At 68.7% G+C, this 51622-nt stretch carries 50 protein-coding genes; 30 read left to right on the forward strand and 20 right to left on the reverse strand.

From position 1 onward, the window contains the following. From IV088_RS02505 to IV088_RS02525, 5 genes are all read right to left on the reverse strand, one after another. The gene (locus IV088_RS02505) at positions 1–1164 is read right to left on the reverse strand and encodes an acyl-CoA dehydrogenase family protein (protein WP_291097333.1); all 1164 of its coding nucleotides are present in this window, start codon (positions 1162–1164) and stop codon (positions 1–3) included. Between the two features lie 223 nt (positions 1165–1387). After that, positions 1388–2194: a TIM barrel protein gene (locus IV088_RS02510; RefSeq protein WP_291097335.1), complete on the reverse strand. Its 807-nt coding sequence runs from the start codon at positions 2192–2194 to the stop codon at positions 1388–1390. Positions 2195–2201: 7 nt separating this feature from the next. Further along, positions 2202–2828, reverse strand: a complete 627-nt coding sequence (locus IV088_RS02515; protein ID WP_291097337.1) for an NIPSNAP family protein — start codon at positions 2826–2828, stop codon at positions 2202–2204. 38 nt (positions 2829–2866) lie between these two features. Further along, a complete protein-coding gene (locus tag IV088_RS02520) occupies positions 2867–4648 on the reverse strand; it encodes an FAD-dependent oxidoreductase (protein WP_291097339.1) in 1782 nt (593 codons plus the stop codon). Positions 4649–4762: 114 nt separating this feature from the next. Then, complete coding sequence (locus tag IV088_RS02525) at positions 4763–5596, reverse strand: IclR family transcriptional regulator (protein WP_291097341.1); 834 nt, start codon at positions 5594–5596, stop codon at positions 4763–4765. Positions 5597–5706: 110 nt separating this feature from the next. On the opposite strand from IV088_RS02525, the gene IV088_RS02530 reads away from it, so the two are divergent. The 5 genes from IV088_RS02530 to IV088_RS02550 all read left to right on the forward strand — a co-directional run bounded on the left by IV088_RS02530 (position 5707) and on the right by IV088_RS02550 (position 11663). Then, positions 5707–6549, forward strand: a complete 843-nt coding sequence (locus IV088_RS02530; protein WP_291097343.1) for a shikimate dehydrogenase — start codon at positions 5707–5709, stop codon at positions 6547–6549. Between the two features lie 2 nt (positions 6550–6551). After that, entirely contained in the window at positions 6552–8297 is a 1746-nt protein-coding gene (locus IV088_RS02535; RefSeq protein WP_291097345.1) for an FAD-dependent oxidoreductase, read from the forward strand. A 205-nt stretch (positions 8298–8502) separates the two neighbouring features. Continuing rightward, the gene (locus tag IV088_RS02540) at positions 8503–9516 is read left to right on the forward strand and encodes a tripartite tricarboxylate transporter substrate binding protein (RefSeq protein WP_291097347.1); all 1014 of its coding nucleotides are present in this window, start codon (positions 8503–8505) and stop codon (positions 9514–9516) included. A 150-nt stretch (positions 9517–9666) separates the two neighbouring features. Beyond that, positions 9667–10176 carry a tripartite tricarboxylate transporter TctB family protein gene (locus IV088_RS02545; RefSeq protein WP_291097349.1) on the forward strand — a complete coding sequence of 170 codons (510 nt, stop codon included), beginning with the start codon at positions 9667–9669 and terminating at the stop codon, positions 10174–10176. Beyond that, positions 10173–11663, forward strand: coding sequence for a tripartite tricarboxylate transporter permease (locus IV088_RS02550; protein WP_291097351.1), 1491 nt, complete (start codon positions 10173–10175; stop codon positions 11661–11663). The genes IV088_RS02545 and IV088_RS02550 overlap by 4 nt, the downstream gene beginning before the upstream one ends. A gap of 121 nt (positions 11664–11784) precedes the next feature. Here IV088_RS02550 and IV088_RS02555 read toward each other — a convergent pair whose 3' ends face one another. Beyond that, on the reverse strand, positions 11785–12684 hold the full coding sequence (locus IV088_RS02555) for an EamA family transporter (RefSeq protein WP_291097353.1): 900 nt from the start codon (positions 12682–12684) through the stop codon (positions 11785–11787). A gap of 158 nt (positions 12685–12842) precedes the next feature. Between IV088_RS02555 and IV088_RS02560 the strand changes: the two genes are divergently transcribed. Beyond that, positions 12843–13142, forward strand: coding sequence for a hypothetical protein (locus IV088_RS02560; protein ID WP_291097355.1), 300 nt, complete (start codon positions 12843–12845; stop codon positions 13140–13142). A gap of 160 nt (positions 13143–13302) precedes the next feature. Here the strand turns inward: IV088_RS02560 and IV088_RS02565 are convergent, their stop codons facing one another. The 7 genes from IV088_RS02565 to kdpF are packed head-to-tail and all read right to left on the reverse strand — an operon-like array spanning position 13303 to position 21469. After that, on the reverse strand, positions 13303–13995 hold the full coding sequence (locus IV088_RS02565) for a response regulator (protein WP_291097357.1): 693 nt from the start codon (positions 13993–13995) through the stop codon (positions 13303–13305). Further along, the gene (locus IV088_RS02570; protein ID WP_291097359.1) at positions 13992–16700 is read right to left on the reverse strand and encodes a DUF4118 domain-containing protein; all 2709 of its coding nucleotides are present in this window, start codon (positions 16698–16700) and stop codon (positions 13992–13994) included. Before IV088_RS02570 ends, IV088_RS02565 begins: the two co-directional genes overlap by 4 nt. 18 nt (positions 16701–16718) lie before the next feature. Further along, entirely contained in the window at positions 16719–16871 is a 153-nt protein-coding gene (locus IV088_RS02575; protein WP_291097361.1) for a hypothetical protein, read from the reverse strand. A gap of 17 nt (positions 16872–16888) precedes the next feature. Then, positions 16889–17509: a potassium-transporting ATPase subunit KdpC gene (gene kdpC, locus IV088_RS02580; protein ID WP_291097363.1), complete on the reverse strand. Its 621-nt coding sequence runs from the start codon at positions 17507–17509 to the stop codon at positions 16889–16891. Positions 17510–17528: 19 nt separating this feature from the next. After that, positions 17529–19595: a potassium-transporting ATPase subunit KdpB gene (gene kdpB, locus IV088_RS02585; protein WP_291097365.1), complete on the reverse strand. Its 2067-nt coding sequence runs from the start codon at positions 19593–19595 to the stop codon at positions 17529–17531. A 12-nt stretch (positions 19596–19607) separates the two neighbouring features. Next, on the reverse strand, positions 19608–21380 hold the full coding sequence (gene kdpA / locus IV088_RS02590) for a potassium-transporting ATPase subunit KdpA (RefSeq protein WP_291097367.1): 1773 nt from the start codon (positions 21378–21380) through the stop codon (positions 19608–19610). Further along, positions 21377–21469, reverse strand: a complete 93-nt coding sequence (gene kdpF, locus IV088_RS02595; protein WP_226465762.1) for a K(+)-transporting ATPase subunit F — start codon at positions 21467–21469, stop codon at positions 21377–21379. The genes kdpA and kdpF overlap by 4 nt, the downstream gene beginning before the upstream one ends. 327 nt (positions 21470–21796) lie before the next feature. On the opposite strand from kdpF, the gene IV088_RS02600 reads away from it, so the two are divergent. The 13 genes from IV088_RS02600 to IV088_RS02660 all read left to right on the forward strand — a co-directional run bounded on the left by IV088_RS02600 (position 21797) and on the right by IV088_RS02660 (position 34208). Continuing rightward, complete coding sequence (locus IV088_RS02600; protein ID WP_291097385.1) at positions 21797–23137, forward strand: TrkH family potassium uptake protein; 1341 nt, start codon at positions 21797–21799, stop codon at positions 23135–23137. Continuing rightward, the gene (locus tag IV088_RS02605) at positions 23130–23801 is read left to right on the forward strand and encodes a TrkA family potassium uptake protein (RefSeq protein WP_291097387.1); all 672 of its coding nucleotides are present in this window, start codon (positions 23130–23132) and stop codon (positions 23799–23801) included. The genes IV088_RS02600 and IV088_RS02605 overlap by 8 nt, the downstream gene beginning before the upstream one ends. 228 nt (positions 23802–24029) lie before the next feature. After that, positions 24030–24689 carry a glutathione S-transferase family protein gene (locus tag IV088_RS02610; protein WP_291097389.1) on the forward strand — a complete coding sequence of 220 codons (660 nt, stop codon included), beginning with the start codon at positions 24030–24032 and terminating at the stop codon, positions 24687–24689. A 222-nt stretch (positions 24690–24911) separates the two neighbouring features. Next, a complete protein-coding gene (locus IV088_RS02615; RefSeq protein ID WP_291097391.1) occupies positions 24912–26282 on the forward strand; it encodes an SLC13 family permease in 1371 nt (456 codons plus the stop codon). 48 nt (positions 26283–26330) lie between these two features. Continuing rightward, positions 26331–28013 carry a malonate decarboxylase subunit alpha gene (gene mdcA, locus IV088_RS02620; RefSeq protein WP_291097393.1) on the forward strand — a complete coding sequence of 561 codons (1683 nt, stop codon included), beginning with the start codon at positions 26331–26333 and terminating at the stop codon, positions 28011–28013. Positions 28014–28057: 44 nt separating this feature from the next. Continuing rightward, positions 28058–28399 carry a malonate decarboxylase acyl carrier protein gene (gene mdcC / locus IV088_RS02625; RefSeq protein ID WP_291097395.1) on the forward strand — a complete coding sequence of 114 codons (342 nt, stop codon included), beginning with the start codon at positions 28058–28060 and terminating at the stop codon, positions 28397–28399. Continuing rightward, positions 28396–29304, forward strand: a complete 909-nt coding sequence (locus IV088_RS02630; protein ID WP_291097397.1) for a biotin-independent malonate decarboxylase subunit beta — start codon at positions 28396–28398, stop codon at positions 29302–29304. Before mdcC ends, IV088_RS02630 begins: the two co-directional genes overlap by 4 nt. A gap of 17 nt (positions 29305–29321) precedes the next feature. After that, the gene (locus tag IV088_RS02635; RefSeq protein ID WP_291097399.1) at positions 29322–30023 is read left to right on the forward strand and encodes a biotin-independent malonate decarboxylase subunit gamma; all 702 of its coding nucleotides are present in this window, start codon (positions 29322–29324) and stop codon (positions 30021–30023) included. Further along, positions 30020–30715, forward strand: coding sequence for a malonate decarboxylase holo-[acyl-carrier-protein] synthase (mdcG, locus tag IV088_RS02640; protein WP_291097401.1), 696 nt, complete (start codon positions 30020–30022; stop codon positions 30713–30715). Before IV088_RS02635 ends, mdcG begins: the two co-directional genes overlap by 4 nt. After that, positions 30712–31608 (forward strand): triphosphoribosyl-dephospho-CoA synthase MdcB, encoded by an 897-nt coding sequence (mdcB, locus tag IV088_RS02645; protein ID WP_291097403.1) that lies wholly within the window; start codon positions 30712–30714, stop codon positions 31606–31608. The genes mdcG and mdcB overlap by 4 nt, the downstream gene beginning before the upstream one ends. Then, entirely contained in the window at positions 31605–32516 is a 912-nt protein-coding gene (locus IV088_RS02650) for an acyltransferase domain-containing protein (RefSeq protein ID WP_291097405.1), read from the forward strand. The genes mdcB and IV088_RS02650 overlap by 4 nt, the downstream gene beginning before the upstream one ends. A 37-nt stretch (positions 32517–32553) precedes the next feature. Then, positions 32554–33483 (forward strand): LysR family transcriptional regulator, encoded by a 930-nt coding sequence (locus IV088_RS02655; protein WP_291097407.1) that lies wholly within the window; start codon positions 32554–32556, stop codon positions 33481–33483. A gap of 338 nt (positions 33484–33821) precedes the next feature. Continuing rightward, entirely contained in the window at positions 33822–34208 is a 387-nt protein-coding gene (locus IV088_RS02660) for a hypothetical protein (RefSeq protein WP_291097409.1), read from the forward strand. A 159-nt stretch (positions 34209–34367) separates the two neighbouring features. Here the strand turns inward: IV088_RS02660 and IV088_RS02665 are convergent, their stop codons facing one another. From IV088_RS02665 to IV088_RS02675, 3 genes are read right to left on the reverse strand one after another with little or no spacing between them, the layout of a single operon-like run. After that, the gene (locus IV088_RS02665; protein ID WP_291097411.1) at positions 34368–34652 is read right to left on the reverse strand and encodes a hypothetical protein; all 285 of its coding nucleotides are present in this window, start codon (positions 34650–34652) and stop codon (positions 34368–34370) included. Next, positions 34643–34858 carry a hypothetical protein gene (locus IV088_RS02670; RefSeq protein WP_291097413.1) on the reverse strand — a complete coding sequence of 72 codons (216 nt, stop codon included), beginning with the start codon at positions 34856–34858 and terminating at the stop codon, positions 34643–34645. Before IV088_RS02670 ends, IV088_RS02665 begins: the two co-directional genes overlap by 10 nt. Before the next feature lie 50 nt (positions 34859–34908). After that, positions 34909–35214 (reverse strand): hypothetical protein, encoded by a 306-nt coding sequence (locus IV088_RS02675; RefSeq protein WP_291097415.1) that lies wholly within the window; start codon positions 35212–35214, stop codon positions 34909–34911. A 306-nt stretch (positions 35215–35520) separates the two neighbouring features. On the opposite strand from IV088_RS02675, the gene IV088_RS02680 reads away from it, so the two are divergent. Then, positions 35521–35721, forward strand: coding sequence for a hypothetical protein (locus IV088_RS02680; RefSeq protein ID WP_291097417.1), 201 nt, complete (start codon positions 35521–35523; stop codon positions 35719–35721). Between the two features lie 16 nt (positions 35722–35737). On the opposite strand, the gene IV088_RS02685 is transcribed toward IV088_RS02680, so the two are convergent. Continuing rightward, positions 35738–36253, reverse strand: a complete 516-nt coding sequence (locus IV088_RS02685; protein WP_291097418.1) for a pyridoxamine 5'-phosphate oxidase family protein — start codon at positions 36251–36253, stop codon at positions 35738–35740. Positions 36254–36638: 385 nt separating this feature from the next. Here IV088_RS02685 and IV088_RS02690 point away from each other — a divergent pair, with 385 nt between their 5' ends. From IV088_RS02690 to IV088_RS02700, 3 genes are all read left to right on the forward strand, one after another. Then, positions 36639–37652 carry a PHB depolymerase family esterase gene (locus tag IV088_RS02690; protein ID WP_291097420.1) on the forward strand — a complete coding sequence of 338 codons (1014 nt, stop codon included), beginning with the start codon at positions 36639–36641 and terminating at the stop codon, positions 37650–37652. A gap of 538 nt (positions 37653–38190) precedes the next feature. Further along, the gene (locus IV088_RS02695; protein WP_291097423.1) at positions 38191–40920 is read left to right on the forward strand and encodes a PAS domain-containing protein; all 2730 of its coding nucleotides are present in this window, start codon (positions 38191–38193) and stop codon (positions 40918–40920) included. Continuing rightward, positions 40917–41369 (forward strand): response regulator, encoded by a 453-nt coding sequence (locus IV088_RS02700; RefSeq protein WP_291097425.1) that lies wholly within the window; start codon positions 40917–40919, stop codon positions 41367–41369. The genes IV088_RS02695 and IV088_RS02700 overlap by 4 nt, the downstream gene beginning before the upstream one ends. A 148-nt stretch (positions 41370–41517) precedes the next feature. Here the strand turns inward: IV088_RS02700 and IV088_RS02705 are convergent, their stop codons facing one another. From IV088_RS02705 to IV088_RS02715, 3 genes are all read right to left on the reverse strand, one after another. Continuing rightward, on the reverse strand, positions 41518–42147 hold the full coding sequence (locus IV088_RS02705) for an FMN-binding negative transcriptional regulator (protein ID WP_291097427.1): 630 nt from the start codon (positions 42145–42147) through the stop codon (positions 41518–41520). Between the two features lie 79 nt (positions 42148–42226). Continuing rightward, positions 42227–42877: an FMN-binding negative transcriptional regulator gene (locus IV088_RS02710; RefSeq protein WP_291097429.1), complete on the reverse strand. Its 651-nt coding sequence runs from the start codon at positions 42875–42877 to the stop codon at positions 42227–42229. A gap of 10 nt (positions 42878–42887) precedes the next feature. After that, the gene (locus IV088_RS02715; RefSeq protein WP_291097431.1) at positions 42888–43586 is read right to left on the reverse strand and encodes a LysE family transporter; all 699 of its coding nucleotides are present in this window, start codon (positions 43584–43586) and stop codon (positions 42888–42890) included. Between the two features lie 73 nt (positions 43587–43659). Here IV088_RS02715 and IV088_RS02720 point away from each other — a divergent pair, with 73 nt between their 5' ends. The 7 genes from IV088_RS02720 to IV088_RS02750 form a co-directional block, all read left to right on the forward strand. Next, positions 43660–44556, forward strand: coding sequence for a LysR family transcriptional regulator ArgP (locus IV088_RS02720; RefSeq protein WP_291097433.1), 897 nt, complete (start codon positions 43660–43662; stop codon positions 44554–44556). 107 nt (positions 44557–44663) lie between these two features. Further along, a complete protein-coding gene (locus IV088_RS02725) occupies positions 44664–46646 on the forward strand; it encodes an acyltransferase family protein (protein ID WP_291097435.1) in 1983 nt (660 codons plus the stop codon). Positions 46647–46730: 84 nt separating this feature from the next. Continuing rightward, positions 46731–47576: an NYN domain-containing protein gene (locus IV088_RS02730; protein ID WP_291097437.1), complete on the forward strand. Its 846-nt coding sequence runs from the start codon at positions 46731–46733 to the stop codon at positions 47574–47576. Between the two features lie 206 nt (positions 47577–47782). Further along, positions 47783–49381 carry a M28 family metallopeptidase gene (locus IV088_RS02735; RefSeq protein WP_291097438.1) on the forward strand — a complete coding sequence of 533 codons (1599 nt, stop codon included), beginning with the start codon at positions 47783–47785 and terminating at the stop codon, positions 49379–49381. A 194-nt stretch (positions 49382–49575) separates the two neighbouring features. Further along, positions 49576–50181: a TetR/AcrR family transcriptional regulator gene (locus IV088_RS02740; RefSeq protein ID WP_291097440.1), complete on the forward strand. Its 606-nt coding sequence runs from the start codon at positions 49576–49578 to the stop codon at positions 50179–50181. A 105-nt stretch (positions 50182–50286) separates the two neighbouring features. After that, positions 50287–51288, forward strand: coding sequence for an NADP-dependent oxidoreductase (locus IV088_RS02745; RefSeq protein WP_291097442.1), 1002 nt, complete (start codon positions 50287–50289; stop codon positions 51286–51288). 135 nt (positions 51289–51423) lie between these two features. Beyond that, the coding region (locus tag IV088_RS02750) for an SDR family NAD(P)-dependent oxidoreductase (RefSeq protein WP_291097444.1) at positions 51424–51622 on the forward strand (199 nt) is incomplete at its 3' end.

Genomic DNA, 51622 nt, shown 5'->3' on the forward strand with positions numbered 1-51622 from the left:
TCAACGGTTCACATCGAAGAGCTGAGCACCCTTCTTGAGCGCCGACTTCGCGATCACCCCACGGTGGATTTCCGACGTGCCGTCGAAGATGCGGTAGATGCGCGCGTCGCGGTAGTAACGCTCGATAGCCAGTTCCTTGCAGAAGCCCATGCCGCCGAACACCTGCACCGCGCGGTCCACCACGCGGCCCAGCGTTTCCGCCGCGTGCACCTTGACCATGGCGATCTGCTCGCGAGCGTCCAGGCCCTGGTCCAGCATCCAGGCGGCGTGGTAGACCATCCAGCGCGCGGCGTTGATCTCGATCACGCTGTCGGCCAGCATCTGCTGGACCATCTGGAAATCGCCGATGCGGGTGTTGAACTGTTTGCGGTCGTTCGCGTAGGTCAGCATCAGCTCGCACACGTGCGTGGCCTTGCCCACGGCGCGCGCGCCCACCTGCGCCAGGCGCACCACATTGAGCGCGCCCATGGCCAGCTTGAAGCCCTGGCCCTGTTCGCCCAGCAGGGCGGCGTCTTCCAGCACCACGTTGTCGAAGAACAGTTCCAGGTGCGGCGTGCCGCGCAGACCCATCATGGCCTGGTCCTTGCCGACGGTGAAACCGGGCAGGCCCTTGTCGACCATGAACATGCTGATCTCTTTCTCACCCGTTTTTGCGGAGACCAGGAAGAAATCACTCCAGATGCCGTCGCTGATGAAGTGCTTGCTGCCGTTGAGCACCCACTGGCCTTGCTCGTTGCGTTTCGCGTGGGTTTTGATGCCCGCAGCGTCCGAGCCGGCGCCCGACTCGGTGATGGTGATGGCGCAGGTGCGCGTGCCTTCCACCGCCGGCTTGAGCCAGCGTTCGACCTGCTCGCCCTTGCAGTGCAGCAGCGGTTCGTAGACGTTGCCAAACGCGCGGCGGATCAGCATGTCGCTGGTGTGGCCGAACTGCTCTTCGCAGATGATGCGGTCCAGGTTCGACAGGCCGCCACCGCCGAGTTCGGCCGGCATGTTGAGCGCGTACAGACCCAGCGCTTTGGCTTTGGCGTGGATGCGGCGGGCGTCGGCCTCGGGCAGCGCGCCGGTGTTTTCCAGCGCATCTTCCAGCGGGTGCAGTTCTTCGGCGATGAAGCGACGGATGGTGTCGATCATCATTTTTTGTTCGTCGTTGAGGGCGAAATCCATGGGGTTCTTTCAGTTGAGCTTTGTGGAGTCAGCCAACCTCTGCAAGAGACGTGACTGAACCGAGGACACCGCCGGGCCGGCTTTGCCGGACGGCTGGTGTCGTCCCCTTGAGGGGGGCGCGCAGCGCCGCAGGGGTGGTCCATTTCAAGCACTGCTGAACCAGCGGGCGCCGAAGAAGAAGGGCAGACGCGAGATGCGGTCGAACGAGATCAGCATGGTGTTCTCAGCCGGTAAACGGCCGGCTCGCGGCCAGGCAGATGCCAGCCCATTGCACGGGGTCGGCGGTCTTCTCGCGCTCGAAGTTCACCACCTCCACGCTCACCGGCAGGTCGGCGGGCAGGGCGGCGAACAGACCTCGCACGTCAATGGTCCCGTCGCCGGGCAGCAGGCGCTCGCAGCGCGCGGTATGGATCATTTCTTCGGTCGTGAAGTGCGTGCCGGCGACCGCGTCGCAGATCTGCGCGTAATGCAGCAGTTTGCGCGGGATGGCGCGGATGTCGTCGAGCGTCGTGGTCGAGCGGCCGACGTGCAGCGCATCGACCAGGATGCCCGCGTTGGCCGGCGTGCCGGCGTTCTGCACGATGCGCAGGGCGCTCTTGGCGTCTTTCACGGCTGTCCAGGGCATGAACTCCAGGTCGGCCGTGAGGCCGTAGGGCGCCATCACTTCGCAGAGGCGGGCGTAGTGCTGCGTCAGGCGCGCTTCATCCGGATCGTCACCCGCCACCAGGATGGCCTTGGCCTTGAGCGCGGCGCAGGCGTCGTACAGCGCGTCCCAGGTGTGCGGGTCGAAGGTCTCGCCGATGCGGATGATCTCCACATCGAAGATGCCCACCCCTGTGTCGGCCATCGCCGCCTGGGTTTCTTTGAGCACGTCGGGCCGGTCCAGCAGGAACTGCTGCGGCGCACCCGGCGCGTTGGGCCACAGGCGCAGGCCGACGAACTGGTAGCCGTTGGCGGCCGCGATGCGGACTGCTTCCGGTGGTGTGCACCGATGCGAGCTGAGATACGCAAGGGAATAGACGCGGGCCATGTTCAGCTCACTTCAGTGGAGAGACGGCCGTGGGCAGCGCAATCGTCGAGACCATGTTGGTGGTCAGGTGCGCCGGCCCGCCCTTGGGTGGCCAGATGCCTTGCGCCACCGCATCGGCGCGGGCTTTGGATCGCGCGTCCAGCGAGGGGTAGGCCCAGATGTTGGTGAAGCGCAGCGGTCCGTCGAGCGCGACCATGGCGATGACGCAAGGTGACAGTTTTTCGCGCGGCGGCACGTACTGTTCCCACAGGTCGATGGTGGGCTGCACACCCCCGGGCTTGATGCCGTAGGTGCGGATCTCGTACACCGGGCCGGTGACGCCGCTCTCGGCACTCGGGCGCACTGGCTTCATCCACGGAAAGCCCTGGTAGCTGTGCTGTTCCAGTGTCTGGAAGATCTCACCGTTGCCGAAGGGGCTGGCACTGTTCTGCGTGCGATCGCGCTCGGCCTGCAGGTCAGCCAGCGACGCGAACCCGCGCAGCACGATCATCTGGTTGAGCGGGCCGATGTCGGTGAACCAGCAGGCCAGCAGCTCGCCCTTCGCTTCCGGCGCGGTGCAGAAGGCCTGCACGTTCTGGGCGGCCGTGCCGGCGGTGCCGAACGGCAGGGTCATGGTGGCGAGTTCGTAGTGCATGGTGGCTTTCTTCGAAGGATGTGGACGTGAGGGGCAGTTCAAACCGGGGACACCGCAGAACCGGCTTCGCCGGGCTGCAGGCGTCGCCCCCTTGAGGGGGGCGCGGCGTCCGCCGCGGCAGGGGTGGCCATGTGGTGCGCGGCAAGAAACCCGAAAACCATTGCCGGCCCCAGCGTGATGCCGCCGCTGGGGTAGTGGCCGGCCATCACCGAGTTCATGTCGTTGCCGCCCGCGTACAGGCCGGCAATGGGCTGGCCTTGTGCGTCGAGCACCTGGGCGTGGGCATTGGTCTTCAACCCGGCGAAGGTGCCCAGGCTGCCGGCGACCACGCGCACCGCGTAAAACGGGCCGCGTGCCAGTGGCGCCATGCAGGGGTTCGGCCAGCCCTTGTCGGCGGCGAAGGCCGCGTCGCCCTGCATGCGGTTGTAGGGGGTCTCGCCTTTGGCGAAGTGATCGTCCTGGCCCGCAAGGGCTTGCGCGTTGTAGCGCTGCACCGTCGCCTGCAGCGCATCGCTGTCGATGCCGCAGACCCGGGCCAGGTCGGCCAGCGTCTGGCCGCGCTGCACATAGCCGTTGGCGAGCATCGGGCCCAGTGGCATCGGGGCCGGCTTGGCGGCGCCCAGGCCGTAGTGGCGCATGAAGGCGTGGTCGCAGACCAGCCAGGCTTCCACCGGCTGACCCGCCGGCACGGCGGCCAGCAGGCCCCGCATGAAGTCGTGGTACGAGTCGGCTTCGTTGGTGAAGCGCTGCCCGCGGCGCGTGACAGCGATCAGGCCGGGCTTGCCGCGCTCGATCAGGTGCGGGAAGTGCGCGAACGAGCCGTCGGCCTGCGGCACCAGCGACACGGGTGCGAGGGCCGCGGCTTGCGCGCCGTCGGTGGCCACACAACCGCCGGCGGTTTCACCCAGGCGCAGGCCGTCGCCGGTGTTGCCGCGCGACGCGGCCGAGTGGTGTTCGCGGCCGGTCGGCGCGTGGGGCAGCAGGGCGGCCTTGCGCGAGGCGTCGTGGGGGAAGCCGCCGCAGGCCAGCACCACGCCACAGCGGGCGTGCACTTCGATGGCGCCTTCGGGCGTGCCGAGCACGGCGCCGGTGACGCGCGCTCCATCGCGCAGCAGTCGCCGCACCGGGCAGCGGGTGCGGATTTGAACGCCGGCCTCCAGTGCCGAGGTGGCCAAGGCCGCCACCAGCGCGTTGCCGTTCACCAGTCGCAGGCCTCGGCGGTGCAGCAGCAGGTCTTTCCCGTGCGCCAGCACGCGCTTCGCCACGTACCAGAACGAGGCCGGCGAACGCAGGGCGTTGAAGAAGTGGCGCAGCTCGGCACCCGAGGCGATGCCCATGCCCCAGAGCGTGGTCTCGGGCAGGGGCGGCTTGAGGTCGGCGAAACGCGCGCCCAGGCGGCGGCCGTCGAACGGCGCGGCGCAGAGTGAGCGGCCGCCGAGCGACGCGTGCGGCGTGCGGCCGTGGAAATCGGGAATCGCGTTGCCGTCGATGAAGCGCAGCGCGGTGTTCGAGCGGAAGAAATCCACCATGCGCGGCGCCGCCTCCAGGAAGGCGCGGGCGCGGGTCTCGTCAAAGCGTTCGCCGAGTTCGTGGCGCAGGTAGGCCAGCGGTTCTTCGATCGGTTCGACGATGCCGGCCTCGACCGCCAGCGGATTGCGCGGCAGCCACATCCAGCCGCCCGACCAGGCGGTGGTGCCACCGAACTGCGGGTCTTTCTCGGCCACGATGACCTTCAGTCCGAGGTGGGCCGCCGTCACCGCCGTCGACAGGCCGCCAGCCCCGGAGCCGATCACCAAAAGGTCGCAGTCCCACTCACGCATCGCAGCTCTCTTCGCTCGGGACACCGTGGAACTGGCTTTGCCAGGCCACTGGTGCCGCCCCCTGGAGGGGGGATGCGGCTACGCGCAGCGAGCAAGCGACGGGGGTGGTCATGGCTATACGGCGTAGATCGGCTTGCGGCCTTTGACGTCGCCTGGGGCGCCGGTCTCGGCCGTGAGCTGGAAGAAGGGCGAGGCCCCGCTGGCCGCGGCCAGCTGCGAGGCGATGGACAGCAGCTCGGGCGCCAGCGCTTCCATGCGCTCGGGCGTGAAACGCACCGTGGGGCCGGCGACGGTGATCACGCCCATGGCGGGTTGCCCTGCAAACCTCACCGGCGCGGACATGGCGGAGAGGCCCAGGCTGTAGGTGTCCACCGTCAGGCTGTAGCCGCGCTCGCGCGTGGCGTGCACGGCGGCCAACACGGCCTGCAGCGAGGTGGGTGCGGCCGGGCCGAACTGCTCGGGCAGGCCCAGGCCCTGCTTGGCCACCAGGGCCATGCCGGTGTTGTCGTCCAGTGTGGACAACAAAGCCCAGCCCGAGGACGAACACGACAGTCGGGCGTCCGATCCCATGTCGGGGTCGTAGCGCAGGCCCTGGCGTGCGCCCTGCGCGCGGGCCACCCAGGTCAGGCGTTCCCCGTCGACCACCGAGAGCCGCACCAGCTCGCCCGAGACCTCGGCCAGGCGGTTGAGCAGCGGCTGCGCGATGTCCACGATGCCGCTGTTGCTGAGGTACGAGAGGCCCATGCTCACCAGCTTGGTGGTCAGCAGGTAGTCCCCATGGCCGCGCGCCTGGCGCACATAGCCCAGCCGCACCAGGTCGGCCAGCAGACGGTGCACGGCGCTGCGCGGGATGTTGAGCTGGTCGGCCACGGCGGCCAGTTCCATGCCCTCGCCGTGTTGCGAGAGCAGTTCGAGGATGCCGAGGGTTCGTTCGAGGACGCCGTTCATGGGGTGGTCTCTGGAGGTGGGTGGTGTGGGCGGTTCAGACGCCCGACGGAACGAAGTCTATCCAAAAAAGGAACATTATTCAATTGTTGAACACAATTCCACTTTTGGATATGATCCGCTCGAAACCACTCACCGATCGACAGGCCGAGCGAGACAACATGACCGAATCCCTCAGCGGCGCCACGCGCCTGCACTACATCGTGGGCGACCCGATCGCCCAGGTGAAATCGCCGGCCGGCGTGACCCAGGCCTTTGCCGACCATGGCCGCGATGCGGTGTGTGTCCCGGCCCACGTTTCGCCCGCCCACCTGGCCGACTGGGTGCGCGGCGCCTCGCTGGCGCAGAACGTGGACGGCATCATCGTGACGGTGCCGCACAAGTTCGCCTGCACCGACCTGTGCGCCACCACCTCCGACCGCGCGGCCTTCCTGCACACGGTCAACACCCTGCGCCGCAACGCCGACGGCAGCTGGCACGGCGACATGTTCGATGGCCTCGGTTTTGTCGCGGCGATGCAGGACAAGGGCTGCCCGCCCGCTGGCAAGAAGGCCCTGCTCGTGGGCGCGGGCGGCGCCGGCTCGGCGATCGCGCACGCGCTGGTGATGGCCGGTGTGAGCGAGCTCGCGATCTTTGACCCGGACACGCAGCGCCGCGCTTCGCTGGTGGACCGCCTGGCCAGCTTGAAGCCATGCCCGGTCACCCACGGCAGCGCCGACCCGACGGGCTTCGACACCGTGGTCAACGCCACGCCGGTGGGCATGAAAGAGAGCGACCCGTATCCGCTGGACGTGACGAAGCTGGAGCCGCACATGTTCTGCGGCTGCGTGATCACCGCGCCGGCCATCACGCCGTTCATCGCGGCGGCGCGGGCCAAGGGTTGCAACACCATGACCGGCGCCGACATGTTTGCCCGTGTGCGCGACCTCATGGTCGATTTCCTCCTGGGGAAGTGAGCATGCAAGTCCTGAACACCCCGAGCAAGCTCCCCACAGAAGCCACCTTCGACCTGGTCGTGATCGGCGCCGGTGGCGCCGGCATGGCGGCCGCGCTGTTCGCGGCCCTCAAAGGGCAGCGGGTGCTGCTGGTCGAGCGCACGGAACACGTGGGTGGCACAACGGCCTGGTCGGCTGGCACCACCTGGGTGCCGGGCACGCACCATGCAGCCAGCGTGAACCCCTTCGACACGTTGGCCGACGCCGCGCGCTACCTCAACAACGCCATCGGCGAGCGCACGCCGCCGGCCTTGCGCCAGGCCTTTCTGGACCACGGCGCCGCCACGATCCGCCTGCTGGAAGACCGCACCGAGCTGAAGTTCCGGCCCTACGCCAAACACCCGGACTACATCTCCGACCTCGGCGGCTCCACGCTCAACGGCCGCGCGCTGGAGCCGCTGCCGTTCGACGGCCGGCTGCTTGGCGACCTGTTCCCGCTCGTGCGCCCGCCCATCCCCGAGTTCACGGTGCTCGGCGGCATGATGGTGGACCGCACCGACATCAACCACCTGCTCGCGCTCACGAAGTCCTTCGCTTCGTTCAGGCACGCGCTCAGGATCATTGCGCGCCACGGCATGGACCGCCTGCGCCACCCGCGCGGCACGCGCCTGGTGATGGGCAACGCGCTGGTGGCGCGGCTGTTGTATTCACTGTCGAAGCACGCTCACGTGACGCTCTTGCTCAACACCTCGGTGAAGCGCTTCGAGCGCAGCGCCGATGGTGTGAGCGGCGTCGTGCTCGAGGGGCAGGGCAAAGGACAGAGCGGATGGCGCGCCGTCACTGCCACGGGCGGCGTGGTGCTGGCCAGCGGCGGCTTCAACCGCCACCCCGATCTGCGCGCCCAGATGCTGCCCGGCGCCCAGATCGGCTGGTGCCCGGCCGCCCCCGGCCACACCGCCGAGGCGCATGCGTTGGCCAAAGACGCGGGCGCTGTGTACGGCAAGGGCGCCTTGAGCAACGCCTTCTGGGCGCCCGTGTCCTTGCGACAACGCGCCGACGGCAGCACCGCCGTGTTCCCGCACTTCGTGATGGACCGCGCCAAGCCCGGCATGCTCACCGTGAACCAGGCCGGCGAGCGTTTCGTCAACGAAAGCACCTCGTACCACCTGTTCGGCATGGCCATGCAGGCCTCCGGCAGCGTGCCGGCCTTCCTGGTCTGTGACGCCCAGGCGCTGCAGACCTACGGCCTCGGCATGGTGCGCCCCGGTGCCAGCGCCAAAGACAGGGCGCCGTTTCTCGCCGACGGTTACCTCACGCAGGGCGCGACGCTCGACGAGCTGGCGGACCGGCTGGGCATCGACGCCGCCAGCCTGAAGGCCAGCGTGCAGCAGATCAACGCCTACGCAGAAACCGGCGTGGACCCGGACTTCCAGCGCGGGGCCACGGCCTACCAGCAGAACATCGGCGACGCCGCGGCCGGTGGCAAGAACCCCAACCTCGGCCCGCTGGACACCGCGCCGTTCTATGCCTTGAAGCTCTACCCCGGCGACATCGGCGCGGCCACCGGCTTCGCCACCGATGGCGACGCACGGGTGCTCGACGCGGCGGGCCAGCCCATCGCCGGCCTGTACGCCGTGGGCAACGACATGCACTCCATCATGGGCGGCGTCTACACCGCGCCCGGCATCACCATCGGCCCGGGCATCGTGTTCGGTTTCCTGGCGGCGCGCCACGCGGCGGCACGCGCTCAGGGGAAACCCGGGTTGTGATCGATGATCGAACACCTGTGTGCACTGAACGATCGGCATCGGGTGCGTTCGCATGGACCGGCACCTGGTGCGGTCCTACATTCGAGGCCTTCGTCCCGGGGGACCGCCCAGCGGCGGACCCTGAGGCAGGGCTTCAACGTCGCGTGTGAAACCCATGAGTCCGGGTCCCAGGGCTTGATTTTTTCCAACAGAAGGAGACATGCAAATGCAATTCACCAAACGTCAATGGCTCGGCACCGCCGTCGCGGCCCTCACCGCCGTGACCTTCGCCGGTCAGGCCTCGGCACAGGCCTACCCTGAGCGCGACATCACCGCCGTGATCCAGTGGGGCGCTGGCGGCGGCACCGACGTCGCCATGCGCGGCTACGCGCCTTACGCCGAAGAAGCCCTGGGCAAGAAGATCGTGTTGCAGAACAAGCCCGGCGCGGCCGGAGCCATCGGCGCCAACTTCGTGCTGCAGCAGCCGTCCGACGGCTACACCCTCCTGATGGGTGCCGAGCCGCAGGCGCTGTTCCGCGTGATGAAGATGGCCGAGTTCGACTACGACCAGTTCTATCCCATCAACGTCGCGGCGATCGCCAACTCCATCCTGCTGGTGGCCAAGCCCGACGCGCCTTGGAACAACATGCAGGACTTGCTGAGCCATGTGCAGGCCAACCCCAAGAAGGTCAAGCAGTACATGGCCGGCCAGGGCACCGTGCCCTACACGGTCAACACCATGATCGGCAGCCTCACCAAGTTCGAGACCATCCAGGTGCCGTTTGATGGCGACGGCCCGGCCATCGCTGCGCTGCAGGGCGGCCACCTGGACATCGGTTTCATCGCTTCCGGCGCTGCCATCGAGCACGTCAAGGCCGGCCGCCTCAAGGCGCTGGGCGTGCTGGACAACAAGCCCTTCCAGGGCATCGCACCCATGACCGACGCACCGTCGCTCAAGGCCCTGCCGAAGTACCTGCCCTGGGGCGCGTGGTACGGCGTGTTCGTGAAGAAAGACACCCCCGAGCCGGTCAAGGCCAAGCTGGTGGCCGCCTTCAAGAAGGCCGGCGAGAACCCGCAGTACCGCAAGCTGATGGAGGGCCGTGGCACGACGATGTTGAACCTGGGCGGTGCCGACGCCGAGAAGTTCATCAAGAAGTGGCAGTCCACCACCGCCTGGCTGTACCAGAACGCCGGCACCGCCAAGGTGGACCCGGCCACGCTGGGCATCGCGAAGCCCTGACGACCCCCCCGCCGCGCTGCGCGCGACCCCCCAGGGGGCGGCACTGGCCGTCCGGCACAGCCGGCCCGGCGGTGCCCTGGGGGAACTCCCCCTCCTTCCCTCGCCCACGTCGGGGGGCGCATCTGCCTTTTCCGTTTGAGGAGACCTTCCATGCACACCAGTCACCCAAGACTGGCCGGCGAGCTGACCTTCATGGTGCTGCTTGTTCTGGTCAGTGTTTTTCTCCTGTGGACGTCGTACCAGATTTCCAGTTTTGACTCGCTGGCCGCGCCCGGCAGCTTTCCCATGGTGTGCGCCGCCGCCATGCTGTTCACCGGTCTGATCAACGTCGTGAAGACCGCCCGCGCCAAGCTCAACCTGGAAAACGGTGAGACCTGGGCACAGCAGTTCGTTCGCAAGGTCACGCCGCTGCAACTGATCGCCTTCGCTGTGCTGATCTTCATGTACATGCTGGGCATGGAGTACATCGGTTTCTTGATCGCCTCCTACATCTTCCTGGCCGCGTCCATGTACCTGCTGGGCAGCCGCCGCGTCGGGCTCAACCTGCTGATCAGCGTGCTGGTGCTGGCCGCCATCTTTGTTGTGTTCCGCACCGCCTTCTCGGTGGTGCTGCCCGCCGGCTCGCTCGTCGGTCCCCACCTGCCGGAGTTCCTGAAATGATGGAAGCCCTTGGTTATTTCCTGATGTCCTGGCTGGACTGGAAGATGCTCGCGCTCACCGCGCTGGGCACTTTCGCCGGCATCTACATCGGCGCCATCCCCGGCCTGTCGGTCACGATGGCGGTCTCCATCCTGATCTCGTTCACCTTCAAGTGGGACGTGAACCAGGCCTTGGCGCTCATTTCCGGTATCTACCTCGGTGGTGTGTATGGCGGTTCGCGCAGCGCGATCCTGCTGAACATTCCGGGCGCGCCTTCGGCCATTGCCACCGGCCTGGACGGCTACCCGCTGGCCAAGCGCGGTGAAGCGGGGCAGGCCATCGGCCTGACCACGGTGGTCTCGGTCTACGGCGGTTTCATCGGCATCCTGGCGCTCGCCATCGCGGCGCCCGCGGTCTCCAGCCTGGCGCTGAAGTTCGGCCCCCGCGAGTACCTGCTGCTGGCGATCTGGGGCATCCTGCTGGTGGGCAGCCTCTCGGGCGAATCGCTCTCCAAAGGCATCTTTGCCGGCGCACTCGGCGCGCTGATTTCCTGCGTCGGCCTGGACCCGATGACGGGCGAGCAGCGCCTCACCTTCGGCAGCCTGCAGATGTCGGCCGGTATCTCCTACATCGCCGCCATGATCGGTTTCTTCGGCGTGGCCGAGGTGATTGCCCAGTTGCACGAACTCAAGCTCACGGCGGTCAAACAGAACGTGAGCAAGATCATTCCGTCCTGGGGCCTGGTGCGCAAATACCTGCCGCTGGCCACCCGCACCTCCGCCATCGGCGTGGTGGTGGGGGCCCTGCCTGGCGCGGGTGGCGACATCGCCGCGCTCATGGCCTACGACCACGCCAAGCGCACGGTGAAGAACCCCTCGCGTCCGTTCGGCGAAGGTGCCTACGAAGGCCTGGTGGCGCCCGAGTCGGCCAACAACGCGGCGGTCGGGGGCGCCTACGTGCCCATGCTGACCCTGGGCATCCCGGGTGATGCGGTCACGGCCGTGATCATCGGCGCGCTCTACATCCACGGCCTGAAACCGGGTCCGATGCTGATGATCGAAACCCCGCACCTGTTCTGGTTCGTGGTGGGCTCGCTGACGCTGGCCAACCTCTTCCTGCTGGTGTTTGGCCTGACGGGCATCAAGATCTTCGCCAAGATCGTCGAGACACCCAAACCGGTGCTGTTGCCGCTGATCCTGGTGCTGTCGGCGGTGGGTGCCTACGCCATCAACAACAACCCGGTGGACGTGTACTGGATGCTGGGCTTCGGCCTCTTCGGGTACTTCCTGAAGATGTACGGCTTCCAGGTCGGTCCCGTCATTCTGGGCATGATCCTCGGCCCGATGATGGACCGCAGCTACCGCCAGGCGATGCTCTCGACCGGCGAAGACGTGGGCCTGTTCTTCACCGAGTTTTTCACCACGCCGTTGTCCGCCATCATCCTCGCGGCCTTGGCCTTCACCATCGTGAGCCAGACGGGCTGGTACAAGACCTGGAGAGGCCGGTAACCTCCTGCGCCGTTGCGCGGCTTTCCCCAGGGGGACGCGCTTGTGGCCGGGCAGAGCCCGTGCCGCGGCGTGTGTTCCGGCGTCAAACCCCCGGGACCGAAAGGTCCCGGGGGTTTTTCATTCAGGGGATGGGGTTTTCAACCACGGACCGGCGCAGCGGGTTGAACCCCGTCACCAGCGCGGTCGCCAGCAACACCAGCGCACCGCCGACGAAGATGCCCGAGGACACCGATTCGCCCAGAAAAAGGTGGCCCCAGGTGACGCCGAACACCGGGATCAGGAACGCCGGGCTGGTGGCCGCCACCGGCGACACGTGGCGGATGATGCGCAGGTTCAGCCAATAGGCCAGGCCCGAGGTGAACACGCCCATGATCAGCAGCGCGACCATGGCCGTGGGCGTGAAATTCGCTTGCGGCAGCGTCCACAGCGCCCCGGGCAGCAGCAACACCATGGCCGCCGCGCTGATGCCCGCAGCGATGGCCAGCGGCTGCATGTGCTCGGTGGCGCGCTTCATCAGCGGTGTGGAGATGCCGTAGCAGGCCGCCGCCACGATGCAGGCCAGTGCCGCGGTGATGGTGGTCGCGTCCGGTTTCACCGGTCCCAGCTGCAGGATCAGGCCCACACCCACGAAGCCGAGCGCGCAGCCCAGCAGTTTGCGGGCGTTCAGGGTGTCCTGGCCGAGCCAGGCCGACGCCAGCGTGCCGAACAGCACCACCGTCGTGTTGAGCAAGGCGCTGTAGCCTGCGGGCAGGCGCAGCGCGGCCCAGGCGTAGAGCAGGAACGGGGCGGCCAGCGAGAGCGTGCTCAGGCGCAGCAGCTCGCGCCAGTGGCGCCAGGGCCAGGGCTCGCGCAGCGCAGCCATCAGCACCGCCAGCGTGATGGTGGCCAGCAGCACACGGCCAAAGGCCATGACCTGCGGCCCGAGCAGCGGGCTCGCGATGCGCAGGAACAGGAAGGAGGCTCCCCACAGGGCAGACAGGCCCACGAGCTGGGCAAAGTGGCGGGTTTTCACGCGACCCATTGTGCGGGGCTTTGGGAGGCCGGCCTGTCCGGTTGGCGCAAGGGCTTCCCTCCGTTGGGGTGGGTGAGGGCAGGGCGGTGCCGCACCTCAGTAAAATCGCCCACCTCAACAGGCGGCCAACCGGCCCGCTTGCACATCGACCCCACCACTGGACACCCATGCGTTATTCCGTCTCTCACCACAAGCTCAACCAGATCCTCGCGGCCCACGGCCTCAAAACCGGCGACGCGGGCGGCATCGACAAGCTCTTTGGTGGCAATGACGGCTACTACTGGTTCGGCACCGTGCGCGACCTCTGCCCCCCCGGCAAGACCATCAGCTGGGACGACCAGTACAGCATGGTCAACGCCATCCAGGCCCACGAAAACGCCACCGCCGCCGAAGACGAGATGAAGCCGCAGGTGCCCAGCGCGGCCAACATCGCGGCGCTCTCCAAGGTGCTGGGCGACCCGATCTGAACAGCGTTTTCGGCCTGAGGCGAGCGCACCGCGATCTCCCGCTCTCTTCCAATCAGCGGACATTCAAAGAACCGCCGTCCTCATGAGTCCGACGGCCGGTTTCAGTCGCACAGCCAACGTCGGACACAGGTCCCATCGGCGTTTCCGGTTGAATGTCGGATCAGCACTTGAAACGGTAGCCGACCCCCGTTTCGGTGATCAGGTGCCTGGGCATTGACGGCTGGGATTCAACCTTCTTGCGCAGGTTGGCCATGTGCACCCGCACGTAGTGCATGTCCTCCTGGTGCCCGGGGCCCCACACGGCCTTGAGCAACTGGGCGTGGGTGATCACGCGGTCGGGTTGCGAGGCCAGGTGTGTCAGCAGCTTGTATTCGATGGGGGTGAGGTGCAGCACCTCGCCCGCGCGCTCCACCACGCGGCGCACGAGGTCGATGCGGATGTCGCCGAAGGTGATCTGCGGCTCGCCGGCCGGTGTCTGTTGCTGGTGGCGGCGCAACTGGGCACGCACGCGCGCCGTGAGTTCGCCCGAGCCGAAGGGCTTCACCAGGTAGTCGTCGGCGCCGGCGTCGAGCGCGGCGATCTTGCTCGCCTCGGCGCTGCGGGCCGAGAGCACGATCACCGGCATGGATGACCATTGCCGCAGTTCGAGGATGAGGTCCACACCGTCGCCGTCGGGCAGGCCCAGGTCGAGCACCACCAGGTCGGGGCGCCGCGTGCCGGCCTCGATGAGCCCACGCTGGTAGTTCTCGGCCTCGTGCACCGTGTGGCCCTCGGCCTCCAGCGTGAGGCGCACGAAGCGGCGGATGTGGGCCTCGTCTTCGACGATCAGGATCTGGCTGCCGGGTGGGGTCATGGCGCGGGGGGCTCCTCAGCGACGGGGTTGGTTCCGAGGTCGGACGGCGGCGTGCCGCAGGGCAGGGTGATGTCAAAGCGCGCGCCCTGCACGACACCCGCCACCTCGCGGTTGTGGCCCTCGATCGTGCCACCGTGGGCCTCCACGATGGCGCGGCAGATGGCCAGGCCCAGGCCAACGCCCGGCATGGCGCTTTCGCGCTGGCCACGCTCGAACTTCTCGAAGACCCGCTCTTCGCGCCCCCTGGGCAGACCCGGGCCGTGGTCGTCCACCGTGAGCACCACCGTGTCGCTGCGCGGGCGCGCAAAGAGGTGGATGGCGCTGCCCGCGGGTGTGTACTTGCTGGCGTTCTCCAGCAGGTTCACCAGCACGCGCTCGATCAGCACGGCGTCCAAGTGCAGCAGCGGGAGCCCGTCGGGCAGGTCCACGCGGATGTCGCGCCCGGCGAGCAGGCTGCCGCAGGCCGCCAGCGCACTGCCCACCACCTCTTCCAGCGGTTGCCAGGCGCGGTTGAGCTGCACGGCGCCGGCCTGCAGGCGGGCCATGTCCAGCAGGTTGTTCACCAGTGCGCCCATGCGCTGGGCCGACTGCCGCATGGCCCCAGCCACCTCGCGCTGCGCCTCGCTCAGACCCGGCGGTGTGAGCTCCAGCGCATCGGCCAGTCCCACCATCGAGGTCAATGGCGTGCGCAGGTCGTGCGAGATGGCCGAGAGCAGCGAGTTGCGCAGGCGTTCGGATTCGATCTGCACCGTGCTGCTTTGTGCCACTTCGATGTAGTGGATGCGTTCCAGTGAAATTGCCAGCAGCGAGGCGCAGGTCTGCAGCAGGCGGCGCTGTTCGGGACCCCAGGGTCGCTGCCCCGGCGGTTCGATCACGAGCACGCCGCGCACGCGCATGGGCGCCTTCAGCGGCAGCACCAGGCAGGTGCTGGCGGGCAGGGTGTCTGTGCCGCGACCGGCTTCCTCTCCACGGTCGAAAGACCATTGCGCCACGGCGGTGTCCACCGGCGCGGTGGCACCCATCATGGTCTGCAGCCGATCGTGTTCGTCGGTCACCAGCAGGGCCGAGCGCGCGCCGAACTCGCCGGTGAGGAACCGCGCACCGATCTCGGCCACCTGCGTGTTCATCAGCGCGGCGGACAGGTCGCGCGACATGTCGTAGAGGCTGCGCATGCGGTGTTCGCGCTGCGTGGCCGCCTCGGCCTGTTGCTTCAGGCCCGCGGTGAGCTGGCCGACCACCAGCGCCACCACCAGCATCACGCCGAAGGTGACGAGGTACTGCACGTCGCTCACCGCGAAGGTGAAGCGCGGCGGCACAAAAAAGAAATCGAACAGGCCCACGCCCAGGAACGCGGCCAGCACCGCCGGCCCGCGCCCGAAGGCCAGGCTCACGCCCACCACGGCCAGCAGGAACAGCATCACGATGTTGCTGAGTTCCAGCACCTCGATGAGCGGCGTCGCCAGCACGGCGGTGCCCACACAGACAGCGGCCGCCCACAGGTAGCCGCGCCAGTAGCCCTCGACGCGCTCAGCGGGCGTGGTGGCCTGCTGCGTTTCGGCGGTGGCCGGTTGTCCCACCTGCACCAGGTCGAGGTCGTCGGCCTGGGTGGCGATGCGGTCGGCCACGCCGCGTGACCAGGGCCAGCGGCGCGCTCGGCGCCCGAGCACCAGCCGCACCAGGTTGTGCTCGCGCGCATAGCGCACCAGGGCGGTGGCAGTGTCGGGGGCGGAGAGTGTGGCGGTGGTCGCGCCCAGCGATTCGGCGAGCTGCAGCGTGCGCTGCGCGACCTCGCCCAGGGGACGCCCCGGGGTTTCCACGTGCACCGCGTGCCAGGGCACGTCGAGCTGGGACGCCGTGCGCGCGGTGCTGCGCACCACCTTCTCACCATGCGCGTCGGCCCCCACGGCGGCCAGCAGGGCTTCGCGGTTGGGCCACACCGGTTTGTCGGCACTGCCCTGGCGGTAGGCGCGCATCTCGTCGTCCACCCGGTCGGCGGTGCGGCGCAAGGCCAGCTCGCGCAACGCCAGCAGGTTGCCCTTGCGGAAAAAGTTGGCGGCCGCGCGCTCGGCGCGGTTGTCGCCGTCGCGCGGCAGGTAGACCTTGCCGGCCTTCAGGCGCTCCAGCAGTTCGTCGGGCGGCAGATCGACCACCACCACCTCGTCGGCTTCATCGAAAAGGCGGTCGGGCACGGTCTCCCAGACGCGGATGCCCGTGATGCCGCTGACGATGTCGTTGAGGCTCTCCAGGTGCTGCACGTTCATGGTCGACCACACGTCGACGCCGGCGGCCAGCAACTCCTCGGCGTCCTGCCAGCGCTTGGGGTGGCGTGAGTCGGCCACGTTGCTGTGGGCCAGTTCGTCGAGCAGGACCAGCGCCTGTTCGTGTTGTGCGCCGAAGGCCAGCGCGGCGTCGAGATCGAACTCGTGCAGCTGGTGGCCCCGGTAGGGCACGGACCGCAGGGACAGGCGCGGCAGATCGCGCGCCAGCGCTTCGGTGTCGGGTCGACCGTGGGTTTCAACCACGCCGATGGTCACCGGCGTGCCTTGCGCGTGGGCTGCGCGGGCCGCGGCCAGCATGGCGTAGGTCTTGCCCACGCCGGCCGAGGCGCCAAAGAAAATCTTCAGGTTGCCGCGTCGCGCACGCGCTTCTTCCTGCTGCACCCGGGCAAGCAGGGCATCGGGGTCGGGTCGGGTGGGCTCGGTCATGGGTGGGAATCGGTCACATCAGCGGGATGAGCGCCGGGTGTGTTCATTGTCGCCCGGCCTGTGCTGGCTGCGGTGCGGGCGCTGCACCCCGCGCACCACCAGCCACCAGGCCAGCAGCAGCGGTAACACGATGGCCAACAACGCGACCAGCAATGCCCACACGTCAGACATGCCAGACCCGTCGTCGCTCACGGCCTGGCCTGGGCGTCCAGCGCCAGGTTCAGTGCCAGCACGTTCACGCGCGCCTCCCCCATGAAGCCGAGCCATGCGCCCTCGGTGTGCTGGTCCACCAGGGTATTCACCTGCTCGGCAGGGAGACCCCGCACGCGCGCCACCCGCGCCACCTGGTAACGCGCCGCGGCCAGGCTGATGTGCGGGTCCAGGCCACTGGCGGAGGCGGTGACCAGGTCCACCGGCACTGGCGCGGTGTTGCCGGGGTCGGCCGCGCGCAGCGCACCGATGCGCGCCTGCACCGCTTCGGCCAGTGCCGGGTGGCTGGGACCGAGGTTGGAGCCGCTGGAGGCACCACCGTTGTAGGCCATCGGCCCGGTCGCCGAGGGACGGCTCCAGAAGTGGCCGGGCTGGGAGAACGGCTGGCCGATCAGTTCGGAGCCCACGGCCTGGCCGTCGCGCTGAATCAGGCTGCCGTTGGCCTGGTGCGGAAAGACCGCCTGCGCCACGCCGGTGACCAGCAGCGGGTACAGCAGGCCGGTGAGCAGGCTCAGCACGACGAACAGCACGAGGGCCGGGCGCAGCACCGGGCTCTTGTCGTCGGGCTCGATGGGGGTGGTTTGAAGTGGGTGGTTCATGACGTTTCCTCGGGAGGGTTCAGGCAAAGCCGGCGGCAGAAATCAACAGGTCGATCGCCTTGATGCCGATGAAAGGCACGACCACACCGCCCAGGCCGTAGATGGCCAGGTTGCGGCGCAGCAGCACGGCGGCACTGACGGCGCGGTAACTCACACCCTTGAGCGCCAGCGGGATCAGGAACACGATGATCAGCGCGTTGAAGATCACGGCCGACAGGATGGCCGAGTTGGGGCTGGCGAGCTGCATCACGTTCAGCGCCGAGAGCTGCGGGTAGGTGGCGACGAAGGCCGCCGGCACGATGGCGAAGTACTTGGCCACGTCGTTGGCGATGCTGAAGGTGGTGAGCGAGCCGCGCGTCATCAGCATCTGCTTGCCGGTCTCGACGATCTCGATCAGCTTGGTCGGGTTGCTGTCCAGGTCGACCATGTTGCCGGCCTCCTTGGCCGCTTGCGTGCCGGTGTTCATGGCCACCGCCACGTCGGCCTGGGCCAGGGCGGGCGCGTCGTTGGTGCCGTCGCCCGTCATCGCCACCAGCCGGCCTTGCGCCTGGTGTTCGCGAATCAGCTTGAGCTTGGCCTCGGGCGTGGCCTCGGCCAGGAAGTCGTCCACACCCGCCTCGGCGGCGATGGCGGCGGCCGTCAGGCGGTTGTCGCCCGTCACCATCACGGTCTTGATGCCCATGCGGCGCAGCTCGGCAAAACGCTCCTTGATGCCGCCCTTGACGATGTCTTTCAGCTCGACCACGCCGAGCACCTTGGTGCCATCGGCCACCACCAGCGGCGTGCTGCCGCGGCGGGCCACGTCGCCCACCGACGTCTGCAGCGCTGCCGGGAAGTTGCCACCGAGCGTTTCGACATGGCGACGGATCGAATCTGTCGCGCCCTTGCGAATCGCCCGACCTTCAGGCAGATCGACACCGCTCATGCGGGTCTGCGCGGTGAAGTGCACGAATGTGGCGCCGAGTGCGGTCACGTCGCGCTCGCGCAGGTTGAACTTCTGCTTGGCCAGCACGACGATGCTGCGGCCTTCCGGCGTTTCATCGGCCAGCGAGGCGAGTTGCGCGGCATCGGCCAGGTCGGCCTCCTTCACCCCCGGCGCCGGGATGAAAGCGCTGGCCTGTCGGTTGCCCAGGGTGATGGTGCCGGTCTTGTCCAGCAGCAGCACATCCACGTCACCGGCGGCCTCCACCGCGCGGCCCGAGGTGGCGATCACGTTCGCCTGCATCAGTCGGCTCATGCCGGCCACGCCGATGGCGCTGAGCAGGCCGGCAATCGTCGTCGGAATCAGGCAGACCAGCAGGGCCACCAGCACCACCAGGCTCACCGGCTGGCCGGCGCCGCTGGCCGCCACCCCGAATGTGGAGAACGGCAGCAGCGTGACCACGACGCCCAGGAACACGATGGTCAGCGCCACCAGCAGGATGGTCAGCGCGATCTCGTTGGGTGTCTTCTGGCGCTTGGCGTTCTCCACCATCGCGATCATGCGGTCCACGAAGGTTTCGCCGGGGTTCACGGTGACGCGCACCACGACCCAGTCCGACAGCACGCGCGTGCCGCCGGTCACGGCCGAGAAGTCGCCGCCGGATTCGCGGATCACCGGGGCGGATTCGCCGGTGATGGCGCTCTCGTCCACCGAGGCCACGCCGTCGATCACCTCACCGTCGGCGGGCACGTTGTCGCCAGCCTCGATCAGCACCAGGTCGTTCTTGCGCAGGTTGTCGGCCTCCAGCGGATGCCAGTGCATGGCGGTGCGCGCCGCCCCACGCTCGTAGCTCGCTTCGAGCTTCTTGGCCCAGGTCTGTTTCTTGAGGCCGCGCAGGCTCGCGGCCTGCGCCTTGCTGCGCCCTTCGGCCATGGCTTCGGCGAAATTGGCGAACAGCACCGTGAACCACAACCACAGCGCCACCGCGATGGTGAAGCCCTCGGGCTGGGCGATGGCGAGCGCGGTGGTGAAGGCGCTGCCGACGTAGACCACGAACATCACCGGGTTGCGGCGCTGCACGCGGGGGTCGAGCTTGCGAAAGGCGTCGCTCAGGGCCGGACGCACCAGCGCCGGGTCGAACAGGGGCAATGTTTGTCGACTCATGTTTTTCTCCCTTTAGCGTGCCCACAGCATCAGGTGCTCGGCCACCGGGCCCAGCGCCAGCGCAGGCACATAGTTCAACAGGCCGATCAGCAACACAGTGCCGATCAGCAAGGCCACGAACAGCGGGCCGTGGGTGGGCAGGGTGCCGTCGGTGGCGCTGGCGCGCTGCTTGGCGGCGAGCGAGCCGGCCATGGCCAGCACCGGCACGATCACGCCGAAGCGACCGAACACCATCGCCAGGCCGAGCAGCACGTTGTAGAACGGCGTGTTGGCCGACAGACCGGCGAAGGCGCTGCCGTTGTTGTTGGCCGCCGAAGACAGCGCGTAGAGCACCTCGCTGAAGCCGTGGGCGCCCGGGTTCAGGATGCCGGCGCGACCGGCGTCGGTCATCACCGCCACGGCCGTGCCCACGAGCACCAGCAGGGGCGTGACCAGGATGGCGATGGAGACCATCTTCATCTCGTGCGCCTCGATCTTCTTGCCCAGGTAGGCCGGCGTGCGCCCGATCATCAGGCCGGCGATGAACACCGCCATGATGGCGAACACCAGCATGCCGTAGAGGCCCGCGCCGACACCGCCGAACACCACCTCGCCCAGTTGCATCAGCACCATCGGCACCATGCCGCCCAGCGGTGTGAAGCTGTCGTGCATGGCGTTCACGGCGCCGCAGCTCGCCGCGGTGGTGGTCACCGCGAACAGGCTCGACGCGTTGATGCCGAAGCGCACCTCTTTGCCCTCCATGTTGCCGCCGGCCTGCAGGGCGCTGGCGGCCTGGTCGGCACCGAGCGCGGCCAGCGCCGGGTTGCCCTGCTGCTCGAAGCTGGTGGCGGCGATCACGAAGGTCACGAACAGCAGCGTCATCGCAGCGAGCACCGCCCAGCCTTGGCGCTGGTCTCCCACCATGCGGCCGAACACGAAACACAGGGCGGCGGGGATCAGGAAGATGCTGAGCATCTGCACGAAGTTGGACAGCGGCGTGGGGTTCTCGTAGGGGTGCGCAGAGTTGGCGTTGAAAAATCCGCCCCCGTTGGTGCCCAGCATCTTGATGGCCAGCTGCGAGGCGACCGGGCCCATGGCCAGGGTCTGCGAGTGGCTGCTGTGCGCCTCGGTCTGCGCGGGTTGTCCTTCGGCCGCCGGGGTGCTGGTTGACCAGCTCACGGTCTCCAGCGTCTTCACCTCGGTGTAGGGCGAGAGGTTCTGGACCACGCCCTGGCCGGCAAAGAACAGCGCCAGCACCAGCGACAGCGGCAGCAGCACCCACAGCGTGGCGCGGGTCAGGTCGACCCACACGTTGCCGATGGACTTGACCGAGTGGCGCGAGAAGCCGCGCACCAGCGCGATCACCACCACGATGCCGGTGGCGGCCGAGAGGAAGTTCTGCACCGTCAGTCCCAGCATCTGCGTCAGGTGGCTCATGGTGGTCTCGCCGCCATAACCCTGCCAGTTGGTGTTGCTCATGAAGCTGATGGCGGTGTTGAAGGCCGAGTCGGGCGTGACCGCACCGAAGGCCTGCGGGTTCAGCGGGAGCATCGCCTGCAGGCGCTGCAGCGTGTACACCGCGAGCATGCCCAGGGCGTTGAACACCAGCAGGCCCAGCGCGTAACGCAGCCAGCCGGTTTCGCGCTCGGGCCGGACACCGGCCAGGCGCCACAGCGGCGCTTCGATGCGCTGACCCAGCGCGAAGCGGCCGGTCATCACCGCGGTGATCGCACGCGCCAGCGGCCAGGCCAGTGCGAGCAGCAGGGTGAGGAAGACCGCGAGTTGCAGCCATGCCTGGGTGTTCATGAGAAGTCCTCCGGCCGCAGCAGCACGGCCACCAGGTAGATCAGAAGGCCGCCCGCGAGCAGCGCGGCGAGCAAGGTCCAGCCGTTCATAGGAATACCTCCGCGCGATGCGCTGCGGTGCGAGCTGGCTTGGGGCGGCCCGGCGCGGCGCTCATGACCGCCTCCCTTCGGTGGGTTGCAGGCGATGGCAGACCAGTGCCAGCCCCCAGATGACCAGGCCGCATGCGGCAGCCAGGCCGAGATAGATGAAGTCCATGGATACCTCCGTTCAAGACATGCCACCGATGCTAAGAAACGGCATGTCAAGACGGGGGAAAGACTCCTTGTGCGGGTATCAAGAACGCATCAAGAACGCCCCGGTCAAGGCGTATGCGGTGGGTTGCTAGACTGGAACCTTCCCGAGCGTCCGCGCCATTGATGAAGAACCACCTGCCCACCCACCCCGCCGCCGTGCTAGCCCTGGCGTTTCTGGCCACCATTTCGCTGGGCACGGCGCTGCTGATGCTGCCCTGGGCCAGCGCCAGCGGAGAGAGCGCCCCGTGGCTCACAGCGCTGTTCACGGCCACCTCGGCGGTGTGCGTGACCGGGCTGGTGGTGGTGGACACGGGCACCTACTGGAGCCCGCTGGGCCAGGGCCTGGTGATGGCGCTGTTCCAGCTCGGCGGCTTCGGCATGATGACCTCGGCCACGCTGATGGGGCTGCTGATCGGCGGCCACATGAAGCTGCGCACGCGGCTGCTGCTGCAGTCGGAAACGCACGCGCTGTCGCTGGGCGATGTGCGCTCGGTGGCGCGCATGGTGCTGGTCGTGACGGTGGTGGTCGAAGGTCTTGTGGCCTTGTGGCTGGCGGCGCGCTTTGCCATGACGATGGGCCTGGGCTGGCGCGAGGCGCTGTGGCAGGGCGCGTTCCATTCGGTCTCGGCCTACAACAACGCGGGGTTTTCGACCTGGCCCGACAGCGTGATGCGTCATGTGACCGACGGCTGGGTGCTGGGGCCGCTGATGCTGGCCATCGTGGTGGGCGGGCTGGGGTTTCCAGTCATCACCGAGCTCTGGGCCAACCGGCGCAAGCGGCACGCGCGCTGGTCGATCCACACCACGCTCACGGTCTGGGGTTCGGCCGCGCTGGTGCTGCTGGGCACGCTGGCGCTGTGGCTGGTGGAACACAACAACCCCAAGACGCTGGGGCCGCTGGGTTTTGTGGACCAGTGGCTGGCGGCGCTGTTCACCTCGGTGTCGGCGCGCACGGCGGGCTTCAATGCGGTGGACATCGGCGCGCTGGGGCTGGAATCGCTGGTGCTGCACTGCGTGCTGATGTTCATTGGCGGTGGCAGCGCGGGCACGGCAGGTGGCGTGAAAGTGACCACGGTGTTTTTGCTGCTGCTGATCGTCTGGAGCGAGATCCGCGGCCGGGCCGATGTGGAGCTGCGCGGGCGGCGCATCGGCACCCAGGTGCAGCGCCAGGCGCTGTCGATCCTGGTGCTCAGCGGGGCGGCGGTGTCGCTGGGCCTGCTGCTCATCATCCCGCTGGCGGACCGTTTGCCGCTGGAGAAACTGATGTTTGAAGTGGTGTCGGCGTTTGCCACGGTGGGCCTGTCCACCGGCATCACGGCCGAGCTGCCGCCCGGCGCGCAGGGCGTGATCATTGCGCTGATGTACGCCGGTCGCGTGGGCGTGGTCACGCTGGCGCTGGCGCTGGCGATCAACCAGGTGCCCCGAGCCTACCGTTACCCAGAGGAGAAACCCATTGTTGGCTAAATCAGATTCAAAGCGGGGCGACAGCGTGGTCGTCATCGGGCTGGGGCGTTTTGGCGCCGCCGTGGCGCGCTCGCTGGTGGCCGCGGGCCACGAGGTGCTGGCCATCGATGCCAGCGAGGAGGTGGTCCAGGACCTGGCGCACGAGCTGCCCCACGTGGTAAGGGCCGATTCGACCGAATTGGTGGCGCTGCAGCAGCTCTCGGTGACCGAGTTCTCGCACGCGGTGGTGAGCATCGGCGCCAACCTGGAGTGCAGCGTGCTGACGGTGCTGAACCTGGCGCAGATGGGCATGAAGGACATCTGGGCCAAGGCCAACAGCCCGCAGCACGGGCGCATCGCCGAGCGGGTGGGCGCGCACCACGTGATCTACCCCGAGGCCGACATGGGCGAACGGGTGGCGCACCTGGTGACGGGCAAGATGATGGACTTCATCGAGTTCGACGACGGCTTTGCGATTGCCAAGACCCGCGCGCCGATGGAAACCCACAACAAGACGCTGGCGGTGTCGAACGTGCGCAAGAAGCACGGCATCACGGTGGTGGGCATCAAGCGCCGCCACCAGGATTTCATCTACGCCAAGCCCGAAACCGAGATCAAGCCGGGGGATCACCTGATCCTGGCGGGGCCGACCCCTCTGATCGAGCAGTTTGCCGCGCTGTACTGATTCCGGTGCGACCCAGACATCAGACGTTCTTCGCCAGGGCCGTCCACTGCACGCATCGCTGCCGCAGCCACCCCATTGGCTGATTGGCTGGTCGCCACCACGGCCGAGCCGAACTGCGCCTCCCTGCAGTGCGGCAATTCCACCCGCTGGGTGGTTCGCGCAGCAGCGCCCAACGCGCGTATAAAGAACCGGCTCCATCGTCAATCTGCTGCATCAGGATGCCCAGCCATGTCGCTCGCGCTCTACGGTCACCCCTTTTCCTCCTACACGCAAAAGGCGCTCATCGCGCTCTACGAGAACGGCACCCCCTTCGAGTTCCGCTGCATCGGGCCCGACACGCCGGAGCACGCGGCCGAGTGGCTGCGGCGCTGGCCCATCGCCCGGTTCCCGCTGCTGCTGGACGGCGAACGCCAGGTGGTCGAGACCAGCCTGATCATCGAGTACCTGCAGCTCGCCCACCCCGGCCCGGTGTGCCTGCTGCCCGCCGATCCGATGGCGGCGCTGGACGTGCGCTTTCTCGACCGCTATTTCGACCTGTACGTGATGAGCGCGATGCAGCTCGCGGTGGACACCGCGCTGCAGCGGTATCCGATGACGGTCGACAAAGGACGGGCCATCGCCGGCGAGCGGCTGGAGCGCGCCTACGGCTGGCTTGAAGGGCACCTGGCCGGCAAGACCTGGGCCGCAGGCGAACACTTCACGCTGGCCGACTGCGCGGCCGCGCCCTCGCTGTTCTACGCCGACTGGGTGCACCCGATTTCCGAGGCCCACCCGCTGCTGCGCGCCTACCGCTCGCGCCTGCTGGCCCGCCCGTCGTTTGCCCGCGCGGTCGAAGAGGCACGGCCGTTCCGCTCGTTCTTTCCGCTGGGCGCGCCGGAGCGGGACTGACACAGCGCGAGACGCACGTCGAGCGCTTCCCGGACCGATCGCGCCTCCCGCAGCGAGGAACGCTGGCGCCGCCTCATCCACCGCGGCGTGGTTCCGTGCACGGATCGTTCCGTGGAATGAAAGTGTTGCGCTCGCCGCTTGATTGATGGCCGGGCGCGGTCGACCTATCTTCGCTGCCAGAGCCCACCGATTCTGATGTGGGCCCACAACGGAGACAAGACCATGAATTCGCACTGGATATCCATCGGCGTGCTGGGGGCCATGTTTGTGATGGCCACCGCCTTGCCCATCAACATGGGGGTGATCGCGTTTGTCGGCGCCTTCCTCGTCGGGGTGCTGGTGGCCGGGCTCAATGCCAAGGCCATCATGGCGGGCTTCCCGGCCGACCTCTTTTTGACGCTCGTCGGCATCACCTACCTGTTCGCCCTGGCCCAGAACAACGGCACCATCGACTGGCTCGTGCGCATGGCCGTGCGGGCGGTCCGGGGGCGCATCGCGGCCATCCCCTGGATCATGTTCTTCATCGCGGCGGGCCTCACCGCTGTCGGCGCGGTGAGCCCGGCAGCGGTGGCGATCATCGCGCCGATTGCCCTGGGGTTTGCCGCGAAATACGGCATCAACCCGCTGATGATGGGGCTCTTCGTGATCCACGGCGCCCAGGGCGGCGGCTTCTCGCCCATCAGCATCTACGGCGGCATCACCAACAAGGTGGTGGCGTCCGCCAACCTGCCGCTGGACCCGATCGCCACCATGACGGCGAGCATGGTGATCAACCTGGGCGTCGCCGTCCTGCTGTTCGTGCTGATGGGGGGCATGAAGCTGATCCGCCGGCAGGCCGACGTGTCTGCCAGCGGCTTCGGGGTGGCGCAGGTGGCCCATGGCCAGGGCGGTGCGCAGGTGTATGGCGACGCGGAGGGCGAGTCGATGCAGGAGGGCCTGGATTCTGGCAAGGTGGGCCCTTCACTGCTGGACGCGGACGCCGGCGCCCAGCCAGTTGGCGGGCAGCGCTGGTACCAGTGGATGACCGTCATCGGTCTGCTGGCCCTGGCCGTGCTGACGCTGTTCTACAAGCAGGACATCGGCTTCGTGTCGATCACGATCGGCCTGCTGCTCACCCTCATGGCACCCGGCCTGCAGAAGCGGGCGCTGGGGCAGGTGTCGTGGCCCGAGATCATGTTGATCGTTGGGGTAAGCACCTACGTGGGGGTGCTGCAAAAAATGGGCACCATCGACTTCGTGGGCCACAGCGTGGCCGGCCTGACCTCACCGCTCATGGCCGCGCTGCTGTTGTGTTTCGTGGGCGCCGTGATCTCCGCTTTTGCCTCTTCCACCGCGGTCCTCGGTTCGCTCATTCCGCTGGCGGTGCCGTTCCTGCAGGGGGACACGGGCGTCGGGGCGGTGGGGTTCATCGCGGCCATGGCCGTGTCCTCCACCATCGTGGACGTCAGTCCCTTCTCCACGAACGGTGCGCTGGTGCTGGCCAATGCCAGGGGGATCGACCGTGACACGTTCTTCCGGCAGCTGATGGTGTACGGTGCCATCGTGACCGTGGTGGCCCCCGTGCTGGTGTGGCTGCTCTTCGTGGTGCTCTGATGGCTTGAAGGACGTCTGCTTTTTTCCATGACCAGGACCCAGACCGATATGCACACCCCCACTTGGAACACCCGGGCCCTGCGGCGGCAGGCGCTGCTCACCCAGGCAGAGAACGCCCTCGGCGCCCACCTGAAGGGCAAGTGCGTGGACGCCGCCGCCATCGCCACGCTGCTGGAGGTGGTGCTCCAGCCCGGCGACAGGGTCTGCCTGGAGGGCAACAACCAGAAGCAGGCGGACTTCCTGGCCAAGGCGCTGGTCGGGCTGAACCCGGAGAAGGTCCACGACTTGCACATGGTGCAGTCGGTGCTGGCCTTGCCCGAGCACCTCGACGTGTTCGAGAACGGCATCGCCAGCCGGCTCGACTTCAGCTTCTCCGGCCCCCAGGGCGCGCGCCTGGCGAAGCTGGCCTCGGCCGGGCAGATCCAGATCGGCGCCATCCACACCTACCTGGAGCTCTTTGCGCGCTACTTCGTCGACCTGACGCCCCATGTGGCGCTGGTGGCGGCCCAGGCCGCCGACGCCGCCGGCAACCTGTACACCGGCCCCAACACCGAAGACACCCCGGCGATCGTGGAGGCCACGGCCTTCTCGGGCGGCATCGTGATCGCGCAGGTCAACGAGCTGGTGGACGGGGCGACGACCACGCTGCCGCGCATCGACATCCCGGCGGACTGGGTGACCTTCGTCGTGCCCGCGCCGACCCCGCACTTCATCGAGCCGCTGTTCACGCGGGACCCGGCGCAGATCAGCGAGGTGCAGGTGCTGATGGCCATGATGGCGATCAAGGGCATCTACGCCGGCTACGGCGTTCAGCGCCTCAACCACGGCATCGGCTTCGACACCGCCGCCATCGAGCTGCTGCTCCCGACCTACGCCGAATCGCTGGGTCTGAAGGGCCAGATCGGCCAGCACTGGGCGCTGAACCCGCACCCGGCCATGATCCCCGCCATCGAGGCCGGCTGGGTGAAGTCCATCCACTCGTTCGGCTCGGAGCTGGGCATGGAGAACTACATCCGCGCGCGTTCGGACGTGTTCTTCACCGGCCCGGACGGCAGCCTGCGAAGCAACCGCGCGATGTGCCAGGCGGCGGGGCACTACGCCTGCGACCTCTTCATCGGCTCGACGCTGCAGATGGACCTGGACGGCAACAGCTCGACGGCCACGCTGGGCCGCATCGCCGGCTTCGGCGGGGCGCCCAACATGGGGGCCGATGCGCGGGGGCGGCGGCACGCGAGCCCGGCCTGGCTGAAGGCCGGCGCGGAGGCGCGGGCGGGCAAAACCGGCGCCGCCGGCACGCCCCGGGGGCAGAAGCTGGTGGTGCAGATGGTCGAGACCTTCCGGGAACACATGCAGCCGGCTTTTGTCGAGCGCCTCGACGCCTGGAGCCTGCAGGAGCAGACGGGCATGGCCCTGCCGCCCATCATGGTCTATGGGGACGACGTTTCGCACGTGCTGACCGAAGAGGGCATCGCCAACCTGCTCCTGTGCCGCACGGACGAGGAGCGCGAACAGGCCATCCGCGGTGTGGCGGGCTACACGGCGGTCGGCCTGGCCAGGGACCGGCGCATGGTGGAGAACCTGCGCGACCGTGGCGTGATCCGCCGGCCCCAGGACCTGGGCATCGACCCGCGCGATGCGACGCGCAACCTGCTCGCCGCCCGCAGCATGCGGGACCTGGTGCGGGCCTCGGGCGGTCTCTACCAGCCGCCCCGGCGCTTCAGGAACTGGTGAGCCACGGCACACCCACCCGACATTGACAAGAGAAGGACAACACCATGGCCATCGAACCCGGATTGGAAACCCTCGAGTTCAGCTCGGGGAACGCCGCGCAGGCGACCGCTGTGCCCCCCGTGTCCCACGCGGTGCTGGTCGGCGTGGTCGGCTCCGGCAACCTGGAGGTGCTGATCGAGCCCAGCGACAACCCCGGCTGCACGGTCCACGTCTCCACCTCGGCGCGCGGGTTTGCGCCGATCTGGACGGCGGTCGTGGCCGACTTTTTCGCGCGGCATCCGCTCACGGGCGTCAAGGTGTCGGTCAACGACATGGGGGCCACCCCGGCGGTCGTGAGCCTGCGGCTGGACCAGGCCGTGGCCGAACTGAAAGAGAGGACCGCATGAACGCGCCGCAAGACACCCTGCCGTCCATCAGCTGCGCCGAGTGTTCGGCGCGCGAGCGCATCCAGCACCTCTTCGATGAGGGCAGCTTTCACGAATGGCTGCCACCGGTCGAGAAGCACATGAGCCCCCACCTCGCGCAGCTGGGGGTGCCGTCGGCCTTCGACGACGGTGTGATCATCGGCCGGGCGCTGCTGGGCGGTGAGCGCGTGTTCGTCGCCGCGCAGGAGGGCGGCTTCATGGGCGGCGGCGTGGGCGAGGTGCACGGCGCCAAGCTTGTGGGCCTGCTGAAGCGCGCACAGCTCGAACGCCCCAGGGCCGTGGTCTTCCTGGCCGAATCGGGCGGCGTCCGGCTGCACGAGGCCAATGCCGGGCTGATCGCGGTCTCCGAGGTCATGCGCGCCGTGCTGGACGTGCGGGCGGCCGGCGTGCCCGTGCTGTTCCTCATCGGCGGGCTCAACGGCTGCTTTGGTGGCATGGGCATCGTCGCGCGCTGCGCCGACCGGGTGATCATGAGCGACATGGGCCGCCTCGCGATGTCGGGCCCCGAGGTCATCGAGGCCAGCCACGGTGTCGACGAGTTCGACTCGCGGGACCGGGCGCTGGTGTGGCGCACCACGGGCGGCAAGCACCGCTGGCTGAGCGGCGACTGCGACGAGCTGGTGGAAGACGACATGGCGGCCTTTCGCGCGGCGGCCCTGCGCCACCTGAACGCCAGCGACCCCGTGAGCCTGGACAGCCTGGAGCGTGAGCACGCGCTGCTGGCGGCGCGGCTCACCCTGATGCCCGAAGACGCCTGGCCGTCCGACGGCGGCGAGGCGGTGACGCTGTGGTCCCGGCTTGGGGTGCCCCACAGCGAGCGGGTGCCCGACATGGACGTCGCCCAGCTGCTCGCCCTTCGCCACTGACCACCAGGAGAGACCGCATGCAATGGCGTGACCTTGCCGCTGGCCTGTTTGGCCCGGCGCACACGATTCAACAGACCGGCAGCTTCCTGTCCGGCGAAGCGACTTTCCAGGGCCAGACGCTGACCGTGGTCGGCACCACCGACCACGCGCCCATCGGCGTGGCGCTGGCGCTGGCCCAGGCCCGCGTGGTGCTGGACACCGTGGCCACCCACCCGGGCCGGCCCATCCTGCTGTTCATCGACACCCAGGGGCAGCAGCTGCGCCGCCGGGACGAGCTGCTCGGCATCAACCGGGCCATGGCCCACCTGGGCATGTGCATCGACCTGGCCCGCCGCCAGGGGCATGCCGTGCTGGGCCTGGTGTACGACCAGGCGCTGTCGGGCGGCTTCATCACCTCGGGCCTGATCGCGAACGCCTGCGACGCCTTGCCCGAGGCGGAGATCCGCGTCATGCGCATTCCCGCCATGGCCCGCGTGACCAAGCTCTCTGAAGCGCTGCTGGAGGATCTGTCGAAGACCAACCCGGTGTTCGCGCCCGGGGTGGGCAACTACGAGGCCATGGGCGGTGTGCGCCGCATCTGGGGGCCGGACCTCCAGGCCGAACTCGCCCAGGCGCTCAACGGCTTGTCGACGGTGGACACCCGCGCCGCGCTGGGTGCGCAGCGCGGCGGGCGCCAGCTGGCGGCGTCGGTGATCCAGCGGGTCATGGACGCGCCATGATCGCTCGTCACCAGCTGATCCGCCTGAACGCGGCCGGCTGGGCCAGGGCCGCCGGGCAGGCCGCCTCGGCGGAGGCGTCGCTCTGCCTGCGGCACTGGGCGGACCAGGGCTTGCCGGTCGTGGTGACCCGGCAAGCCTGCCAGGCGGTGCCTGGCGACGGCGGCGTGTCGGTGGGCATCGCCGCGCCGCTGCAGTGGGGCCGGGTGCGTGTGCCGCTCCTGGTCAGGCAAAGCGACATCGCGTATTTCGATGGATTTCCCGAGGCGAAGCTGGCCTGCAGGCTGATGCCGCGGGAGGACCGGTCGGCATGGCAGGCGCTCTTTCAGGCGCTCTCGTCGGCGGGCCTTCGCTGCCGCGTGTATGGCAGCTTCGGCTGGCAACTGCTCACCGATCTGGCCTACCTCCACCCGGGCTCCGATGTGGACCTGCTGGTGTTCGTGGGCGGGCCTGAAGAGGCCGATGTGGCCGCCGGTCTGCTGGGCCAGCACGGGCGGCTGGGCCTGGCGCCCCGGGTGGACGGCGAGCTGGTGTTTGGCAACGGGTCGGCGGTGTCGTGGCGCGAATGGCTGTCGTGGCGGGCTGGGACGACCGCGTCGATCCTCGTGAAGTCGGCCCACGGGGTGGCGCTGGCGGACTCGCTGGTGTTCACGCAGCGCCGGTGGGTCGAATCGCCCGAGTTGAGCGTGGCATGAGGGCCCGACGCGCCGCCACTCCGCCCTCGGCCGTGCCGGCCGAGGGGCCGCGCGCGCGCGGCGCGCTGGCCCGCATGGCCCCGCTGGCGGTGACCGCCCTGTACGACGAGGTGGCGCTCTTTCCCAAGCCCGGGCTGGTGTCGTTCGTCGATGCGGGCAGCCACCGGGACATGGACGGCCAGACGTTCATGCGCAGCCTGTTTGCCTTGCGCCACTACTTCCCGCAGATGGCGGTGCTCGGTGCGCAGCGGCAGGGGTTCCCGGCGCTGGAGGCCTGTGGGCTGGCCGCCGAGCGGCGCATGCTCGCGGCCACCCAGGGCGTGAACACCCACCGGGGCGCGATTTTCAGCATGGGGCTGCTCTGTGCCGCGGCCGGGGCCATGCTGGCCAGGGACGCGGCGGTGAGCGCCGACGCCTTGAGGCAGGCGCTGCTGGACACCTGGGGCGACGCCCTGACGGCGCGATGCGCCCGGCGGTCCGGGTTGCCGGGCGGCGTGGCCGCGCACCGGCACGGGCTGCGCAGCGCGTCCGAGGAGGCTGCGCTGGGGTTCCCCGTGCTGTTCACCACGACCGTTCCCACGCTGAGCACCTGGCTGGACCGGGGGGCGTCCCCGGAGACCGCGCGCCTGCAGGCGTTGATGGCGACCATGGCCGTGCTCGACGACTGCAACCTGGCGCACCGGGGCGGTCGGGAAGGCCTGGCCCACGCGCGCAACGGGGCGACCGCCTTCCTGGCGGCGGGCGGCATGGCCCACCCGGCCGCCATGGACACGTTGCGGTCCATGCACACGGGTTTTGTGGCCCGCCGGCTCTCCCCGGGCGGGTCGGCCGACATGCTGGCCGCCGCCTGCTTCGTGGTCCGCCTGGTCCGTGGCGCGGGAACCGGGCCATGACGCTGGCCCTGGTGTTCCCGGGCCAGGGCATGCAGCACCCGGACATGCTGCCCTGGCTGGACGCCGACGACCCACTGTTGGTGTCGGCCGCCTCGCGGCTCGATGTGCATGACTGGCGGCGCTCGCTCGCCGACCCCGCCTGGGCGACGGACAACCGGCACGCGCAGCACCTGCTTTCGGCGTGCGGCATCGCGGCCTGGCAACAGCTGCGCCCGAGCCTGCCGCGGCCGGTGGCGGTGGCGGGCTACAGCGTCGGCGAAATCGCGGCGCACACGGTGGCGGGGGTGATGTCGCCCACGGTCGCGCTGGACTTCGCTGACGTCCGCTCCCGGGCCATGGACGCCTGTGGCGCGGACGAGCGGGGCGCGCTGCTGGGCGTGACCGGGCTGCTGCTGGCGCCGGTTCAGGCGGTCTGCGAGCGCGAGGGCGTTTTCGTGGCCATCCACAACGGGACGGACAGCGTCGTGCTCGGCGGCACGGCCCGCCGGATCGAAGCGGCAGAAGACGCCTTGTCGCGCCTGGGGGCCAAGTGCACACGCTTGAACGTGGCCGTGGCGTCGCACACCCCGCTGATGCGGGAGGCCTCGGTCGTGGTCCGGTCGTGGTTGACGGGCCAGGGGCTGCAGCGGCCCGACCTGGCGTTGTTGGCCAACCTCACCGCGACCCGGGTGCGGTCCGCGCAGGACGCGTGCGATGCGCTCTCGGGCCAGATCAGTCACACGGTCCAATGGAGCGGGTGCATGGATGCGATTCACGCCCAGGGGCCCCGCTGCGTGCTGGAGCTCGGGCCGGGGCAGTCGCTGGCGTCGCTCTGGAACCGGCGCTTTGCCGACGTGCCGGCGCGAAGCGCCGACGAGTTTCGCAGCGTGGGCGCCCTGGTCCGGTGGGTGCTGTCGCACCAGGATTGAGCCGTTAGCATCGCCACATTGCCCGGTGCCCCTCGCCATGACCCTCACTCCTCAGCCCTCGCGCTTCAACGAAGAGATCACGCTTCGCCGCCTGGAGGTCTTGCTGGTCTTCATCGAGACCGGGAACCTGGCGCGCACCGCGGAGCGCCTGGAGACCAGCGCCGTCAGCGTGCACCGCGCGCTCCATGGGCTGGAGGAGGGCACCCGCTGCGCCCTGTTTCGACACGAAGGCCGCAACCTGCTCCCCACCGACGCGGCCCACGTGCTGGCCGACGTGGCCCGCGACCTCCTGATGCGGCTGGAGCGCGGCATCGGCGAGACGCGCCAGGCGGCCGGCTTCGGCGCCGACACGATCCGGATCGGCTCGCTCTACTCGCTGACCAGCCGCGCGGTGCCGGCGATCTTTTTCGGGCTCAGGCAGCGCCTTCCGTCGCTGAACACGGAGCTGGTCCTCGGGTCAAACGCGGACCTGGTCCAGAAGCTGCACCAGGGCGCCATCGATGCCGCGGTCATGGGCATTCCCGAATCCACCCTGGGCATCGAGCACGAGCCGCTGTTCGAGGACGACATCTTTTTCGCCGCCCCGGTGGACTCGGTGTACGCGACCATGGAGTCGGTCGACCTGGGCGCTTGCCAGGACGTGAACTTCGTGAGCCTGTCGGACGGTTTCGTGACCCAGAACGCGTTTGTCGAGGCCTTCAAGGTGGCGGATTTCAGCCCCAAGGTCGTCATGAAAACGGGAGACATCTTTTCGCTCATGAACCTGGTGGGCGGCGGGGTGGGGTGCACGCTGCTGCCCGGGCGCATCCGGAGCGTGCTTCCGCACGAGGTCCGGCTGATTCCCCTGCAGCGTAAATACCTGGTTCGCCAGTCCATCGCGCTCACTTTCCTCAAGAGCCGCGAGCGCGACCCCAACCTGCTGGCGCTGCTCGCCGTGTGCCGAACGGTGAAAGGCGCCATGCAGTAGGCGGAGCGGGCGGGTGCTGCACCCTCGGCGGGTCGCGCGCGTCGCGTGGCGTGGCGGTCCCTGCGGGAGCGGCGTGTGGTTCGGGCCTCAGCGCAAACCGAAGAAGGACAAGGCGGCCAGAACGATGACCACCAGGCCGACGATGTAAATGATGCTGTTCATGACGTGCCCCATGTGCTGAAGTTGAAAGTTTCCCAAGCGGGCCCGTAACCGGAGTCACAGAACCCGAAGCCTCATTTCACCGCGCACGGGCCGGTCTGTCGGTGTGCCGGCGCACAGACAGACCGGCCGGTACCGCGCTTCATTGAAGCCACCTTTCCATGAAGCAGGAGCCGCACATGAACGCCTTGAACAACCCGCCGTCCCACCCCGTGCAAGTGGACGAAGACATGGCCTTGCAGGCAAACCCCGGTCAAGGCATCCCGTCGCAGGACCCGGATGCCGAAGCGCAGACGCTGCTGGAACCCCATGAAGCCGTGCGAGAGGGCAAGTCGGTGCTCGTGGGTGGTGGCATGGTGGCCGGGGCGGCCACGGGCGCCGCCATCGGTGTCGTGGTGGCCGGCCCCGTGGGCATCCTGGCGGGGGCCACGCTGGGGGCCGTGGCCGGCGCGCTCGGCGGCGCCGCCGCGGGCGCCGCGGCCAGCCCTGAGGGCACGGACAGCCCCGACGCCCAGCCCGCCGAATCTGTGCGCGTGCCCGTCAAGGGCCGCGACGGCGGCCGATGACCCCTTCGTCGCGGATCCGTCACTGAACGCCGGGGATGGCCTGCATCCCAGCGATGCCGGGTACCGGGTCTGGTTCGGCGCGCTTGACCTGGGTGGGCTTTGTGGGGACCACGTGAGGGGCGTTGAAAGAACGTGCAGGCGGGTGGCCGGCGGGAGGCATCAGCTGCCCGAGGGCGGCTGGCCGCCGGGGCCGGGCACCAGGCGGGCGCGGCGTTTCGCGTCCAGGCCGGGGGTGGCCCGCATGTCGGTGTCGACCAGGCCGGCGTCGAGGTCGCGTTTGGCCTGCACCATCTTGGGATCGGGCGCCTCGGCCGTGTCGTTGACGGTTTCGTCGCGTTCGTGGGGCAGCGGCAATCCGGTTCCTGAGAGAGGCGCTTTCGCGCCACGCGGTGGTGTCGCCACCTGGCGCCCGATGGGCCGCCGGCTGTTGGGTGTCATGGACATGTGGCTTCCTCCGTTGGGGCATGGCGGGGCCGGGCCCGCATACCGGGCTTGACCGCGGGGTCGATGGTCCGGTCGTGCTCGGGGTTGTCCGGGATGGCCGGGGGCACCGGCCCCTCGTCGGGCTCGACGGGCGGCGCGCCCGGTTCGAACTCATCCGGCACGTCGTTGTCGGGCAGGTGGGGTTTGTGGGCGTGGGCACGGGACATGGTGGGGACCTCCTGGGTCATGGGGTTGGACTGGCGTGGTGGCTGCCGGCTCATTTGGCCGGGCTGAGCGGTGCCGAGTGGTCGTTGTTCTGCCCCGGCATGGGCTTGGTGTCGGATTCCTGTGCCGGTTTCCGGGTGCCGTCGGTGGCGCCCAGCGCGGGGTCGGTGGTCCCGGGTGGAAACACCGATGCAGCGGGCGGCAGCGAAGGGTCGGTGGACGGCCCTGTCGTGGCGCCGGACACGGACGGCACCGGCAGGGAGAGCGTTGGCGTCGGGGGGGTGGTCGGTTTTTTGTCGCAGGCGCTCAGGGAGATCACACAGGCGCAGAGCGCGATCAAGGCAGACGGTGTGTTCATGGCGGTTCCTTGTGGGTGGGCCGGCTGGTGGCCAGCGGGGTGGCGAGCACTTCGTGCACAGGGCTTGAGCGCGCGGTGGGCCTGAAGCGGTGCACGAAGGTGACCATGCTGTCTGGCCTCGTCGGCTGTGTCTGTGCGCCATCGAACGCCGCAGGGGCCGGCGATCCGGTCAATGGGGCCTGGTGTCAAACCGTGTCGCCGGGCGCGGTGCGGCCGTTGCAATTCGTTTCGCGGGAATGTGCGCCAGCGCACGGTGTTCCGGGCGACAGGCACCTAAATTGGCCCATCCATCAACAAGGGTCAGTCATGAACGCACCTGTCGCCTGGGACGACGCCGTGAACCTGCTGGAGCAGCGGGTCATGAAAGTGAGCCACGTCGGTTACGACGCCGCGGCCAGGCAACTGCGCCTGTTGTCCGGCCAGCGTGAAGATCGGGAACAGATGGTCCTGAGAGCGGGCCAGGCCGCCCTGGGCCTGCGCGGCATGGCGCTGCCGCTCTGGCGCTGAGCTCAGCGGCCTGCCGCTAGGCGACCGACGCCGCCGAAGACAGGCCGGTGTGCGAGCCATGTTCCCCCATCGCGATGGGCTTGCCCGCCACCATCGACGCGAGCACACCGAAGCCCCGCACCATCTTGCTGTTCGGCGCGTCCCAGTAGTCCGCCGCGTCGGGCACGAACTTCAGCAGCGCCAGGTTCGGTGAGCCCGGACCGTCCGGGAACCAGGGTTTGGCGAAGGGCGTCCACAGCGCTTCGATGCAGCTGCGGTCGGTGAGAATTTCGCCCCGGCCCGACAGCGACACATAGGTGCCCCTCGACGCGTCGGAGAAGCTGAGGTTGACCACACCCAGGTGCTCCACCTTCGACGACCGCAGGTCGGTGAAGAACCACAAAGCGCCTTGGGCGTCCATCTGCAGCGCGGCCATCGGCCGGCTGGCCAGCGTGCCGTCGCCTTCCACCGTGGTGAGCATGGCCACGGGAATGTCTTGCATCAAATGGGCGATGTGGGCGAGCGCGTCGTTGGTCTGGGGGACTGTTTTCATCGTTGAACCTCGTGTTAAAAAAAAGAGCGGCACCTGTTCAAAGGCCAAAGGCGCCTCCAGGCGGGCTTTCATGCCTGTCGGGCCAGGAGGGCGTGACCCTGGCGCCGTCCATCGCGCTCAGGGCCGTCTGGCCGGCCTTCCGCAGGGCGATGGCGTCTTCCGGTGCGGTGTCTTGTCGTTATGCAGACCGTAAAACGACCCACGAGGCGGGTCTGTTCGCTGTCGCACGTTGATCGCAACGTCCGGAGGGCTGACGGGCCTGGGCCGGCCACAGGTCAACGCCCGGTTTCCAGCTGTCGTTGAGGTTTTCCTATTCTTTTTTGGTGATTCATGCAATCAGGTCAAACCATGACAGGATCGGCCATTCCAGCGCAGAATGGCCCGCATGAAGAAACGACCTCGCGCGTCCACCTGGGCCAAAAGCTTCGAGCGCAGCCTCAACGCGATGACACGGTTGGTCACCGCCTCCGGGTCCCGGGCGCTCAAGAAGACCCTGAAGCCCGCCGTGGCCAGGCGCACGCCGCCTCCCGGTGCCGGGGCGTGGATTCCCGGCGTGGTCATGGGCGCGACGGGTGCCCGGCGCTTTCGGCTCTACCGCCCGCCAGACGTCAAGTTCGGCGAGCGCCTGCCGCTGATGGTGATGCTGCATGGCTGCGGTCAGGACGCCAACGGCTTTGCGGCCAGCACGCGCATGAACCGCATCGCGATGCGCGAGCGCTTCATGGTGCTCTACCCGGAGCAGGACCGTCTTGCCAACGCACAGGGCTGCTGGAACTGGTTCGACACCGGCAGCGGCCGGGCCTACGGCGAAGCCGCGTTGATCATGAAGGCGGTCGATCAGGTCTGCCAGCTGTATCCGGTGGACAAGGCGCGCGTGGCCATCGCCGGCCTGTCGGCCGGCGCGAGCATGGCCGCCCTGGTGGTCACCCGGCACCCGGGGCGTTTCAAGGCCGTGGTCATGCACTCGGGCGTTCCGCCGGGCACCGCGCACTCCACCCTGTCGGCGCTGGGCGCCATGCACGGCCATCGCGCCACGAACCCCCTGGTGGCCACCCCGGGCACGATGGAAGCCCACTGGCCGCCCTTGCTGGTGATCCACGGCGACGCCGACGGGGTGGTTTCGCCCAAAAACGGCCTGGCCGCGACGCAGGCCTGGGCCCAGGCCGCAGGGGCGAAGGCGGGCCCGGCGCGCAGCGTGCAGCGGGGCAAGCGCTACCCGATGTCGGTCACCGATTTCAAGCGCAAGGGCAGCACCGTGGCCACGCTGGTCGCCGTGAGTGGCCTGGCCCACGCCTGGAGCGGCGGCGCCGCGAGCCAGGCGTTCAGCGACGGGCAAGGGCCGGATGCCTCGCGCATGGCCTGGGCGTTTGCGGCCAAGCAGTTTCCGGCAGAGGCGTGAGGGTCGAAGGGGGCGGTTGACGGGCGGCGGCGGCATGCCGATGTGCATCGGCATATCCCGAAAGGCGAGAGGGACCGCGCACGCGGTGTGGTGTCGGGGCGTGGCCTGATCGCAGTGGGCGAGCTGGCGTGTTCAAACGCACCTCTGCTCGCGGATGCCAGCCGCTTCGATGGTCCCATTTCGACGCACTGCAGCCAGCGGCCATCGCCCAGTCAACGCCTGGTGTGCGGCGACGGCAGCCCGGACCGCCCTATACTGGGTCCATCGATTTGCAGTCGCACAACCTCACTCCGTTGCCCGTGGATTGGGACAGCCAAAAGTGGTTCGACGACTTGGTGGTAGGTCTCCGCGCTGTTCAGCCGCGCGCACAGTGCAATACATGACTTCATACGCATGACATGCTGCCCCAACACCTTAGCGGAAGCATCTTGACGCCCAAGTCAGGTCGATTCGTCGCGGCATCGCTCGTGCGTGGCCGAGAGAGGGCCGCATGCGCTTGAGTGGCCACTGTCGCGCAGCCCTTGTTTTCCTCGCCGTGATGGCCGCAAGTGCCGTGCAGGCTGCGCCGCGCGTGGTCCGGGTGGGCGTCTACGAGAACCCGCCCAAGCTGCTGGCCGGGCCACAAGGGCAGCCCAGCGGCATTCTCGGCGACTTGCTGCACGAAGTGGCCCAGGTCGAGGATTGGACGCTGAAAGCGGTGTCTTGTGAGTGGGAGCGCTGTCTGCGGCTGCTGGAGGAGGGCGCCATCGACCTGATGCCGGACGTGGCCTACAACGAATCGCGGGCGCAGCGCTTTGACTTCCACCGCGTGCCCGCGCTGTCCAGCTGGTCGCAGGTGTATCGGGGGCCTGGCGTGAAGCTTCAGTCGGTGCTCGACCTGGAGGGCAAGCGCGTGGTCGTGCTTGACGGCTCGGTCCAGCAGGAGCATCTGGCGAGCCTGCTGGCCAGCTTCGGGCTGCGTGCCGAGCTGGTGCCGGTGAAGTCCTTCGAGGAGGCCTTCAGCATGGTGGCCGCCGGCGAGGCCGACGCGGTGGCCGCGAACCACTTTTCTGGCGGAGGTGCGGCGAGCCGCCACGGACTCTCGGCCACGAGCCTGGTGTTCCTGCCCAGCAAGCTGTACTTTGCCGCGGCCAAGGGGCGCAACGGCGACCTGCTGGCCGCCATCGATGCCCGGCTGGACGCCTGGCAGGCGGACACGGGTTCGGTCTACTTTCAGGCGCTGGCGCGCTGGGGGATGCAGAGCGCGCCATCCCGGGTGCCGGTCGCCTTCTGGTGGGGGTTGGCGGTGCTGCTGGGGTTGCTGGCGCTGGCGCTGGGTTTCCTGGCCCTGCTGCGGCGCGAAGTGGCGCGGCAGACGCTCGCCCTGCGCGACAGCGAGGAACGGTTCCGCAACCTGGCCGAAAACTCCGTTGACTGGATCTGGGCGCTCGACCTGAACGGCCGCCACACCTACAGCAACCCCGGTGCCGCCGAGATCCTGGGTTGCCGACCCGAAGACTTCCTGGCGCTTGACCCTGCGACGCTGGTGCACCCCGATGACTTGGCGTTGTTTGGCGCCACCCTGGAGGCGGCACGCGCGCATCGGACCGGCTGGCGCAACGTCGTCATCCGCTGGCGCCACCAGGACGGCACCTATCGGGTGCTGGAGTCCAGCGCAGAACCCGTCCTGGATGCCAAGGGTGCACTGCAGGGGTTCCAGGGGGTCGACCGCGACATCACCGAGCGCGTGCAGGCCGAGCAGGAACGCCAGCGACTGGCCTCCATCCTGGAGGCCACCAGCGACATCGTCAGCATGGCGGATCCCGAGGGCCATCCCATCTACCTGAATGGACCGGGGCGCGCGTTGCTGGGCATTGCCCCAGAGGGTCCCTTGTCGGAGGTGATCGCCGATGCGCATCCCCGGTGGGCGGCCGACATCATCCTGAACGAGGGCCTGCAAACGGCGATCCGGGAAGGCCGCTGGTCGGGCGAGACGGCGGTTCTCGGACCGGGCGGAGAGGAGATCCCGGTGTCGCAGCTCATCCTCAGTCACAAGGACCCACAGGGCAAGCTGCTGTTCCTGTCCACCATCATGCGCGACATCCGCGCGAGCCGTGCGGCCGAGCTGGCGCTGCGCGAGAGCGAAGAGCGCCTGCGCCTCGCGCTGACCGCCGCCAACCAGGGCCTGTACGACCTGGACCTGACCACGGGCGATGCCAAGGTGAGCCCCGAGTACGCGACCATGCTGGGTCACGACCCGGCCACCTTCCGGGAGACCAGCGCGGCGTGGCGCGATCGCGTGCACCCGGACGACCTGCCCGCGGTGTATCGGGCCTATGAGGATTGCGTGGCGGGCCGCCTGCCGGAAATCCGGGTCGAGTTCCGCCAGCGCACGCGGGCGGGCGGCTGGAAGTGGGTCCTCTCGCTGGGCAGGATTCAGGAGCGCGCGGCCGACGGGCGCCCGCTGCGCATGCGGGGCACCCACACCGACATCGACGCCATCAAGGCCGCCGAGGCTGCCCTGCGGGAACTCAACGCCACCCTCGAAGCCCGGGTCGCCGAACGCACCGCCGAGCTCACGGCGGCCAACCACGAACTGGAGACGTTTGCCTACGCCGTCTCGCACGACCTGCGTGCGCCACTGCGCGCGATGAGCGGTTTCTCCAGCGCCCTGCAGGAAGACCACGCCGCCTCCTTGCCCAGCGAGGCCAAGATCTATCTTGAGCAGATCGTCCTGGCCGGTCGCAAGATGAGCGATCTGGTCGAGGGCTTGCTGACGCTTGCGCGCAGCACGCGCGGCGATTTGCGGATGGACTGTGTCGATGTGTCGGAACTGGCCCAACGCCATCTGGCCGAACTGGCGGCGGCCGAGCCGGCGCGTCGCGTGTCGGTCGAGGTCGAGCAAGGACTGACGGTGACGGGCGATGAGCGCATGATGGCCAGCGTGCTGGACAACCTGCTCGACAACGCCTGGAAGTACACCGGCGCCACGGCAGAGCCGAAGATCCGGGTGCACGCCTGCGCGGTCGACGGGCGGTCCGGTTTCTGTGTCTCGGACAATGGCGCCGGTTTCGACATGGCCCACGCGGCGCGTCTGTTCAAGGCCTTTCAACGCCTGCACCGTCAGGACGAGTTTCCAGGCATCGGGATCGGTCTGGCCACGGTGCAGCGCATCGTGCAGCGTCACGGTGGCCAGATCAGCGCGCGCGGTGTGCCCGGCCAGGGCGCAACGTTTTCAGTGGTGTTGCCGGCCAAGGCGGGCCAGCGGGAAGAGGAGTCAACGACATGAACATGAAGACCATCCTGCTTGTCGAAGACAACCCGCAGGACGAGATGCTCACCTTGCGCGCCCTGAAGAAGGCCCATCTCGCCAACCGCATCGACGTGGTGCGCGACGGCCAGCAAGCGCTGGACTACCTGTTCCGTGCCGGTGAGTTCGCCGACCGCGACGGCCCCGACCTGCCCACGGTGGTGCTGCTGGACATCAGCCTGCCGCGGCTGTCGGGCCTGGAGGTGCTCGAACGCCTGCGCGCCGACACCCGCACCGAGCTGCTGCCGGTGGTGATCCTGACTTCGTCCGACGAGCAGAAGGACCGCCTGAAGAGTTACGAGAACGGTTGCAACAGCTTTGTGCAGAAGCCGGTGGACTTCGCGGACTTCGCCGAGACCGTGGCCCGCCTCGGCGTCTACTGGCTTGCAACCAATGAGCCGCCACCTGAGCGGCCAATACCGCGCTGATGCTGCGTTGATGCCGCGTTGATACCGAGGTGGCCGTTTCTCCTGGCAGGCCGTGGCGCCGCGAAACGCGTCCGCCTGGCCAGAACCCGTCGGTCAATGGTCGACGCTGAGGGGCTGCCCTTGGCAAGCCGCCGCCGGCCTCACTCCCTCACACCCCACGCATCGCCTGCGCCGCGTCCGCATTCCCCAAGCCCGCCACCCCGGCCGCCGCGCCCAGCCGGTCGCGGTCTTCGCGGTTCTGGCCGAGCTTCGATTTGCCCACCAGGCGGGTGATTTCAACCTCGATGCCGACGATGGCCTGCAGCAGGCCGGTGATGAACTCGGGGGCCGAGTCGCCCATCTTCCAGGGATTTGCTTGCTGCGAGCGCTGCTCGTGCTCGCGCGTGAGGCGCGCCACCAGGCCACGCACGAAACGCTCATCGTCCACCACGCGCAGGCGGCCGTGGGCGTGCACGACCTGGTAGTTCCAGGTGGGCACGTGGCGGTGGTGTTCGGGTTTGCTGGGGTACCAGTTGGGCGAGATGTAGGCCTGGCTGGCCTGGAAGACCACGAGCACGTCGGCACCGTCGGCCGGCACCTCGCGCCAGACCGGGTTGGCGCGTGCGACGTGGGCGTGCAGTGTGCCGTGCGGGCCGCTGGTCTCGTCCAGTTCAAACGGAATGTGGTTGGCGTCCAGGCCGTGGGGGCCTTGCGTGATGAGCGCGCCCAGCGGGTGTTCGCGCATCACGCGCTGCATTTCGCCGGGGCGGGTTTCTTCGAAGTGGCTGGGGAGGTACATGGCGTGGACGGTGGGGGCTGGGGTTCGGTGGAGGTTTTATAACGCGATGGGACACGGGATGGCACGGGCCCGGCGGGCGTCAGGTCGGGGCGTCGGTGTCCAGGGCCTTCTGGACCAGATCGGCCATGGCCTGGGCGGTGTGATCGGGGCACGCGCGCAATCCGCTCACCGTGCCCAGCCGGTCGGCCCGGGCTTCGTCCTGGCTGGCCTTGAGCTTGCCTTCCAGGCGGTCGATGGGGATCTGGATGCCGACGATGGCGCGCATCAGCCGGTCCACGAAATCGGCGGGCGCATCGGCCACGCGCCAGGGTGCGGGACGCCCGGTCTCCTGGGCGTCGGTCAGCCGGTTCAGCAGGTCGAGCAAGGCATCTCGGTCGTCCACCACCCGCGCCACGCCGTGCGCGTGGGCGACGGTGTGGTTCCAGGTGGGCACGACGCGGCCGTGTTCGGCCTTGCCCGGGTACCAGCCCGGTGTGATGTAGGCCTGCGGGCCATGGAACGCCACGACACACGGCGTGTCCGCGGCCCACTCGCGCCACACGCTGTTGGCCCGGGCCACGTGGCCCAGCAGCGTACCGTGCGGGCCCCGGCGGCGGTCCAGCACGAAAGGGGTGTGGTTCACGGTCAGGCCGCCCGATCCCTGGCACACCCAGGTGCCGAGCGGGTGCGTGTCGATCAGCGAGAAGAGGGCGTCCCGGTCCGTGAGCTGGTGATAGGGCGGCAGGTACATGGTGGTGGCCTCAGGCGCTCTGCAGCGCGTGGCGCACCAGCAGCGCGGAGAGCACCCACATCGTCAGGCCGATCAGCGCGTCCAGCACCTGCCAGGCGCGGGGCCGGGCAAACAGCGGCGCCAGCCAGCGCGCGCCGAAACCCAGCGCGCTGAACCAGGCCAGGCTGGCGATGCTCGCGCCCGCGACGAACCAGCCCTGCAGCCCGGCGGGTTGCTGGGCGCCGATGCTGCCCACCAGCAGCACGGTGTCGAGGTACACGTGCGGGTTGAGCAGGGTGAAGGCGGCGGCCTGCGCCAGCGCGGCGCCGCGGCTCAGGCGATCCGGCGCCGGGCCGCCCCAAGCCGGATCAGCCCCCTCGGGGGGCAGCGACCCGCGCAGCGGTGGAGCGTGGGGGCCTATCAGCCGCGCGCGCTGCAGCGCCCGCCAGCCGTACACCGCCAGAAACACCGCGCCGGCCAGCGCCAGCGCGCGGGCCAGACCCGGGCTGCTGCCCAGCGCCTGCGCCATGCCCAGCACGCCGGCGGTGATCAGCGCCGCGTCGGTCAGCGCGCAGAACAGCACCACGCTGCCCACGTGTTCGCGCCGCAGGCCCTGGCGCAGCACGAAGGCGTTCTGTGCGCCGATGGCGACGATGAGGCCCAGGCTCAGGACCAGGCCCTGGGCGAAGACGGGAAACACCAGCGAGGCGGACACAGGAACAGCAGTCATGCACCGAGATTGCCTGCGTTGCGTGATGAAGGCAAACTGTCTTTCCTTCACCCGATTAAGTCAAACTGCATCCATGCTGGACTATGCCGCCCTCAACGCTCTGGCCGCCGTGGTGCGCGAGGGCAGTTTCGACCGCGCGGCCCGCGCGCTGCACGTGACGCCTTCGGCCATCTCGCAGCGCGTGCGCCTGCTGGAGGAGCGCGTGGGGTGTGCGCTGGTGGTGCGCGGCCAGCCCTGCCTGCCGACCGACACCGGCCGGCGCATGTGCCAGCACATGGACCGCGTGCGGCTGCTGGAGCACGAGCTGCACGACGCGCTGCCGGCCCTCGCGCCCGAAGGCGCGGCGCGCGTGAACCTGCCGGTGGCCGTCAATGCCGACAGCCTGGCCACCTGGTTCGCGCCCGCCGTGGCCGCGTTCGCCGCGCAGGCCCCGGTGCTGATGAGCGTGAGCGTGGACGACCAGGACCACACCGCCGAGTGGCTGCGCACCGGGGCCGTGCTCGCGGCCGTGACCGGCCACGCCCGGCCAGCGACCGGTTGCAACAGCCAGCCGCTGGGCGCCATGCGTTACCTCGCCGCGGCGACCCCGGCCTTCGTGGCGCGCTTCTTCCCCGACGGGGTGGGCGCGGGCAGCCTGGCGCACGCGCCCAGCCTGGTGTTCAACACCAAGGACGAGCTGCAGGCGCGCTGGGTGCGGCGCCTGTGCCACCGCCATGTGGAACTGCCCCGCCACACCTTGCCGTCGTCCCAGGCCTTCGTCACGGCCGCGCTGGCCGGCATGGGCTGGGGGCTGCAGCCCGAGGCCCTGATCGCGCCGCACCTGGCCGACGGCTCGCTGGTGGAACTGGTGCCCGGGCAGGCGCTGGACGTGCCGCTGCACTGGCAGACGGCGCGGGCTACCTCGGGCCTGCTCGATGGGCTGACGCGGCAGATGCTGGCGGCGGCGCGCGACCACCTGCGGCCGCTGTGAGCTCCTCAGCACGCCGTCAATGACCCTGGCGGGCCGCTGGTACCCACGAGCGTGCCCGGGTCGTTTGCTAGGATGCGCCGCTGCCTTTCGCCATTCCTCCCCGATTCATGTCGCATCCCCCCCACCCAGACCACTACCGCCCCGACATTGATGGCCTGCGCGCCATTGCCGTATCCGCTGTGGTGATCCACCACGCTTTTCCCGAATGGTTTCCGGGTGGTTTCATCGGGGTGGACATCTTCTTCGTGATCTCGGGCTACCTGATCAGCTCGATCATCATGGACCAGCTGGCGCGCCGCCGGTTCAGCTTCGCGGACTTCTACGCCCGCCGGGTCAAGCGCATCTTTCCGGCCCTGTTCCTGGTGCTGGCGTTCACGCTGCTCTATGGCTGGTTCGTGCTCTCGCCGCTGGAATACAAGGCGGTGGGCAAACACGCGGTGGCCGGCAGCTTCTTCCTGTCGAACTTTGCCTTCTGGCAGGAAGCGGGTTACTTCGATGCCTCGGCGGTCGAGAAGCCGCTGTTGCACCTGTGGTCGCTGGCCATTGAGGAGCAGTTCTACATGTTCTGGCCGCTGCTGCTGGTGGCGCTGCACCGTGCCCATCAGCCCAGGAAAGCCTGGATCCTGGGCCTGCTGCTGCTCTCGCTGGGTTTCAACCTCTGGCTGTTGCGGGGGGACCCGAACGACGCGTTCTACCACCCGCTGGGCCGCTTCTGGGAAATGATGATGGGGGCCTACCTGGCCGCCAGCCGCCCGGCTCCGGACGCACCGGTGCCCGGAACGGCCCGCCGGGCCCAGTGGTTCTCCAGCCTGGGCATCGGGTTGCTCGTGCTGGTCATGGTCGAACTCAACCCGGAGCGGCGTTTCCCGGGCGGCTGGGCCTTCGCCGGCACCCTGGCCACCTGCCTGCTGATCGCCGCCGGCCCGCGCGGCTGGTTCAACCGGCATGTCCTGTCGAGCAAGCCCATGGTCTGGATCGGGCTCATCAGCTACCCCCTCTACCTGTGGCACTGGCCCCTGCTGGCCTACCCGCACATCGAACTGGGTGAGGCGCCGCCCGCGCTGCAACAGACGGGCTGGGTGCTGCTGGCCGTGCTGCTGGCCTGGCTGACCTACCGGCTGGTTGAACAACCGATCCGGTTCGGGCAATGGCGCCAGTGGCGTTTCACCACGGTGACCCTGAGCGCCGCTGTGGCGCTGACCGGCCTGACCGGCTTCACCGTGTACAAAAAGGAAGGCCAACCGGAGCGCCTGCAGAGGCTGGCGGCGAACCAGGCGGCCAAGGACGGCACGCCCGAGCAGATCCAGAAGCTGCTCACCACGCTTTCGTCCAAGGGCGGCAAGTCGGCGGTCGTCGAGGGCTGGCGCGACGGCGACTGCATGCTGGACTACAACCAGCCACCCAGCCACTACAAGCCGTTCTGTGTCGAGAAGAAGCGGCCCCTGGTGTTCCTCTGGGGCGACTCGCACGCCGGTTCGCTGTACCCGGGGTTCAAGGCGCTGCAGGACAGCGGCACATACAGCTTCGGTTTCGCTGAGCGCACGGGTGCGATCTGCCCGCCCATCCTCGGCATCGAGCCGCGCCCGCTGTGCAAAAGCCTGAACGACGACACCATCCGCGTGATCCGGGAGACCAAGCCCGACATCGTGGTCCTGTACGCCTGGTGGCACGAAGGCAAGGTCAAGGGCCGCTACAAGGACACCTCGGGCCTGGAGCCGACCGTGGCCGAGCTCAAGAAAGCCGGCGTCAAACGCATCGTGCTGCTCGGCGCGGTGCCTTACTGGCGCGGGGACCTGCCCAAGGTCTTGCTGAAGCTGTGGAAAGAGCAGCAGCGTTTGCCGCTGCGCCTGGGTGACGAGTACCTGGACCCCCACGTCAAGGCCGCCACGGCCGAGATGCGCCAGCGCTCAGCGGCCATGGGCATTCAGTTCATCTCGGGGATGGACTACTTCTGCAACCGGGACGGCTGCCTGACGCGCATGGAGCCAGGCGCCACCGAGCCCCTGAGCTACGACTACGGGCACCTGAGCTTGCCCGCAGCGACGTACTACGTCGAGCAGATCGCGCCGCTGATCCTGGGCCAGCGCTGACGCGGCCTGGCGCCCACCTGGCCGTCGGCGAAGCCCTGAGCGGCGACGCCTGTGTACAGTGCGGGCTCAACCTGGAGGTCCACCATGCGCGTGTTTCTGATCGATGCAGACAACCTGTCCTCGCCCGCCTGGGTGGACGAGGCTTTCCAGGCACTTGAAACCGCCGAGGGCAGCCTCGCGGTGCGGCGGGCCTACGGCAGCGCCGAAAACCTCAAGGGCCTGGCCGACACGCTGCGCACCTGGGCCATCCGGCCGTTCGTCAATCTCTCGCTGAGCAAGAACACCACCGACATCGCGCTCGCGGCCGACGCCATGGCGTTCGCCTGCCAGCAGCCCGCGCCGGCCATGATCGTGATCGGCTCGGGCGACGCGGACTTCGTGCCGCTGGTGGTGCGGCTGCGGGAGCGGGGCATTCAGGTGGTCTGTGTCTCCGAGGCCAGCAAGATGGCGCCCGAGGCGGTGCCGGCCTACGACCGCGTGCTGTACGTGGGCCACGCCGCGTCGGCCCGGCGGGCGTCACCGTCGCCCGCACCGGCGGCCGCTCCCGCGAAGGCCCGCCGCGCCGCGCCGGCGGTGGCGCCGGCCACCAAGGCAGCGGCCAAAAAGGTGCCGGCCAAGAAAGCGGCCGCTCGCAAGGCAGTGCCCGCGGCCCCGCCCGCGCCGAAGGAGTCCGCGCGCAAGACCGCCGCGAAACCGGCCGCACCCGCCGACGGCCTCACGGTGTCGCGCATCCTCGCCGCGGTGCCGGCTCTCGACGCCGGTGCCTGGCAGCCGCTGGGCGACGTGGCCAAGGCCCTGCGCGATGGCGGCTTGCTGGGCAAGAGCGCGCTGTCGACCAAGCTGTTCAAGAAGTTTCCAGCGCACTTCGAGCTCCGGCCCGGCCGGCAGCCCAACGAGGTTCGCCTCGTGTCGCCGCCGGCTTCTGCCTGAGCGCCGCCCACGGGGCGGGCAGACCCTGCGCCAGGACCCCGGCGAATGACTCAATCCGTTTCATTCGTGTCTGTCTGTAAGTGCCCTTGTGGCCGTCCTGCGCAGGGGAGTACGCTGGTTTCCCCCTCGCGGTCGGTGCCGACCGGGAAGCCCGTGTATCGATGGCGACGGGACCCGATGACGTCAACAACACACAGGAGACGGATATGAAGAAGAGCGGTATGGATGGTCGGCGCCTGGCCCGGGGACGGTGGAGCGCGACGGCGCTCGCGGCGATGCTCGTGGTGGCCTGCGGCGGAGGCGGCGAGAGTGGCAGCGACGCGTCCGGCGACGCGGCGGTGGCCAAGCTGGCGCCTGCCGGCGCTTCTGCAGCGGGGGAGTCCTCCAGTTGCCTCAACCGGGTCAACAACACGTTCAGCAAGCTGCTGGAGTGCGTCACGCTCGACGGCGTTCGGCGCCACCAGCAGGCCCTGCAGACCATCGCCGACGCGAACAACGGCATCCGCACCTCGGGCACGCCGGGCTACGACGCCTCGGTGGACTATGCGGCGCAGGTGCTGCGCGACGCGGGCTACCTGGTGACCGTCACGGACTTCCAGTTCCAGACCTTCATCACGCTCTCGGCCACCGTGCTGGAGCAGGTGTCGCCCGGGCCGGTGGGCCCACTGGCGAACGTCATCATGGAGTACTCGGGCAGCGGCGATGTGACCGCCCCGGTGACGGCGCTGACCCCGCCGCCGGGTGACGGCACCCCGGGCTGCGAGGCCGCTGACTTCGTCGGCTTTCCGGCCGGCAACATCGCGCTCATCAGCCGCGGGGCCTGTCCCTTCGCCCTCAAGGCCGCCAACGCCCACGCGGCCGGGGCCAGCGGCGTCGTGATCTACAACAACACCGCCGGCGACCTCAACGGCACGCTGGGCGAGGCCTTCACGCTGGACATCGGCGTCACAGGGGTCACCCAGGCCCTGGGGCAGCAACTGGCGGCCACACCGGGGCTGGTGCTCAGGCTCAAGACCGACACCTTCCGCGGCGAGGCGACCACCAGCAACGTCATCGCGGAGTCGCGCTCGGGCGACCCCAACAACGTGGTGATGGTGGGCGCGCACCTCGACTCGGTCAACGAAGGCCCGGGCATCAACGACAACGGCTCGGGTGTCGCGGCGATCCTGGAGACCGCGGTGCAGATGGCCAAGGTCAAGCCCCGCAACAAGCTGCGCTTTGCGCTGTGGGGTGCGGAAGAGTCCGGGCTGGTGGGCTCGACGAACTACGTCGAGGGCTTGAGCGACGCCGACAAGGCCCGCATCGCGCTGTACCTGAACTTCGACATGATCGGTTCGCCCAACCACGTGTTCTTCGTCTACGACGGCGACGACTCGGACGCCACGGGTGAAGGCCCCGGCCCGGGCGGATCGGACCAGATCGAGAAGGCGTTCGAGTCCTTCTACATGCAGCGCGGCGTGCCGTTCAAGGGCACCGACTTCGACGGCCGCTCGGACTACCGGGCCTTCATCCAGAACCTGATCCCCGCGGGGGGGCTGTTCACAGGCGCCGAAGGCATCAAGACCGCCGCCGAAGCCGTGACCTGGGGCGGCACCGCGGGCCAGGCCTACGACCCGTGTTACCACCAGGCCTGCGACACCTTTGCCAACAACAACGACACGGCGCTCGACGTGAACGCCGATGCGGTGGCCTACACCACGTTGCTGTTCTCGATGAACACCTCGACCGTGAACGACCAGCGCGGCAAGGGCAACTTCCGCATGCCGGCGCTCAAGCCGCTGCACCCGGTGCCGACCGCGAACTGAGCGGTCCCTGAAGACCCATGCCCGCCGCGCGGCGGGCATGGGTCCATCCCGGATGGACAGGTGGCCGGTGCAGGGTGGGCGTCGTCACCCATGCACCGCAGACCCCTGGCGCCGATGGTCAACATGGGGCAGCACATGTCGGTCCTGATTCGGGCCGGCTCCACATGGGGTTGCCCATTCTTCAGATTGTCTGTATGATGCGTATCATGCGAAAAACGCCAACCAACATCCGAACCGCTGCCAAAGAGGCCTCGCACGAGCGCATCGTGCAGGCGGCCGCTCGCGCCATCCGGCGCAGCGGGTACGACGGCACGGGTGTGGCCGACATCATGAAAGAGGCGGGTCTGACGCACGGCGCCTTCTATGCCCATTTCGAGTCCCGCGAAGCCATGCTGGCCGAAGCGGCGGACCGTGCGGGTGCCGAAGCCAACGCGGTGGCGGCCAGCGTCATTGCCGCTGCCCCGCCCGAACAGGCGCTGCGCGCGCTGATGCAGGCCTACCTGTCCAAGGAACACCTGGCGGGCATCGAGACGGGCTGCCCCATTTCGGCCCTGGGCTCAGAAATGCCCCGCCAGTCGCCCGAGGTGCGCCGAGCGGCCACGCGCCGCATCAAGGAAATGATCGATCTGATCGCCCGCCAGTCGCCCGACTGGGGGCAACCCGGCGCCCACGAGCGTGCCCTGGTGACGGCGGCCACCATGGTGGGCACCCTGGTGCTGGCCCGTGCGGTGGATGACCCCGCGTTGTCGGACGCGCTGTGCAGCGCGGCCCTGGACCGTCTGGCGCCTTCCGCGGGCTGAGGCGGGCTTTTTTTTGTTTATAAGTATGATGACCGTCATGCCAAAACTTCTCTCACCCCAGTCCGCTGGGTTGATTTCCGGCACTTTTTGGAACAAGGAACAACCATGAAAGCTTTCATCCTCGACCGCTACGGCAAACAGGAACGTTTGCGGGCCGCCGATGTGCCGGAGCCGGAGGTGCGCGACGACGATGTGCTGATCCAGGTGCACGCGACCGCGCTGAACCAGCTCGATTCCAAGCTGCGCAACGGCGAGTTCAAGCTCATCCTGCCGTACCGCATGCCGCTGATCCTGGGGCACGATGTGGCGGGCGTGGTGGTGCGTGTCGGGCCGCGGGTGCGCCAGTTCAAGGTCGGCGACGAGGTCTATGCCCGCCCCGACGACTTCCGCATCGGCACGTTTGCCGAGCTGATCGCCGTCAAGGAGGACTCGGTGGCGATCAAGCCGCGGAACATCAGCATGGAAGAGGCCGCGTCCATCCCCCTGGTGGGTCTGACGGCCTGGCAGGCGCTGGTGGAAATGGCCCACCTCCAGCCGGGGCAGAAGGTCTTCATCCAGGCGGGCTCAGGTGGCGTGGGCACCTTCGCCATCCAGCTGGCCAAGCACCTGGGGGCGACGGTGGCCACCACCGCCAGCGCGGCCAACACCGCCCTGGTCAAGGGCCTGGGGGCGGACGTGGTCATCGACTACAAGAAAGACGCCTTCGAAGAACAACTGAGCGGCTACGACGTGGTGCTGAACAGCCAGGACGGCAAGACCCTGGCGAAGTCCCTGGGTGTGCTCCAGCCCGGCGGCCACCTCATTTCGATCTCCGGGCCGCCCGATCCGCAGTTCGCGCAAGACATCCAGGCGCCGTGGTTGGTGAAGCAGGTCGTGCGCGCCATCAGCTTCGGCACCCGCCGGCAGGCCCGGCGCCTCCAGGTCGGCTACGCCTTCCTGTTCATGAAGGCCAGCGGCCGCCAGCTGGGGCAGATCACGCAGCTGATCGAATCGGGCGCCATCCGCCCGGTGATCGACCGGGTCTTCCCCTTCGACGCCACCAACGAAGCCATGGCCTACGTCGACAGCGGCCGCGCCAAGGGCAAGGTGGTCATCAAGGTCCGCTGAACCGTTCCCCCTGAACCCAGGCGCAGCTTCGCGCCTTTTTCAGACTCTTACATATGACGGTCGTCATGTGATTTTTCCTGTCCCTCCCTTCCTGTCCCGTTCTTTTTCGATCCCTTCTTCTTTCTGGAGCCTCTCATGAACATTGAAAACGCCGTCGTCCTGATCACAGGTGCCAACCGCGGCATCGGCCTGGCCTTTGCCCGCGAACTGCTGGCACGCGGTGCCCGCAAGGTCTACGCCGCGGCCCGCGATCCCTCGACCGTGACCCTGCCTGGCGTCCAGGCCCTGCAGCTCGACGTCACCCAGCCCGATCAGATCGCCGCCGCGGTCCGGC

The organism is Hydrogenophaga sp. (assembly GCF_018780075.1).
Classification (GTDB): Bacteria; Pseudomonadota; Gammaproteobacteria; order Burkholderiales; family Burkholderiaceae_C; genus Hydrogenophaga.

What these genes read in the sequence shown, in the direction of transcription:
- IV088_RS02655 (WP_291097407.1), top strand. Translation starts at nt 32,554, where the DNA reads ATGACCCTCACTCCTCAGCCCTCGCGCTTCAACGAAGAGATCACGCTT.
- IV088_RS02575 (WP_291097361.1), bottom strand. Translation starts at nt 16,871, where the DNA reads ATGTCTGACGTGTGGGCATTGCTGGTCGCGTTGTTGGCCATCGTGTTA.
- IV088_RS02510 (WP_291097335.1), bottom strand. Translation starts at nt 2,194, where the DNA reads ATGGCCCGCGTCTATTCCCTTGCGTATCTCAGCTCGCATCGGTGCACA.
- IV088_RS02505 (WP_291097333.1), bottom strand. Translation starts at nt 1,164, where the DNA reads ATGGATTTCGCCCTCAACGACGAACAAAAAATGATGATCGACACCATC.
- IV088_RS02745 (WP_291097442.1), top strand. Translation starts at nt 50,287, where the DNA reads ATGAAAGCTTTCATCCTCGACCGCTACGGCAAACAGGAACGTTTGCGG.
- IV088_RS02690 (WP_291097420.1), top strand. Translation starts at nt 36,639, where the DNA reads ATGAAGAAACGACCTCGCGCGTCCACCTGGGCCAAAAGCTTCGAGCGC.
- IV088_RS02555 (WP_291097353.1), bottom strand. Translation starts at nt 12,684, where the DNA reads ATGGGTCGCGTGAAAACCCGCCACTTTGCCCAGCTCGTGGGCCTGTCT.
- IV088_RS02725 (WP_291097435.1), top strand. Translation starts at nt 44,664, where the DNA reads ATGTCGCATCCCCCCCACCCAGACCACTACCGCCCCGACATTGATGGC.
- IV088_RS02520 (WP_291097339.1), bottom strand. Translation starts at nt 4,648, where the DNA reads ATGCGTGAGTGGGACTGCGACCTTTTGGTGATCGGCTCCGGGGCTGGC.
- IV088_RS02545 (WP_291097349.1), top strand. Translation starts at nt 9,667, where the DNA reads ATGCACACCAGTCACCCAAGACTGGCCGGCGAGCTGACCTTCATGGTG.
- IV088_RS02560 (WP_291097355.1), top strand. Translation starts at nt 12,843, where the DNA reads ATGCGTTATTCCGTCTCTCACCACAAGCTCAACCAGATCCTCGCGGCC.
- IV088_RS02660 (WP_291097409.1), top strand. Translation starts at nt 33,822, where the DNA reads ATGAACGCCTTGAACAACCCGCCGTCCCACCCCGTGCAAGTGGACGAA.
- IV088_RS02670 (WP_291097413.1), bottom strand. Translation starts at nt 34,858, where the DNA reads ATGTCCCGTGCCCACGCCCACAAACCCCACCTGCCCGACAACGACGTG.
- IV088_RS02600 (WP_291097385.1), top strand. Translation starts at nt 21,797, where the DNA reads ATGAAGAACCACCTGCCCACCCACCCCGCCGCCGTGCTAGCCCTGGCG.
- IV088_RS02705 (WP_291097427.1), bottom strand. Translation starts at nt 42,147, where the DNA reads ATGTACCTCCCCAGCCACTTCGAAGAAACCCGCCCCGGCGAAATGCAG.
- mdcB (WP_291097403.1), top strand. Translation starts at nt 30,712, where the DNA reads ATGAGGGCCCGACGCGCCGCCACTCCGCCCTCGGCCGTGCCGGCCGAG.
- kdpB (WP_291097365.1), bottom strand. Translation starts at nt 19,595, where the DNA reads ATGAGTCGACAAACATTGCCCCTGTTCGACCCGGCGCTGGTGCGTCCG.
- IV088_RS02665 (WP_291097411.1), bottom strand. Translation starts at nt 34,652, where the DNA reads ATGTCCATGACACCCAACAGCCGGCGGCCCATCGGGCGCCAGGTGGCG.
- mdcA (WP_291097393.1), top strand. Translation starts at nt 26,331, where the DNA reads ATGCACACCCCCACTTGGAACACCCGGGCCCTGCGGCGGCAGGCGCTG.
- IV088_RS02630 (WP_291097397.1), top strand. Translation starts at nt 28,396, where the DNA reads ATGAACGCGCCGCAAGACACCCTGCCGTCCATCAGCTGCGCCGAGTGT.
- IV088_RS02515 (WP_291097337.1), bottom strand. Translation starts at nt 2,828, where the DNA reads ATGCACTACGAACTCGCCACCATGACCCTGCCGTTCGGCACCGCCGGC.
- mdcC (WP_291097395.1), top strand. Translation starts at nt 28,058, where the DNA reads ATGGCCATCGAACCCGGATTGGAAACCCTCGAGTTCAGCTCGGGGAAC.
- kdpC (WP_291097363.1), bottom strand. Translation starts at nt 17,509, where the DNA reads ATGAACCACCCACTTCAAACCACCCCCATCGAGCCCGACGACAAGAGC.
- IV088_RS02530 (WP_291097343.1), top strand. Translation starts at nt 5,707, where the DNA reads ATGATCCGCTCGAAACCACTCACCGATCGACAGGCCGAGCGAGACAAC.
- IV088_RS02740 (WP_291097440.1), top strand. Translation starts at nt 49,576, where the DNA reads ATGATGCGTATCATGCGAAAAACGCCAACCAACATCCGAACCGCTGCC.
- IV088_RS02715 (WP_291097431.1), bottom strand. Translation starts at nt 43,586, where the DNA reads ATGACTGCTGTTCCTGTGTCCGCCTCGCTGGTGTTTCCCGTCTTCGCC.
- IV088_RS02540 (WP_291097347.1), top strand. Translation starts at nt 8,503, where the DNA reads ATGCAATTCACCAAACGTCAATGGCTCGGCACCGCCGTCGCGGCCCTC.
- kdpA (WP_291097367.1), bottom strand. Translation starts at nt 21,380, where the DNA reads ATGAACACCCAGGCATGGCTGCAACTCGCGGTCTTCCTCACCCTGCTG.
- IV088_RS02695 (WP_291097423.1), top strand. Translation starts at nt 38,191, where the DNA reads ATGGCCGCAAGTGCCGTGCAGGCTGCGCCGCGCGTGGTCCGGGTGGGC.
- IV088_RS02535 (WP_291097345.1), top strand. Translation starts at nt 6,552, where the DNA reads ATGCAAGTCCTGAACACCCCGAGCAAGCTCCCCACAGAAGCCACCTTC.
- IV088_RS02550 (WP_291097351.1), top strand. Translation starts at nt 10,173, where the DNA reads ATGATGGAAGCCCTTGGTTATTTCCTGATGTCCTGGCTGGACTGGAAG.
- IV088_RS02635 (WP_291097399.1), top strand. Translation starts at nt 29,322, where the DNA reads ATGCAATGGCGTGACCTTGCCGCTGGCCTGTTTGGCCCGGCGCACACG.
- IV088_RS02570 (WP_291097359.1), bottom strand. Translation starts at nt 16,700, where the DNA reads ATGACCGAGCCCACCCGACCCGACCCCGATGCCCTGCTTGCCCGGGTG.
- IV088_RS02735 (WP_291097438.1), top strand. Translation starts at nt 47,783, where the DNA reads ATGAAGAAGAGCGGTATGGATGGTCGGCGCCTGGCCCGGGGACGGTGG.
- IV088_RS02525 (WP_291097341.1), bottom strand. Translation starts at nt 5,596, where the DNA reads ATGAACGGCGTCCTCGAACGAACCCTCGGCATCCTCGAACTGCTCTCG.
- IV088_RS02680 (WP_291097417.1), top strand. Translation starts at nt 35,521, where the DNA reads ATGAACGCACCTGTCGCCTGGGACGACGCCGTGAACCTGCTGGAGCAG.
- IV088_RS02610 (WP_291097389.1), top strand. Translation starts at nt 24,030, where the DNA reads ATGTCGCTCGCGCTCTACGGTCACCCCTTTTCCTCCTACACGCAAAAG.
- mdcG (WP_291097401.1), top strand. Translation starts at nt 30,020, where the DNA reads ATGATCGCTCGTCACCAGCTGATCCGCCTGAACGCGGCCGGCTGGGCC.
- kdpF (WP_226465762.1), bottom strand. Translation starts at nt 21,469, where the DNA reads ATGAACGGCTGGACCTTGCTCGCCGCGCTGCTCGCGGGCGGCCTTCTG.
- IV088_RS02710 (WP_291097429.1), bottom strand. Translation starts at nt 42,877, where the DNA reads ATGTACCTGCCGCCCTATCACCAGCTCACGGACCGGGACGCCCTCTTC.
- IV088_RS02675 (WP_291097415.1), bottom strand. Translation starts at nt 35,214, where the DNA reads ATGAACACACCGTCTGCCTTGATCGCGCTCTGCGCCTGTGTGATCTCC.
- IV088_RS02565 (WP_291097357.1), bottom strand. Translation starts at nt 13,995, where the DNA reads ATGACCCCACCCGGCAGCCAGATCCTGATCGTCGAAGACGAGGCCCAC.
- IV088_RS02685 (WP_291097418.1), bottom strand. Translation starts at nt 36,253, where the DNA reads ATGAAAACAGTCCCCCAGACCAACGACGCGCTCGCCCACATCGCCCAT.
- IV088_RS02730 (WP_291097437.1), top strand. Translation starts at nt 46,731, where the DNA reads ATGCGCGTGTTTCTGATCGATGCAGACAACCTGTCCTCGCCCGCCTGG.
- IV088_RS02720 (WP_291097433.1), top strand. Translation starts at nt 43,660, where the DNA reads ATGCTGGACTATGCCGCCCTCAACGCTCTGGCCGCCGTGGTGCGCGAG.
- IV088_RS02615 (WP_291097391.1), top strand. Translation starts at nt 24,912, where the DNA reads ATGAATTCGCACTGGATATCCATCGGCGTGCTGGGGGCCATGTTTGTG.
- IV088_RS02650 (WP_291097405.1), top strand. Translation starts at nt 31,605, where the DNA reads ATGACGCTGGCCCTGGTGTTCCCGGGCCAGGGCATGCAGCACCCGGAC.
- IV088_RS02700 (WP_291097425.1), top strand. Translation starts at nt 40,917, where the DNA reads ATGAACATGAAGACCATCCTGCTTGTCGAAGACAACCCGCAGGACGAG.